44 protein-coding genes and 1 pseudogene (1 of these 45 running past the window's edge) are annotated in these 57,671 nt (G+C 53.3%); 22 read left to right on the top strand and 23 right to left on the bottom strand.

Translation table 11 applies throughout. The annotated features are described in order from the left end of the window. From wcaE to HV302_RS09240, 8 genes are all read right to left on the bottom strand, one after another. A protein-coding gene (wcaE, locus tag HV302_RS09275; RefSeq protein ID WP_019077134.1) for a colanic acid biosynthesis glycosyltransferase WcaE crosses the window boundary here: on the bottom strand, positions 1 to 499 show its 5' portion. The gene continues 248 nt to the left of window position 1, outside the view; 499 of the gene's 747 nt are visible here — the first part of the coding sequence; its start codon is at positions 497 to 499; the stop codon falls past the left edge of the window. Positions 500 to 504: 5 nt separating this feature from the next. Next, positions 505 to 1,722, bottom strand: a complete 1,218-nt coding sequence (gene wcaD, locus HV302_RS09270; protein WP_016153589.1) for a colanic acid polymerase WcaD — start codon at positions 1,720 to 1,722, stop codon at positions 505 to 507. Then, complete coding sequence (gene wcaC, locus HV302_RS09265; RefSeq protein WP_016153590.1) at positions 1,697 to 2,914, bottom strand: colanic acid biosynthesis glycosyltransferase WcaC; 1,218 nt, start codon at positions 2,912 to 2,914, stop codon at positions 1,697 to 1,699. Before wcaC ends, wcaD begins: the two co-directional genes overlap by 26 nt. Further along, positions 2,911 to 3,399, bottom strand: coding sequence for a colanic acid biosynthesis acetyltransferase WcaB (gene wcaB / locus HV302_RS09260; RefSeq protein ID WP_049281950.1), 489 nt, complete (start codon positions 3,397 to 3,399; stop codon positions 2,911 to 2,913). The genes wcaC and wcaB overlap by 4 nt, the downstream gene beginning before the upstream one ends. A gap of 2 nt (positions 3,400 to 3,401) precedes the next feature. Then, positions 3,402 to 4,244 carry a colanic acid biosynthesis glycosyltransferase WcaA gene (gene wcaA / locus HV302_RS09255; protein ID WP_016153592.1) on the bottom strand — a complete coding sequence of 281 codons (843 nt, stop codon included), beginning with the start codon at positions 4,242 to 4,244 and terminating at the stop codon, positions 3,402 to 3,404. Positions 4,245 to 4,364: 120 nt separating this feature from the next. Then, positions 4,365 to 6,527, bottom strand: a complete 2,163-nt coding sequence (wzc, locus tag HV302_RS09250; RefSeq protein ID WP_181627237.1) for a tyrosine-protein kinase Wzc — start codon at positions 6,525 to 6,527, stop codon at positions 4,365 to 4,367. Then, a complete protein-coding gene (wzb, locus tag HV302_RS09245; protein WP_016156925.1) occupies positions 6,524 to 6,973 on the bottom strand; it encodes a low molecular weight protein-tyrosine-phosphatase Wzb in 450 nt (149 codons plus the stop codon). The genes wzc and wzb overlap by 4 nt, the downstream gene beginning before the upstream one ends. A 5-nt stretch (positions 6,974 to 6,978) precedes the next feature. Beyond that, positions 6,979 to 8,118, bottom strand: coding sequence for a polysaccharide export protein (locus HV302_RS09240; RefSeq protein WP_047413997.1), 1,140 nt, complete (start codon positions 8,116 to 8,118; stop codon positions 6,979 to 6,981). Positions 8,119 to 8,772: 654 nt separating this feature from the next. On the opposite strand from HV302_RS09240, the gene HV302_RS09235 reads away from it, so the two are divergent. After that, entirely contained in the window at positions 8,773 to 10,356 is a 1,584-nt protein-coding gene (locus HV302_RS09235) for a TerC family protein (protein ID WP_019077138.1), read from the top strand. Positions 10,357 to 10,400: 44 nt separating this feature from the next. Here the strand turns inward: HV302_RS09235 and asmA are convergent, their stop codons facing one another. From asmA to udk, 3 genes are all read right to left on the bottom strand, one after another. Next, the gene (gene asmA / locus HV302_RS09230) at positions 10,401 to 12,251 is read right to left on the bottom strand and encodes an outer membrane assembly protein AsmA (protein ID WP_181627236.1); all 1,851 of its coding nucleotides are present in this window, start codon (positions 12,249 to 12,251) and stop codon (positions 10,401 to 10,403) included. A 25-nt stretch (positions 12,252 to 12,276) separates the two neighbouring features. Then, positions 12,277 to 12,858 (bottom strand): dCTP deaminase, encoded by a 582-nt coding sequence (gene dcd / locus HV302_RS09225; RefSeq protein WP_016153598.1) that lies wholly within the window; start codon positions 12,856 to 12,858, stop codon positions 12,277 to 12,279. Between the two features lie 91 nt (positions 12,859 to 12,949). Then, positions 12,950 to 13,591: a uridine kinase gene (udk, locus tag HV302_RS09220; protein WP_003036776.1), complete on the bottom strand. Its 642-nt coding sequence runs from the start codon at positions 13,589 to 13,591 to the stop codon at positions 12,950 to 12,952. A 315-nt stretch (positions 13,592 to 13,906) separates the two neighbouring features. Here udk and HV302_RS09215 point away from each other — a divergent pair, with 315 nt between their 5' ends. Continuing rightward, entirely contained in the window at positions 13,907 to 17,236 is a 3,330-nt protein-coding gene (locus HV302_RS09215; protein ID WP_075848513.1) for a diguanylate cyclase, read from the top strand. Here the strand turns inward: HV302_RS09215 and alkA are convergent. Next, positions 17,204 to 18,073, bottom strand: coding sequence for a DNA-3-methyladenine glycosylase 2 (alkA, locus tag HV302_RS09210; RefSeq protein WP_181627235.1), 870 nt, complete (start codon positions 18,071 to 18,073; stop codon positions 17,204 to 17,206). The genes HV302_RS09215 and alkA overlap by 33 nt on opposite strands. A gap of 136 nt (positions 18,074 to 18,209) precedes the next feature. Between alkA and yegD the strand changes: the two genes are divergently transcribed. Further along, a complete protein-coding gene (gene yegD, locus HV302_RS09205; RefSeq protein ID WP_046275425.1) occupies positions 18,210 to 19,562 on the top strand; it encodes a molecular chaperone in 1,353 nt (450 codons plus the stop codon). 99 nt (positions 19,563 to 19,661) lie between these two features. On the opposite strand, the gene HV302_RS09200 is transcribed toward yegD, so the two are convergent. Continuing rightward, entirely contained in the window at positions 19,662 to 19,721 is a 60-nt protein-coding gene (locus HV302_RS09200; RefSeq protein ID WP_109017525.1) for a type I toxin-antitoxin system Ibs family toxin, read from the bottom strand. A gap of 279 nt (positions 19,722 to 20,000) precedes the next feature. Here HV302_RS09200 and HV302_RS09195 point away from each other — a divergent pair, with 279 nt between their 5' ends. The 8 genes from HV302_RS09195 to trhP all read left to right on the top strand — a co-directional run bounded on the left by HV302_RS09195 (position 20,001) and on the right by trhP (position 32,971). Further along, the gene (locus tag HV302_RS09195) at positions 20,001 to 21,248 is read left to right on the top strand and encodes an MdtA/MuxA family multidrug efflux RND transporter periplasmic adaptor subunit (protein WP_142417514.1); all 1,248 of its coding nucleotides are present in this window, start codon (positions 20,001 to 20,003) and stop codon (positions 21,246 to 21,248) included. Further along, positions 21,248 to 24,370 (top strand): MdtB/MuxB family multidrug efflux RND transporter permease subunit, encoded by a 3,123-nt coding sequence (locus HV302_RS09190; RefSeq protein WP_181627234.1) that lies wholly within the window; start codon positions 21,248 to 21,250, stop codon positions 24,368 to 24,370. The genes HV302_RS09195 and HV302_RS09190 overlap by 1 nt, the downstream gene beginning before the upstream one ends. Continuing rightward, complete coding sequence (gene mdtC / locus HV302_RS09185; RefSeq protein ID WP_181627233.1) at positions 24,371 to 27,451, top strand: multidrug efflux RND transporter permease subunit MdtC; 3,081 nt, start codon at positions 24,371 to 24,373, stop codon at positions 27,449 to 27,451. Then, positions 27,448 to 28,860, top strand: coding sequence for an MFS transporter (locus tag HV302_RS09180; protein ID WP_016153605.1), 1,413 nt, complete (start codon positions 27,448 to 27,450; stop codon positions 28,858 to 28,860). Before mdtC ends, HV302_RS09180 begins: the two co-directional genes overlap by 4 nt. Continuing rightward, on the top strand, positions 28,860 to 30,263 hold the full coding sequence (gene baeS, locus HV302_RS09175) for a two-component system sensor histidine kinase BaeS (RefSeq protein ID WP_016153606.1): 1,404 nt from the start codon (positions 28,860 to 28,862) through the stop codon (positions 30,261 to 30,263). The genes HV302_RS09180 and baeS overlap by 1 nt, the downstream gene beginning before the upstream one ends. Then, a complete protein-coding gene (gene baeR / locus HV302_RS09170; protein WP_019077149.1) occupies positions 30,260 to 30,982 on the top strand; it encodes a two-component system response regulator BaeR in 723 nt (240 codons plus the stop codon). The genes baeS and baeR overlap by 4 nt, the downstream gene beginning before the upstream one ends. A 135-nt stretch (positions 30,983 to 31,117) precedes the next feature. Next, complete coding sequence (locus HV302_RS09165; protein ID WP_019077150.1) at positions 31,118 to 31,450, top strand: YegP family protein; 333 nt, start codon at positions 31,118 to 31,120, stop codon at positions 31,448 to 31,450. Positions 31,451 to 31,609: 159 nt separating this feature from the next. Beyond that, positions 31,610 to 32,971 carry a prephenate-dependent tRNA uridine(34) hydroxylase TrhP gene (gene trhP / locus HV302_RS09160; RefSeq protein WP_006683890.1) on the top strand — a complete coding sequence of 454 codons (1,362 nt, stop codon included), beginning with the start codon at positions 31,610 to 31,612 and terminating at the stop codon, positions 32,969 to 32,971. A gap of 322 nt (positions 32,972 to 33,293) precedes the next feature. Here trhP and tnpA read toward each other — a convergent pair whose 3' ends face one another. From tnpA to clpS, 3 genes are all read right to left on the bottom strand, one after another. Further along, positions 33,294 to 33,752: an IS200/IS605 family transposase gene (tnpA, locus tag HV302_RS09155; protein WP_131381019.1), complete on the bottom strand. Its 459-nt coding sequence runs from the start codon at positions 33,750 to 33,752 to the stop codon at positions 33,294 to 33,296. 187 nt (positions 33,753 to 33,939) lie between these two features. After that, positions 33,940 to 36,216, bottom strand: coding sequence for an ATP-dependent Clp protease ATP-binding subunit ClpA (gene clpA / locus HV302_RS09150; RefSeq protein ID WP_016153651.1), 2,277 nt, complete (start codon positions 36,214 to 36,216; stop codon positions 33,940 to 33,942). Positions 36,217 to 36,246: 30 nt separating this feature from the next. Continuing rightward, positions 36,247 to 36,567 (bottom strand): ATP-dependent Clp protease adapter ClpS, encoded by a 321-nt coding sequence (clpS, locus tag HV302_RS09145; RefSeq protein ID WP_003036810.1) that lies wholly within the window; start codon positions 36,565 to 36,567, stop codon positions 36,247 to 36,249. Positions 36,568 to 36,890: 323 nt separating this feature from the next. Between clpS and cspD the strand changes: the two genes are divergently transcribed. After that, a complete protein-coding gene (cspD, locus tag HV302_RS09140) occupies positions 36,891 to 37,115 on the top strand; it encodes a cold shock-like protein CspD (RefSeq protein WP_003036813.1) in 225 nt (74 codons plus the stop codon). A gap of 74 nt (positions 37,116 to 37,189) precedes the next feature. On the opposite strand, the gene macB is transcribed toward cspD, so the two are convergent. After that, a complete protein-coding gene (macB, locus tag HV302_RS09135) occupies positions 37,190 to 39,136 on the bottom strand; it encodes a macrolide ABC transporter ATP-binding protein/permease MacB (protein WP_016153652.1) in 1,947 nt (648 codons plus the stop codon). Next, complete coding sequence (gene macA, locus HV302_RS09130; protein WP_181627232.1) at positions 39,133 to 40,248, bottom strand: macrolide transporter subunit MacA; 1,116 nt, start codon at positions 40,246 to 40,248, stop codon at positions 39,133 to 39,135. The genes macB and macA overlap by 4 nt, the downstream gene beginning before the upstream one ends. Positions 40,249 to 40,408: 160 nt before the next feature. On the opposite strand from macA, the gene HV302_RS09125 reads away from it, so the two are divergent. Beyond that, positions 40,409 to 41,359 (top strand): VirK/YbjX family protein, encoded by a 951-nt coding sequence (locus tag HV302_RS09125; protein ID WP_016156939.1) that lies wholly within the window; start codon positions 40,409 to 40,411, stop codon positions 41,357 to 41,359. Here the strand turns inward: HV302_RS09125 and HV302_RS09120 are convergent. Together HV302_RS09120 and HV302_RS09115 are read right to left on the bottom strand one after the other, a co-directional pair. Continuing rightward, complete coding sequence (locus HV302_RS09120) at positions 41,356 to 43,014, bottom strand: ATP-dependent endonuclease (RefSeq protein WP_181627231.1); 1,659 nt, start codon at positions 43,012 to 43,014, stop codon at positions 41,356 to 41,358. The genes HV302_RS09125 and HV302_RS09120 overlap by 4 nt on opposite strands. 403 nt (positions 43,015 to 43,417) lie before the next feature. Next, positions 43,418 to 44,115 (bottom strand): IS1 family transposase gene (locus HV302_RS09115; RefSeq protein ID WP_223429336.1). Its coding sequence is split into 2 segments (ribosomal slippage): positions 43,418 to 43,866 and positions 43,866 to 44,115, totalling 699 coding nucleotides; the frame shifts between segments, so codons are not numbered across the junction. 54 nt (positions 44,116 to 44,169) lie between these two features. Between HV302_RS09115 and aqpZ the strand changes: the two are divergent. From aqpZ to HV302_RS09090, 5 genes and pseudogenes are all read left to right on the top strand, one after another. Beyond that, a pseudogene (gene aqpZ, locus HV302_RS09110) lies at positions 44,170 to 44,859 on the top strand (aquaporin Z); the annotation flags it as partial. Between the two features lie 142 nt (positions 44,860 to 45,001). Continuing rightward, positions 45,002 to 45,901, top strand: a complete 900-nt coding sequence (locus HV302_RS09105; RefSeq protein ID WP_016153656.1) for a lysine exporter LysO family protein — start codon at positions 45,002 to 45,004, stop codon at positions 45,899 to 45,901. A 155-nt stretch (positions 45,902 to 46,056) separates the two neighbouring features. Beyond that, the gene (hcp, locus tag HV302_RS09100) at positions 46,057 to 47,709 is read left to right on the top strand and encodes a hydroxylamine reductase (protein WP_016153657.1); all 1,653 of its coding nucleotides are present in this window, start codon (positions 46,057 to 46,059) and stop codon (positions 47,707 to 47,709) included. Positions 47,710 to 47,719: 10 nt separating this feature from the next. After that, the gene (gene hcr / locus HV302_RS09095) at positions 47,720 to 48,688 is read left to right on the top strand and encodes an NADH oxidoreductase (protein WP_047414009.1); all 969 of its coding nucleotides are present in this window, start codon (positions 47,720 to 47,722) and stop codon (positions 48,686 to 48,688) included. Between the two features lie 201 nt (positions 48,689 to 48,889). After that, a complete protein-coding gene (locus HV302_RS09090; RefSeq protein WP_181627230.1) occupies positions 48,890 to 50,506 on the top strand; it encodes an FAD-NAD(P)-binding protein in 1,617 nt (538 codons plus the stop codon). 72 nt (positions 50,507 to 50,578) lie between these two features. Here the strand turns inward: HV302_RS09090 and HV302_RS09085 are convergent, their stop codons facing one another. Then, on the bottom strand, positions 50,579 to 51,013 hold the full coding sequence (locus HV302_RS09085) for a DoxX family protein (RefSeq protein ID WP_016156945.1): 435 nt from the start codon (positions 51,011 to 51,013) through the stop codon (positions 50,579 to 50,581). Positions 51,014 to 51,165: 152 nt separating this feature from the next. On the opposite strand from HV302_RS09085, the gene poxB reads away from it, so the two are divergent. From poxB to HV302_RS09065, 4 genes are all read left to right on the top strand, one after another. Then, entirely contained in the window at positions 51,166 to 52,884 is a 1,719-nt protein-coding gene (gene poxB, locus HV302_RS09080) for a ubiquinone-dependent pyruvate dehydrogenase (protein ID WP_181627229.1), read from the top strand. 36 nt (positions 52,885 to 52,920) lie between these two features. Then, on the top strand, positions 52,921 to 53,922 hold the full coding sequence (gene ltaE / locus HV302_RS09075) for a low-specificity L-threonine aldolase (protein ID WP_019077197.1): 1,002 nt from the start codon (positions 52,921 to 52,923) through the stop codon (positions 53,920 to 53,922). 10 nt (positions 53,923 to 53,932) lie between these two features. After that, entirely contained in the window at positions 53,933 to 55,366 is a 1,434-nt protein-coding gene (locus HV302_RS09070; RefSeq protein ID WP_016156947.1) for an SDR family oxidoreductase, read from the top strand. 94 nt (positions 55,367 to 55,460) lie between these two features. Further along, positions 55,461 to 56,474, top strand: coding sequence for an NAD-dependent epimerase/dehydratase family protein (locus HV302_RS09065; protein ID WP_016153664.1), 1,014 nt, complete (start codon positions 55,461 to 55,463; stop codon positions 56,472 to 56,474). Here HV302_RS09065 and HV302_RS09060 read toward each other — a convergent pair. Then, positions 56,471 to 57,301, bottom strand: a complete 831-nt coding sequence (locus tag HV302_RS09060; protein ID WP_181627228.1) for an N-acetylmuramoyl-L-alanine amidase — start codon at positions 57,299 to 57,301, stop codon at positions 56,471 to 56,473. The genes HV302_RS09065 and HV302_RS09060 overlap by 4 nt on opposite strands. Further along, complete coding sequence (locus HV302_RS09055; protein WP_001160725.1) at positions 57,298 to 57,621, bottom strand: heavy metal-binding domain-containing protein; 324 nt, start codon at positions 57,619 to 57,621, stop codon at positions 57,298 to 57,300. Before HV302_RS09055 ends, HV302_RS09060 begins: the two co-directional genes overlap by 4 nt. Positions 57,622 to 57,671: the final 50 nt, after the last annotated feature.

Genomic DNA, 57,671 nt, shown 5'->3' with positions numbered 1-57,671 from the left:
TATATTGCAAATCATAGCGCCAGACATTCAGTCCAGAGAGAGGAAAGAAGATTGCCTGATGGCTGGCGGGAAGGCTGTGATAAATATACCAACCCGGCTTGGCCCGCCGCTTAATTTTGTTACCATTACCGAAATCCAGCAACGCATCGCCAATGACCATCGCTTTATCGCTCTGCGTTTTTAGCTGGCGGATAAAATGAGCCGCATCTGCATGCAGAATATCCCCGGAGTTGAGGAACAGCGCAAACCGCCCGCGCGCCATAGCGATACCTTTGTTCATTGCATCATAGATGCCCTTATCCGGCTCGCTGACAAACCGTAACCGGTGCTCTCCACTGAGTCCTTCAAGAAAGGCCGAGGTACCGTCAGAGGAGCCGCCATCAACAACAATCCACTCAAAACTGATATCACCCGCCTGCGCCAGATGAGCTAACGACGCGTGAGTTTTGACGATCCCTTCCAGATTACGAAAGGCGACGGTAATAATACTGAGCAGCATGCGTTCTACCTCGCTATATTCAGCGCCTTGCGCAAAATAAACGGACATACAATTAAAAATGCGTATTCCGGACTAAATACTGAACCTGTAAAAAACAGCGACAGCGGCGTAAAAAGATAAAGCTGCACCCGATAATTCTGATTATCACCAAACGCATTGATCATCATCTTCATGACTTTCCCCATGTACCACAGGGCTAATATCACCGCGAACCATGAAAAATAAATAATCAGCAGATACAAGCCATTGTCTATCGTTTTACCAACATCTGCACCGTTAAAAATTCCGAATGACGCAACATATTCATAAAGTGAGCCGAATCTCACTACCCCATCAACGTTAAGTAACGAATAACCGACCATTACTAATGGTCCCACGATACGATAATACGATGATGAGCCTTCAGTTCCTAAATCTCCAAGCCGTGTCGCGATGTACGGAAACGCAAATATCACACCAACGACAAACACGCTTAATGAGATTATCGCCAGCGGCAACTTCTTTTTTATCGCATCTTTATTCAGATACTGGAACGCCCACTCCAGGAGGTAAAACAAAATAAATGTCATTACCCCTGAAAACGATCCTGATAATATTATCCCTGCCAGAATCATAGCATCGGACTTAGGCGTTTTGATACCAAACTGTTTGATACTGAGCCAAATTGAGATTAACGCCAGAGCGAAGAATGCCGGTTCGAAATAGAGTGCAGTGGTGCGCTTCCCGCCAAACTTAATAAAGTTCAGAACATAGCTATTACTGTAAATAAGATATTTCGAAATAACTTCCATTAAACTGCTGCCGCCACTAAGAATTATCTGCGCCATTTCCACCGCAGCTAACCCCACCACCAGGCCCACAACCAGCCAGAAAAAACGCAAGATCTTAATGTAGTTATGCGGCGAAATGGTTTTGAAGCGAATACTCCACACCATACCGATAATCACCACGGTATAGACAAACAGCATTGCGGACGTCACGTACTTGCTGGCATCCAGTGATTGTCCGAACAGATAGTTAAACGCCGTCAGTCCGCCCCCCACGCCCAGCGCAATCATTAATTTTTTAATATTGATGCGCTCGACAAACAGCAACAGCAGAACGGGCAAGAACGTGACGATAGTTATCGGGAAGCTCTCGCCAAGCTGGGCGAGTTTGACGTTAACCAGCAGATAAAGCAGCGGTAGCACCAGATAGCTACAGATTCTGATAGAACGAGACATACTCCTCCAGCATCTGTTGCCCACTGTATGCCACCCGGCTGCGCTGGCTGAACGCGGCAAGCGACGTGTCAAATACCGCCTGCGCAATGTCTGATCTTTTCAGTTGCACCAGGTGCAAAACGTCCGCTTCGCTGAACGTTTTGCCGCCCGATTTCGCCAGCACTTCCTGCGCGGCATCGCTGTGCGTAGCAATCACCGGTACGCCGATAGAAAGCGCTTCGCACAGAATCAGCGGGTAGTTATCAACGCGCGAGCTGAACACCAGCCCATCCATCTCGTTAAGCGCGCTCATCAACGTGCGCTTATCGCTCTCAAACCCGTGATTGATGACGTTATCCCCTACAAACGGGGAAAATTTGCCGAAGGTATGCAGCTCAATTTTGTCTCCGAGCGCAATCATCGCTCGCACCAGTTGCTGACTGGTTTTACCGTCATAGCGCAGGTCATGGGCCACCACGGCGATTTTCGGTCTGCCGCTTTCCTCATGCTTAGCGGGAAGTTCGGCAAGTATGGCTTCCGTTGCCACATCGATGCCGTTGTTAATAATGCGGCAACGACCGGCGCCATACAGACTGTTGAATGCGTCGGCCACATGCTGACTGGGCGAGATGAACTGGCAGCCCAGCGCCAGCATGGCGCGAAACATCTGCCGTTTACCAGGTAACTGTTGATGGGCTTTATCGATTTTTACCGGCGGATAGTTACTGAGCGTTGGACATTTCTGACAGCCCGTTTTCCAGCTTTCGCAGCCATCGGTAAAGGCACAGCGCCCGGTCACGCTCCAGTGATCGTGCAGCGTCCAGACAAAGGTGATATCCGGTTTATGCGCCTTCACTTTTTGGCAAAAGGCGACCACCTCTTCCAGATTCAACCAGTAGCTGTGCAACACATGAAAATGCAGTACCAGCGGGCCGGAAGTGCGGGTAACCGTACGGTACAACTTGTCGAGATTGCCAAACATGTCGCGGTTCGCGAAACGAAACAGCGCAATGTTCGCCGCCGACGTCAGACGTGGCGTATGTTTGATAACCTGCGGGTAATTCGCATGGCTGACGCTTTTCTTACCGCCTTTGCCATAGCCGTAGACAAAACGCGATGACAGCCCTTTTTCCAGCGCCCTCAGATGCAAATCTAACGCTACGCCTGCCGCCCCGCCTTCTGCGAGCCGCACATTAAACTGTAATATTTTCATTTTATTACCTTCACCCGTGCCTTCTCGCCCACGACCAGCGTATTGTCCGGGACGCTATCCACTACGACGCTCCCGGCGCCAATCGTCACGTTATCGCCAATGGCAACGCCGCCAAGCAGAGTGACATTGGCCCCCAGCTCAACGCCGTTACCGATGACCGGACAGGACAGATCGTTGCCGCCAAGATTGCCGATGGTGACGCCATGGCGCAGGGTGAAATCATCCCCCGCCACCACGTGTTTATTGATCACCACCCCATAGCCATGATGGATGGTGAAACGACGACCAATAGATGCAGCGGCCTGGATTTCATAGCCAAACACGCATTCAGTAATAAGGCGATACATCACCAGCACCGGCGCCGCCCACAGGTTGTTCAAGACATTTTTTTTACGCCAGACGGAGCAAAAATGGGCAATCCGATAGGCCACCACCATGCAGCAGGGTCGCAGACTCCAGCCGTTCGCGCGTAAATCTTCCAGCATACTTAGCGTCCTCGCAGTCCGTCGGCCAGGCGCTTACTATTGCGAACAGAAAGCAGCGTCAGCAACGTGCGCCAGTTCATCCGTTTATTGCGGATCTGGTAGAGGGTAAACAGCTGGTATTTCTTGCTGGCCCGGTCAAATTTGCCTTTGTGCTTACGGTAGAACTGAAAGTAGCCGGAGAATTTATGCGGGGATGAGGTAATACGCATTTCACCGTGATTCACATGCAGGATCTGCGTTGCCTCTTTTACCTTCCACGGTTTGCCATACGCCACCACCATACGCAGGAAAATGTCATAATCTTGCGCCGCTTTCAGCGTGGTATCGAACAGGCATGCTTTAAACCGCCAGGCCCAGGTAAACACCTGATTACCAATAATATTGCGCTTATAAAATTTACGGCGTGAATAAACGGCCTTCGGATAGAGCGGCAAACTGGTCGGCTGCGAATATACTTCGCCTTCACAGACATAGTCATTGGCATACAGAAACGCCCGCGTCACCAGATGATGGCGATAATTGAGAAATACGCTCAGGCGGTTCGGCGTCCATTCATCATCATCATCAATACCCGTAATATATTGCCCACTGGCCTGCATGATGGCCTGATTACGCACCGCACAGGCTCCGGAGTTAGTGGGATTACGCGTATACGACACACGCGGATCGTTGAGTTCTTCAACAAATTGCTGCAGTTGCTCATACGAGGAAGAGCAATCATCCACAATGATCATCTCCCAGTGAGGATAGTCCTGGCGCAGTACCGATTTAATCGCCCGGATGGCCAGTTGCTGACGGTTCCAGGTGGGCATATAAATTGAAATTAGCGGGTTGTCTGTCGTCATTTTCGTTTCCCAGATATCCCCGTCATACTTCGAGTTGCATCTGCGTTGGCTTTCCTGCAACTCGAATTATTTAGGGTATAAATATGTTTTTGTGGGCCGCTATCCGGCAATGTTCGTAACCTATTTCGTATCCGAGGTGTACTCGTATTCGTAGTAACCGTAATCCTGATACCCGCTGGCGCGGCGGAAGATCGAGTTCAGGATCACCCCTTTCACCTGAATGCCGTTTTGCTCAAAGCGACTCAGGCTGGTTTCCACCTCTTTCAGCGTGTTGACCGCGTAACGCGCCACCATCAGCGTGGTTCCAACGTGACGCCCCACGATAGCCGCGTCGGTCACCGCCAGTATTGGCGGGGTATCGATCAGCACCAGGTCATAGTGCGAGCTGGCCCATGCAATCAGTTCGCCAAAGCGTTCACTCATCAGCAGTTCGGAGGGGTTGGGGGGAATTTGTCCGCGAGGGATCAGATCAAAATGTGGAATCGATGTCGGTTTCGCGCTGGATGAGATATCCCCCTTGCCGATGAGGATCTCAGACAGACCGTTAACGTTATTGGTCCCCAGCAGCTCGTGGGTATAGCCTTTGCGCATGTCGCAGTCGATCAACAGCACGCGTTTGTTGGTCTGACTAACGACCGCCGCCAGGTTGGCGCAGACAAATGTTTTACCAATCGACGGGCTGACACCGGTCAGCATCAAGACGTTGTTGCGCGCCTGCATCATGGCAAAGTGCAGGCTGGTACGCAGGCTGCGGACCGCTTCTATCGCAAGATCCGTCGGATTCCCCACTGCCAGCAACTGGCTTTGCTTGTAGCGTTTCACGCCTTTAATGGTCTGCACGTTATCGCGAGCTTTTTGCCATTCTGATAGTGGAATGCTGGCATACACGCTGATGCCATGCTCTTCCAGCGCCTGTGGGCTTTCAATGCCGCGATTAAACAGGGAACGCAGCAGTACGCCAACCACTGAAAGCATCAAACCAAGAATGATGCTACCGAGAATAATCAGCGTCGTTTTCGGCTTCAGCACGCCTGGCTGGGCAATCGCGGGATCGACGATGCGTACATCTCCGACCGTACTGGCCTCGGTAATCTTCAGCTCCTGCTGCTTGTTCAGCAGTTGCATATAGACCTGCTGGCCGGACTCCACGTCACGCGTCAGGCGGACAATTTCCTGCTGCGTTTTCGGCATCGCCGTTACGCGCCCATTCAGCTTGCTTTTCTCATCTTCCAGCGCCTGGCGTTTTTCCAACAAGGTGCGGTACGCAGGGTGCGCTTTGGTGAACAGCTTGGAAATCTCCGCTTCTTTGAAGGTCAGCTCATTAAGCTGCGCATCAATATTCACCATGGAATCCAGCACCGATTTGGCTTCCAGCGGCAAATCCACGGAGTCTTTGTCCTGACGAAAGGCATTCAGCTTGTTTTCGGCAACGTCCAGCCGGTTACGTACCTCGGGCAACTGCTTTGCCAGAAACGCCAGACTTTTGGCGGCCTCTTCAGATTTACGCTCCACGTTTTGTTGCAGGTAGTTGCGGGTAATACTGTCAAGGATCTGGCGGATTTGCTCACGGTCTTCGCCGGTAAAGGTCAGGCTCAGTACGCCAGTGTCTTTGCCGGTTTCCGTCACCATCAGATTATTTTGCAAGGTGTTGATCATGCCCAGCGTGGAGAATTTGCTGACGGTAAATTGGCTCTCAGGGCTGGCATGGATAGCCTCGACCAGTATCGTCACGCCGTCATGTTTCAGCACCTGCCCAACCTGCCCCTGGGCGCTAAAACCCCCGTCACTCACCAGCTGATAACTTTTGTCATTCAGCACGCTTAGCGTGAAGGTCTGTTCATTCATTGCCTTTGGCAGCGTGAAAGTCGTCACGTTAACCGTTTCGTTCTGGCGACCCATCAACCGATCCCAACCCGCGCCAAAAATGGGGAACGTATCTTTGGTAACCGCGATATCCAGGTTGAGATCGTCTACCGTTTTCCCCAATACCAGCCGTGACTGGATGAGCTGAATTTCCGCTTCAGAGGCCGGAGGTTTGTTCGACAACGCCGAGCCAATATCCTGCACCAGTGAATTTCCGGTATTTTGCTCAATTTGCACCAGCGCGTCCGCACTGTAGATCGGAGTGGCAAACAGCGTGTAGACCGCTGCGCATAATGCAAATGCCGCAGTAATACCAAGCACCCACCAGCGGGCTTCCACCACCGTTGCCACCAGACGACCAATATCGATTTCATCATTGCCCGTTACCGGCGCAGCAGACTGTTTTACTTTTTCTGTCATTGTTTTCCCTGCTCTGCGTTCAATGCCTGAGCCCATTGGCGGGCAGACCGTTCAAGTAATGCGTACACCGCGTCAAACGCATCACGGCTTTTACGATACGGATCGGGAATTTCGCGCTCGCTGTCCCAGTGACCAAACAGCATCACTTTGCCGCGCATCTCCGGCACCATTTCACACAGGGCAGAGATATGGCGTTTTTCCATGGTCAGGATCAGGTCATACTCCCGGCACATTCGTCCCGAGATCTGCCGGGCACAATGATTCTCCAGTGACAGGTTGTGCGCCTGCGCCACGCTGATGGCGCACGGGTCCGCGCCTTTGCCTACCAACGCCCCGAGGCCGGCAGAAGAGACCGTCAGCGCCGGGTGAAATTGCCTTAACAAGCGCTCTGCCGTCGGAGAGCGGCAAATGTTCCCCACACAGACAACTAAGATTTTGTTAAACATGACGATTACCAGTTGTGAAGGTCGCTGGCCGTGTCCGTCATATAGCGAACACCGCTAATAGTCGGCAGCAACTGATTGATCAAACGGTTCCAGCGAGCAACCGGCGCGGTAGTGACGTACACCACATCGTATGGCTGGAGTCGGAATGACGTCGCCATCACCAGCGATGTCGCATCGGACATATCAAGCTGATAGATATTGGCAATCTTGCCGTTGTTCCCGCCCTCGCCTTTCAATGGACGAATAACGAAAATGCCGCTGGCGTTGGAGGTGGTCAGGTCGATACCTTCCGCGTTGCCGAGCGCTTCGGTGAGCGTCATGCCGCTGAAGTCCATTTTGAGGGTGCTCTGTTTTTTCACTTCCCCCATTACGAAGACTTTCAAATCGTCATTACGCGGAACAAACAGGATGTCGCCAGGATAGAGCAGACGGTTCTGGCTCAGGTCGCCATTTTGCATTAGCGCTTGCAGTGAAATACGTTGCTCCTGCCCTTTATGAGTCAGTACAACGTTGCGCCAGTCTGCCGCCTCGGTGAGACCGCCTGCGGCGTTAATGGCATCGAGAATGGTAAGCGGCACGTTGGTGATAGCCTGCTGGCCGGATTTATTCACCTGCCCGGAGACATAGGCCTTCTGCGAACGGAAAGCGGCGATATTAACGTCCACCTGCGGGTCAGCAATGTACTTCGCTAAGCGCCCGGTAATATCACTACGAATTTCGGCCAACGTTTTCCCTGACACGCTAACTTTGCCGATGTAGGGGTAAAACATGGTGCCATCAGGCTGCACCCAGTTGCCGGCATCACTTGAGCTACGATACTGCCCGGCCGGCGTGGTGAGTTCAGGATGATCCCAGACGGTAACATTCAGGACATCGCCCGGGCCGACCCGGTACTGATACCCGGAAATCTCCTGGTCGAGAGACATATTAGGCTGCGCAACATTTGGTCGGGGACGTAATTGTTCGACCAGCCGTGGGGTGAGTGGATAAACATTCACCATGCGATCGATATCAAAATCAGCGTCCTGCTGTTTAATCACATCTTTGCCCATCGTAGACATATTGCTGCCCGGAAGCACGGTACAACCGTTTATCAAGATTACCGATACCAATACAGGTATCAATTTAAGTTTGGATTTCATCATTGATTATTTATCACTTTGGCAGAGTAATTATCACGTGCGATCTAAATAGCGACTTCGCCTGTACGCATTTACCTTGCCGTTAATTGAAAAGGAATTTAACTGGCATCTGTCCTAAAAAAAATGAATTCATCTGCGGTCTCTTGACAGAATAATTTAGGCTCGTCTCAGGCGACCAGACACGCTACCGCCCCTGGCTTCATTAGCTACCAATGCACTGATTAATTTAAATTTTTATCTTCCCCTTTATTTTCATCACATTCACAGCGGGAACGCATCAGGAATAGCGCCGCTGGTTGATAAGGAAATATTTATCTTTTGATTATTACCGGAGGAATTGTTGCAGCTAAGCGAATATCAGGCAAGGTAACAAGTTACCGACAACTTGCTTTTAAGATTAATATTAAGCGTTGAATTTGTATATTTTTAGGATTTTATTGATATTGACAACATTAATATAGAAATATCCCACCTGCGATATTTCTTAAAGAGATTTGGATAAATAATATTATTTCCTGTAGTTACATTAAGGCTAATATCCCGTACCTGGTTGTAATAGGCTACAGAGAAATCCCTCCTCGCCATTGCATTTTTCGCCAGTTTTACCCATGATCGAATTGTGACAATTGTCATACAACTATGGGTATAGCATTTACTATGGAATGGATTGCCGATCCGTCAATCTGGGCCGGACTCGTCACGCTAATCGTGATCGAACTTGTTCTTGGCATTGATAATCTTGTTTTTATTGCCATCCTCGCGGAGAAACTGCCTCCTGCCCAGCGGGATAAGGCGCGTATTACCGGGCTACTGCTGGCGATGGTCATGCGCCTGCTGCTGTTGGCATCAATATCATGGCTGGTAACGCTGACCACGCCGCTGTTCAGCATTCGCGGCCTGAGCTTCAGCGCGCGCGATCTGATCATGCTGTTCGGCGGTTTCTTCCTGCTGTTTAAAGCCACCATGGAGCTAAACGAACGGCTGGAAGGCAAAGACAGCGAGAACCCGACCCAGCGTAAAGGCGCTAAGTTTTGGGGCGTCGTCGCGCAAATAGTCGTGCTGGACGCTATCTTCTCCCTGGATTCCGTCATTACCGCCGTAGGGATGGTCGATCACCTGGCAGTAATGATGGCTGCGGTGATTATTGCCATCAGCCTGATGGTGCTTGCCAGCAAGTCGCTGACGCGCTTTGTCAACAGCCATCCCACTATCGTCATTCTGTGCCTGAGCTTCTTGCTGATGATTGGTTTCAGTCTGGTCGCCGATGGGTTTGGTTTCCATATTCCGAAAGGTTACCTGTACGCCGCCATCGGCTTCTCGGTCATGATAGAAGCATTGAACCAGTTAGCTATCTTTAACCGCCGTCGCTTCCTGTCAGCCAACCATACCCTGCGCCAGCGCACCGCCGAGGCGGTAATGCGACTGCTGAGCGGGCAAAAAGAAGACGCCGAACTGGATGCCGAAACCGCGGCAATGCTGGCAGACCATCATGAAGGCCAAATTTTTGCCCCTCAGGAACGGCGGATGATTGAACGTGTGCTGAACCTTAATCAGCGTACTGTCAGCAGTATCATGACCTCGCGCCATGATATTGAGCACATCGACCTCAATGCACCGGAAACAGAAATCCGCGCTTTGCTGGAAAAAAACCAGCATACGCGTCTGGTGGTCACCGGCGAAGATGAGCAGGAAGACTTGCTGGGCGTGGTGCATGTCATCGACCTGCTGCAGCAATCTCTTCGCGGCGAGCCGCTCGACTTACGCGTCTTGATTCGCCAGCCGTTGGTGTTCCCGGAAACTCTGCCGCTGCTTCCGGCGCTTGAGCAGTTCCGTAACGCCCGGACGCACTTCGCTTTTGTGGCCGATGAATTTGGGTCAGTTGAAGGGATTGTAACGCTCAGTGACGTGATGGAAACCATCGCCGGTAACCTGCCAAATGAGGTAGAGGAGATTGACGCCCGCCATGACATTCAGAAAAACGCGGATGGTTCATGGACCGCTAACGGACACATGCCGCTGGAAGATCTGGTGCAGTATGTGCCTATCCCGTTAGATGATAAGCGTGAATATCACACCATTGCCGGACTGTTAATGGAGTATTTGCAGCGCATCCCGAAAACCGGGGAGGAAGTTCAGGTCGGCGACTATCGACTAAAAACCCTGCAGGTGGAAAATCATCGCGTGCAAAAAGTCCAACTGATACCGCTGCACAGTGAAGAAGAGATGGATTACGAGGTGTAAATCACGAGCCGGAGGCGGCTTCGACCGCCATCCGGCAATATGAATCAGAGTTTATCCAGCAACTTTTTAACATCTTTACCGTTGCGGGAGTCTTTATTGCGATCGGCCCAGTCGTTAAGGCGACGTTTCGCTTCATCCTGCAAATGCTTACGCAAAATCTGGTCGACCTGCAGACTGTAGTTTAGCGCCTGCCACTGACCGTAGACTCTGAGAGGAACCGGGGTAGCCTTCAGGAAGTTAATCAGCTTACTTTCGCCATCCCAGCCGCCCAGCACGCGAATGTTAAACAGCGTGTCGCAATTCAGCTTCACCAGATCCAGCGTTCCCTTGCCGGTCAGCGCCAGCATCGCCGACTCACCCGCCATGTTATCCAGCGTAACCTCGCCGTTATCCAGCGTCATATCGGTTACAAAATGATCCAACCGGGTCACGTTATCCAGGTTTTGCTGAGCTTTAACATCCCCACCGCTACGTTCGACGGCCTGTTGTATCATCTGCTGGAAGTTCATTCCTTCCATTCGCGTATCGCTCATTTCGACATGGGCCTGCCCTTGCCAGCTATGACGAAACGCCTGGGCATCAATATCTGAGCCAGAGAAATCCCCTGCCAGTGACAGCTTACCGGTGAGGGCGATGGGGTAGTCGAAGGCTTTCAGGATAGTACCAATTTCTACGCCTTCCAGGCGCGGATGGAAGACCGCTCGCGGCTGTCCTTTTCTGGCATCCAGCATACCAGGAAGCGACACCAGCCCGCCGTCACTTTTCCCCTGCAACTGCGTAACGTTCAACAAGCCGAACTGGTTGTCAATTTTTGCCGAGACATTGTCAAACGCCATTTTCCGCCACAGCACTTTGTCAGCTTGCAACGCGATGTCTGCCGAAAATCCCTTCAGTCCCTGATACGAAACGGCATCAACCTGAGAAGCAATGACGGGGCGCGCCAGCGTTGACTGACTCTGACCTTGCTGAACTTCACCGTTCGTCGTCACAGCCTCACGTTGTACGAGCAGATTGTCCAGATTGAGCTGACCAAACTTCAGGTCGACGGCCCATTCTGGTTTTTCCAACAATGTCACATGAACTTGCCCGGCGAGAGAGCTGTCGTTAGCGGTCAAATGAATCTGGCTAAACGCGAGCTGTTTTTTCTCTTCCAGCCACTGCGCCTGAAACTGTCCCTGACCTTTTATCCCCTGCGCCGGTAGATCGGCCCCCTGCAGTTGCCAGCTTAGCTGCTCAATATTCGCGGATAAGTTATGCGGATAGTCGGAGGCATCAACGCTGCCGTTGAAGGATAATGCGAGGTCACGCTGATCGCGGTTAACGCGCCCGGAGAAATCAAACGTGCCGCGGTGCTGGTTATCCTGTTCCATCTCCAGACGAATATCGCGAACCGTGATCTGTTCATCGTCTTCATGCTGGAATACCAGAACGCTATCGGCAACACGCAGGCGGGCAATATCAAACGACCATCCTCTGTCTTCAGCCAGGTCGGGCAACGTATTGTCTTTTGGGGCAACGGGCGCATCTTCGCCGCGCACCGCTTCAGTTTGCGGGGTCAGTTGAATCACCGCGCCTTTGAGCATCACCTGCTTCACACTGAGCTGGTGACTCAACAGCGGCCACAACGCGACGTCAAGACGCATATTGTCGGCACGAATCAGGGGTTCGCTGGCGCCTTCAGCCGTTAACACCATGCGCCCCGAGAGGATACTCAGTTGAGGCCATACGTGCCAACGCAGCGGGCCATCCAACTGCAGCTGATATCCGCTACGCGCAGCAACCTGCTTGACCATATATGCGCGGAAATCATTCGGATTAACCAACAGTACTAACGCAGAAAAACCGGCCACCAGCACGACCAGTAGAATCATCAGCGTCGTCAGAAATCGTCTCATGCTATCCCCAATGGACTGAAAATACTCAGTCTTTATCGATCCGGCTGGCAACGGCGCCCTGCTGATCGCGATACTTTGCATCCTGACGACGGTTGTAAGGTCGCGCCGCCGGACCGGAAAGCGGTTCGAAGCTTAATGCGCCAATCGGCATGCCAGGACGCAGGGCCAGCGGTAGTTTTCCGGAGTTGTAAAACTCCAGTACGATGCAGCCAGACCAGCCCGGATCGATACGGTGTGCGGTGACGTGTACCATCAGTCCCAGACGCGCCAGCGAAGAACGGCCATCTAACCAACCCACAAGATCGGAAGGCAGTGTCACGGATTCGAACGTCACTGCCAGCGCCAGTTCGCCCGGATGCAGGAAAAATGCCTCGCCGTCTTTGAGGACGATTTCATCACTCATCACGCGATCCAGCGCGGCGCTGACTTCATCTTTCGGTCCGCTCAGATCGATATACGCCGCCGTATGCCCGCGGAACGTACGGAATTTGTTGCCAAGGCGCACATCTACCGTGGCGCCGTTGATTCGCTCGACAGGAGGGCGTGGATTGATCGACAGACGACCTTGATCCAACCAGGCTTCAATATCTCGGTCACATAAACGCATGGCACTTTCTCCTTTCGTGCTTCAACCCCTTAATGCCAGGTGCATTAAGGGTGAACCAGGTTATCACTGAACGGTACACAATTCGCTGAACTTATTCAAAGAACTGACTGATTTTAGCCTTCAGAATATCGATGGCGATGCGGTTTTTACCCCCGCGCGGCACAATGATGTCGGCGTATTGTTTTGAAGGCTCAATAAATTGCAGGAACATTGGACGGACGGTTTTCTGGTATTGCGCCATCACTGAATCCATTGAACGACCGCGTTCGTTCACATCGCGCTTGATACGGCGCATCAGGCAAATATCCAGCGGGGTATCAACAAAAATAGAGAAGTTCATCTCATCACGCAAACGCGCATCCGTCAGCAGCAAAATGCCTTCCAGGATGATGACTTTCTTGGGTTCGATATGAATAGTGTCTTGCGTGCGCGTGTGCTCAACGTAGCTGTACACCGGCAGCTCAATGGCACTACCGCGTTTCAGCGTTTGCAGATGTTGGAACAGCAGGCTGTGATCCATCGCGTTCGGATGGTCGTAGTTGGTTTTTACACGCTCTTCCATCGATAGATGGCTTTGATCTTTGTAATAGCTGTCTTCGGGAATAACGCCAATATGTTCGTCACCGACTTGTTCACGCAATTCGCGATAAAGAGTACTGGCAATAAGACTCTTGCCGGAAGCCGATGCGCCGGCAATGCCGATAATGACGCACTGATGGGACTGATCAGTCATAAATTTAGCGACCTGATTAACCTGGATGTTAGGAAGGGCGGCGCCGAAACGCCAAACGCGGCAATTATAGGGATTTCAGCGGCGCGACGCCAGCCCAGGCTGCACCAATGCCTTCCCTGTCGCAAATTAAAACGGTCATATTTAAAGCATGCGCTACATTTATTCGCCAGCCTTAGTAATTAATAGCTTGAGAGTGTTAATTTATGAGCAGCTGGCGTATAAATTGTAAATTATTTGTACTAGCATAAACCCAGATTAAATGTGATGCGTCCGGCATCTCTACTGGGCGACAACGGCTATTTGGGTAGAGTGGTAATGAGTAAACAATCCCAACATGTTTTAGTTACCTTACCTCATCCTCTACTGCGCCTGGCCAGTTTAGGTCTGGTGGCTTTCATCTTTACGCTGTTCTCGCTGGAACTGTCTCGTTTCGGGGCGCAGCTGGCGCCGCTGTGGTTTCCGACCTCAATCATGATGGTGGCTTTTTACCGTCATGCGGGAAAAATGTGGCCGGGGATCGCGCTGGCGTGCTCATTGGGTAACATCGCGGGTTCTTTGCTCTTCTTCCCCGGCGAGTCGCTTAGCTTTACCTACACGGCCATCAACATTATTGAGGCTGTCGTGGGGGCAATGTTATTGCGCAAACTGCTGCCCTGGTACAATCCTTTACAAAATCTCAACGACTGGGCGCGCTTGGCATTCGGCAGCGCAGTGGTCCCTCCGCTGCTGGGCGGCGTATTACTCTGGTTATTATTACCGCAAGAAACGTCGTTAAATACCTTCCTCATTTGGGTGCTTTCAGAATCCATCGGCGCGCTGGCGCTGGTACCATTAGGTTTACTGTTTAAGCCACATTATCTGCTGCGCCACCGCAATCCGCGATTACTGCTTGAAACTCTGATTACGCTTCTGGTGACGTTAACGTTCAGTTGGCTGTCGATGATGTTCATTCCATGGCCGTTTACCTGCGTTATTGTCCTGTTGATGTGGAGCGCTGTCCGTCTGCCGCGTATGGAGGCGTTTTTAATTTTCCTCAGTACAGTGATGATGGTTTCGCTGATGTTGGCCGCTGACCCTTCGCTGCTCTACACCCCCAAACAGAACATGATGACCAGCATACCGTGGCTGCCGTTTTTGATGATCCTGTTGCCAGCCAATATGATGACCATGGTGATGTACGCGTTTCGGGCTGAACGCAAGCACATCTCAGAAAGCGAAGCGCGCTTTCGCAATGCTATGGAGTATTCCGCAATTGGCATGGCGCTGGTCGGGACCGAGGGGCAATGGCTACAGGCCAATAAAGCCTTGTGCCAGTTTCTGGGCTATAGCCAGGAGGAGCTACGTTCGCTCACCTTCCAGCAATTAACCTGGCCGGAAGATTTGAACAATGACCTCGAACAGTTAAACATGCTGGCGCGCGGGGAAATTAACAGCTATTCCATGGAGAAACGCTATTACACGCGCGCAGGCGAGGTGGTATGGGCTTTGCTGGCCGTTTCGCTGGTGCGCCATAGCGACACCACCCCACTCTACTTTATTGCGCAGATTGAGGACATTAACGATCTGAAGCACACCGAGTGGATGAACAAACGGCTGATGGAGCGCATTACGCTCGCTAATGAAGCCGGGGGGATCGGCATTTGGGAATGGGAACTGCAGCCTGATGTGATCAGTTGGGATAAGCGTATGTTCGATCTCTACGAAGTCCCGGCACATATCAAGCCCAGCTGGCAAGTCTGGTATGAATGCGTTGTGCCTGAAGATCGCGAACACGCCGAAAATGTGATTCGCGATTCGCTGGCCGCACGAGCCCCGTTTAAGCTTGAGTTTCGTATCGCAGTAAAAGGTGGCATACGGCATATCCGCTCGTTGGCCAACCGGGTACTGAATAAAGACGGTGAAGTTGAACGCTTACTTGGCATCAATATGGATATGACCGAGGTGAAGCAGCTCAACGAAGCGCTGTTTCAAGAAAAAGAGCGTTTGCATATTACGCTGGACTCCATCGGCGAGGCGGTGATTTGTATTGATGTCGACATGAATGTGACCTTTATGAATCCGGTCGCTGAGAAAATGAGCGGCTGGCAGCAGGAAAACGCAATTGGCATTCCGCTCCTGACGGTACTGCGTATTACTTTCGGCGATAACGGTCCGCTGATGGAAAATATCTACAGTGCCGACATGTCACGTAAGGCAATGGAGCAGGAAGTCGTCCTGCATTGTCGCAACGGCAACAGTTATGACATTCAGTACAGCATCACGCCCCTCAGCACCCTTGATGGCGGCAGCATTGGCTCGGTGCTGGTCATTCAGGATGTCACCGAGTCACGTAAGATGCTGCGCCAGCTTAGCTACAGCGCTTCGCATGACGACCTGACGCAGTTGGCCAATCGGGTCAGCTTTGAAAACCATCTCAAACAGTTGCTGCATACGGTGCACGATGCGCACCAAAGTCATGTGCTGGTTTTTATCGATCTTGATCGTTTTAAAGCGGTGAACGATAGCGCAGGTCATGCTGCAGGCGATGCCCTGCTGCGCGAACTCTCTTCACTGATGCTAAGCATGCTGCGGTCCAGCGATATGCTGGCGCGTCTTGGCGGCGACGAGTTTGGTCTGTTGCTGCCGGATTGTAATATCGAAAGCGCCCGCTTCATCTCAGGTCGCATCATCAGTGCTATTAACGATTACCACTTCATGTGGGATGGCCGCTTGCACCGCATTGGCGCCAGTGCGGGAATTACGCTGATTGATGACAAAAACCATGTTGCGACTGACGTCATGTCTCAGGCGGATATCGCCTGCTACGCGGCGAAAAACAGCGGACGTGGGCGTGTCTGCGTCTATGAACCCCAGCAAAGCCAGGCGCATGCCGCGCGTAGCCAACTGTCATTGGACGAACAAAAGCATACCATTATGCACAGCCCCATGCTGATGATCGCCAGAGGCGTGGCTTCTCCACGTATACCTGAGACGTTTAGCTTCTGGCTTATATCGCTACGCTTAGGGACCGCTGAAGGCGAAGTGATTGAAGAGCAGACATTCCGTACCGGGCTGGTCGATCCCACATTGAATCAAGCGCTCGACCGTCGGGTATTCAGCGAATTCTTCCAGAATGCTGCCCCGGCAGTCGCCAGCAAGGGCCTCAGTGTTGCGCTCCCCCTTTCCGCCGCCGGGCTGCTCAATTCAGAACTTGTTGATGAGCTGCTGGAACAATTGCAACATAGCCCGTTACCGCCACGCCTGCTGCACCTGACCGTTCCGGCCAGCGTCATCAAAACGAATCCAACGCAGGCGATATCCGCCCTGCATCGGCTACGTCAGTTCGGTTGTCGAATTGTGTTAAGTCAGGTCGGTCGTGATTTAGAGCTTTTTGACAATCTGAAATACCACATTGTCGATTACCTGTTGCTCGACAGCGAGCTAAGCGCCAGCGCTCACGGAGACCTGATTGACGAGATGTGGGTGTCCATTATCCAGGGCCATGCCCAGCGCCTGGACATTAAAAGCATCGCCGGTCCGGTGCAGTTGCCGCTTATCATGGATGCGCTTTCTGGCATCGGTATTGACATGATTTATGGCGACATTATTGCCAACGCCCAACCGTTGGATCTGCTACTGAATACCAGTAATTTCGCCATCAACTGACGGTTGCCAGCCATCCGTGTACCAGATATGCAAGAGTGCATAGGAGCGCCAGGGTTTCCAACGCTCTGCATACCGCCGGATCTGGGCTGGCGTCATGCCGGGAAAACGCTGTTTAATCAGATAATCATCCGGCAGAAAAACATCCTTCGCCTGCCAACCACGCAGCGCAAAATAGTTGGCGGTCCAGCGCCCTATTCCGGGAAACGTTTGTAGTTGCTTAACGCCTTGCTCAATATCGTCAGGCGCTATTGTCGCAAGCGTTCCTTCAAGTGTTGCACGCGCTAGGTGAATCAACGCTTCAGCGCGTTTGAGCGGCATCCCTAACGCTTTCAGGTGCAACGGTTCGGCGTCAGCAAGCGCTTCAGGCGTGGGAAAACAAACATACCCTGGCGCATCCTCCAGCGTGTCGCCATAAGCATGGGCGACTTTCGCTGTCAGTTTTGCCGCCATAGCCACGCTGACTAACTGCCCTAAAATCGCCCGTACCCCTTGCTCAAAAGCATCGACACATCCCGGCAGGCGCAGTCCCGGACGCGCCGCACCAAGGCTTCCCAGCGCGCTGACAATTTGCTGCGGGCAGCAGGTAAGATCAAACAAACGGGTTATTTTCGCCAGGCACTCGGGGGCGGCGGGTTGTAATCCCGAACTTAACGTCACGTGTAGCACATTGGCGTGCAAATCCGGTACAACGCGCACCAGCCCCCGATGCTCCCCTACGGACAGGCTTCTGGTATAACTCAGTTCCTCCACCGTTTCGACACCGTCAACCGCACGGGCGGCAAGAAATCCCAGCATCCAGGGCCAGTCATAAGGCGGTTGCCAGCTCAGCGTGAACATTCAGTTTTCCTTTTTATGCAAACCTACAGCATAAACGGTATTCAATCGATGTGCCTTGCTTTCATATTCCAGTTGTCGGAGCGTCAACATTTCGTTAAAGTCACGCCCCTTCTTCACTGGCATGGGGATTTTTACGGTGTTTATTGGTTTTGACTACGGTACGGCAAACTGTTCAGTGGCCGTTATGCGTGACGGGCAGCCTCACCTGCTCAAAATGGAAAATAACAGCACGCTTCTGCCTTCAATGCTGTGCGCGCCAACGCGCGAAGCGGTCAGCGAGTGGCTGTATCGCCATCACGACATCCCAACCACGGACGACGAAACGCAGGCGCTGCTTCGCCGCGCGATGCGCTATAACCGCGAAGAAGACATCGACGTTAACGCCAACAGCGTGCAGTTCGGTCTGGCATCGCTGGGTCAATATATTGAAGACCCGGAAGAGGTGTACTTCGTTAAATCGCCAAAATCATTTTTGGGTGCCAGCGGTCTGAAGCCGCAGCAGGTTGCGCTGTTTGAAGATCTGGTCTGCGCGATGATGCTGCACATACGCAACCAGGCACAAAATCAGTTGCCGGAAGCCATCACCCAGGCCGTTATTGGTCGTCCCATCAACTTCCAGGGGTTAGGGGGCGATGACGCCAACGCCCAGGCGCAGGGTATTCTTGAACGTGCGGCTAAACGCGCCGGTTTTCAGGATGTCGTCTTCCAGTACGAGCCGGTAGCGGCTGGTCTGGATTACGAAGCCACGCTGCAGGAAGAAAAACGCGTGCTGGTGGTGGATATTGGCGGGGGTACAACCGACTGTTCACTGCTGCTGATGGGGCCGCAATGGCATCAGCGCGCCGATCGCGAAAACAGCCTGCTGGGGCACAGCGGCTGCCGCGTTGGCGGGAACGATCTGGATATTGCGCTGGCGTTTAAACATCTGATGCCGCTGCTCGGTATGGGGGGAGAAACGGAAAAAGGGATCGCCTTACCTATTCTGCCCTGGTGGAACGCGGTCGCGATCAACGATGTTCCCGCGCAAAGTGACTTCTACAGTAGCGCCAACGGTCGCTTGCTCAACGATCTTGTCCGTGACGCGAAAGAAGCCGATAAAGTCGCCCTACTGCTTAAAGTCTGGCGTGAGCGTCTGAGCTATCGCCTGGTGCGCAGCGCAGAAGAGAGCAAAATCGCGCTTTCCGATCAGACCATTGTGACGGCGGCGATACCGTTTATCAGCGACACTCTGGCAACCGATATCAGTCAACACGGGCTGGAAGCTGCGCTCAATCAGCCCCTGGCGCGCATTCTGGAGCAGGTTCAACTGGCGCTGGAAAACGCGCAGGAAAAACCGGACGTGATTTACCTGACCGGCGGTAGCGCGCGTTCGCCGCTGATTAAAAAAGCCCTCGCCCAGCAACTTCCCGGGATTCCGATCGCGGGGGGCGATGATTTCGGTTCCGTTACTGCCGGACTGGCCCGCTGGGCTGACGTTGTTTTCCGCTAAGCGGCTCGCATGCTGAAAAGTACGCGTATTGACATCACCATTGCTGTGGCTTATTTTCAGGAGTGAGGGTTAGGGAGGGCTTCCCCTCCCCCTGGTGTCTTAGTAAGCCGGTAAGCTAATCACTAAGAGTATCACCAGTATGATGACCTGCTTCATCATAACCCTTTCCTTATTTTGGCCCCTTCCTCGGGAGGGGCTTTCCCGTTCCAGCGTCCCGCTGAAATCTCTGGCTCTCCTCCTTTTTGCCTTATCAGCACTCTAACGCACAATCACGTATTCGCTATCTTCACCACCGATTGTTGCGTAACGCTTCGCAAAGCCGCATTAGCATTCAGACGAATCCCGACAGTGTTTCATAATTCCTCCATTTTTCTCCCTTGTTCGCTGGCTAAACTAGTATCATTCCGCGAATCGTTTCAGGATGAGAAACTTATAACAATGAAAGGCAGTAAAAAATCCCGCTGGGTGATAGCAATCGCGATCGTTGTGGCCACCGTCGCCGCCATCTGGTTCTGGCAAAGCCGTAACGACGCCCAGGAAAGCGCACCGGGCGCGACCAAACCAGCGCAGCACACGCCAGGTTCGGGACGGCGTGGAATGCGCTCCGGGCCGTTGGCTCCCGTTCAGGCTGCCACCGCCGCCATGGAAGCCGTTCCGCGTTACCTGACAGGACTGGGTACCATTACTGCCGCAAATACCGCCACGGTACGTAGCCGGGTGGATGGTCAGCTCATTGCCTTACACTTCGAGGAAGGACAGCAGGTAAAAGCCGGCGACCTGCTGGCAGAGATAGATCCCAGCCAGTTCAAAGTTGCTCTGGCTCAGGCGCAGGGCCAGTTGGCAAAAGATAAAGCCACGCTGGCAAATGCCCGTCGCGACCTTGCCCGCTATCAACAGTTGGTGAAAACTAATCTGGTCTCCCGCCAGGAGCTGGATGCACAGCAGGCTCTGGTAAATGAAACGTTAGGGACAATCAAAGCCGATGAAGCCAGCGTCGCCAGCGCCCAATTGCAGCTTGACTGGAGCCGGATAACCGCGCCTGTAGAGGGGCGTGTCGGTCTGAAGCAGGTCGACGTCGGTAACCAAATTTCCAGCGGCGATACCACCGGAATCGTCGTCATTACGCAAACCCATCCTATCGACCTGATATTCACCTTGCCTGAAAACGACATTGCCACCGTGTTGCGGGCGCAAAAATCGGGGACTCCGTTAAAGGTCGAAGCCTGGGACCGAACCAATTCGCAAAAACTGAGCGAAGGCGTCCTGCTCAGTCTCGACAATCAGATTGATGCCACGACCGGAACCATCAAAGTTAAAGCCCGTTTTAACAATCAGGATGATGCTTTATTCCCTAACCAGTTCGTTAACGCCCGCATGCTGGTCGACACGGAACAAAACGCCGTGGTGATCCCAACGGCCGCCCTGCAGATGGGCAATGAGGGCCATTTTGTCTGGGTGCTGAACAGCGAGAATAAAGTGAGCAAACATCTGGTTAAACCAGGTATTCAGGATAGCCAAAAAGTAGTGATCGCCGCAGGGTTGTCCGCAGGTGATCGGGTCGTAACCGACGGTATTGACCGCCTGACGGAAGGCGCAAAAGTAGAAGTTGTAGAGGCGCATGACGCCTCAGCTCAGGACGAGAAAACAGCGCCCCGCGGATACGGCAAAAAAGGAGCTAACTCCTGATGCAGGTGTTACCTCCGCACAACACAGGCGGGCCATCACGCCTGTTTATTCTGCGACCTGTCGCCACCACGCTGCTGATGGTCGCGATTTTGCTTGCCGGTATTATCGGTTATCGTTTCCTGCCGATCGCCGCCTTACCGGAAGTCGATTACCCCACGATTCAGGTCGTTACGCTGTACCCGGGCGCCAGCCCGGACGTCATGACCTCGGCGGTAACCGCACCGCTTGAGCGTCAGTTCGGACAGATGTCCGGCTTAAAACAGATGTCCTCGCAAAGTTCCGGCGGCGCATCGGTCGTCACGTTGCAGTTTCAACTGACGCTGCCGCTGGATGTTGCCGAGCAGGAAGTTCAGGCTGCGATTAACGCCGCCACCAATTTATTACCGGGCGATCTGCCCAATCCGCCGGTCTACAGCAAGGTAAACCCGGCAGATCCACCGATCATGACGCTGGCGGTCACGTCCAGCGCCATGCCGATGACGCAGGTGGAAGATATGGTCGAAACCCGCGTCGCGCAGAAAATCTCTCAGGTTTCCGGTGTCGGTCTGGTAACACTTTCCGGCGGGCAACGGCCGGCGGTCCGCGTGAAGCTTAACGCACAGGCTATTGCCGCACTCGGTCTGACCAGCGAAACCATCCGTACAGCCATTACCGGGGCTAACGTCAATTCGGCAAAAGGGAGTCTTGATGGCCCAACGCGTGCTGTCACCCTTTCCGCCAACGACCAGATGCAGTCCGCAGACGAATATCGCCAGCTCATCGTGGCCTATAAAAACGGTGCGCCGGTTCGTCTGGGCGATGTCGCCACCGTCGAACAAGGGGCAGAAAATAGCTGGCTGGGCGCATGGGCCAATAAGCAACAAGCCATTGTGATGAATGTTCAGCGCCAGCCTGGGGCGAACATCATCTCCACGGCAGACAGTATCCGTCAAATGCTGCCGCAGCTCACCGAAAGCCTGCCCAAATCAGTTAAGGTCAGCGTGCTTTCGGATCGCACGACCAATATTCGTGCGTCCGTTGCAGACACCCAGTTTGAGCTAATGCTGGCGATTGCGCTGGTGGTGATGATCATCTACCTGTTCCTGCGCAATATTCCGGCGACGATTATTCCTGCGGTCGCCGTTCCATTGTCGCTCATCGGTACTTTCGCGGTGATGGTATTTCTTGATTTCTCCATCAATAACCTGACCCTAATGGCGCTAACCATCGCGACAGGATTCGTAGTGGATGACGCTATCGTGGTTATCGAGAATATTTCACGCTATATCGAAAAAGGCGAAAAACCGCTGACTGCCGCCCTGAAGGGGGCTGGTGAGATTGGTTTTACCATCATCTCTCTGACATTTTCGCTAATCGCCGTGCTGATCCCACTGTTGTTTATGGGTGATATCGTTGGCCGATTATTCCGCGAGTTTGCCGTTACGCTGGCCGTGGCAATTCTGATTTCCGCCGTCGTCTCGCTCACCCTCACGCCGATGATGTGCGCGCGCATGCTTAATCAGGCCTCGTTGCGTAAGCAGAACCGCTTCTCCCGCGCCTCGGAGCGTATGTTCGATCGCGTCATTGCCGGGTACGGTCACTGGCTGGCAAAAGTGCTGAACCATCCGTGGCTCACGCTGGGCGTGGCGCTCGGCACGCTGGCACTGAGCGTTATGTTATGGGTCTTTATCCCCAAAGGGTTCTTCCCAATCCAGGACAACGGCATCATCCAGGGTACGCTGCAGGCGCCGCAGTCCAGTTCATTTGCCAGCATGGCCCAGCGCCAGCGCCAGGTTTCCGATGTCATCCTTCAAGATCCGGCGGTCGAGAGCCTGACCGCTTTTGTCGGCGTGGATGGTACTAATCCGGCATTGAACAGCGCGCGTCTGCAAATCAACCTTAAGCCGCTGGACGATCGCGACGATCGCGTGCAGAAAGTGATCGCACGCCTACAGGACGCGGTTGACAGAGTACCCGGCATTGATCTCTATCTTCAGCCCACCCAGGACCTGACGATTGATACCCAGGTCAGCCGGACGCAATATCAGTTTACGCTGCAAGCAACGTCCCTTGACGCCCTCAGCACCTGGGTTCCACAGCTGTTAGAAAAACTTCACCAGCTACCGCAACTGTCCGATGTCAGTAGCGACTGGCAGGACAAAGGGCTGGTGGCGTATGTGAACGTCAATCGCGATAGCGCCAGCCGTTTAGGCATCAGCATGGCGGATGTCGATAACGCCCTGTACAACGCCTTCGGCCAGCGATTGATTTCAACCATCTACACCCAGGCCAACCAGTATCGCGTCGTGTTGGAACATGACACCAACAGTACGCCGGGGCTTGCTGCTCTGGACACTATCCGTCTGACCAGCAGCGACGGCGGCGTGGTTCCGCTCAGAGCAATCGCCAGCATTGAACAGCGTTTCGCCCCGCTGTCGATTAACCACCTCGATCAGTTCCCGGTCACCACCATCTCGTTCAACGTACCGGACGATCATTCGCTGGGCGATGCGGTGCAGGCAATTCTGGATGCCGAAAAAACGCTCAATCTGCCAGCAAATATTACCACCCAGTTCCAGGGCAGTACGCTCGCTTTCCAGGCCGCACTGGGTAATACCATCTGGTTGATTGTGGCTGCGGTTGTCGCGATGTATATCGTTCTCGGCGTGCTGTATGAGAGCTTTATTCACCCGATTACCATTCTCTCCACGCTACCCACGGCGGGCGTCGGTGCCCTCCTGGCGTTAATGATTGCCGGCAGTGAACTGGACGTCATCGCGATTATCGGCATTATTTTGCTCATCGGTATCGTCAAGAAAAACGCCATCATGATGATCGACTTCGCCCTTGCCGCGGAGCGCGAACAGGGCATGACCCCACGCGACGCTATTTTCCAGGCCTGTCTGCTGCGTTTTCGCCCGATTCTGATGACTACGCTGGCGGCACTGCTCGGCGCGTTGCCGCTGATGTTAAGTACCGGCGTGGGGGCCGAATTACGTCGTCCATTAGGAATTGGTATGGTCGGCGGTCTGCTGGTAAGCCAGGTATTAACCCTGTTTACCACCCCGGTGATTTATCTGCTGTTTGACCGTCTGTCGCTGTACGTGAAAAGCCGCTTCCCGCGTCAGGAAGAGGAAGCGTAAATGAAATTTTTCGCGCTTTTCATTCATCGTCCGGTGGCGACCATTCTCATTTCGGTGGCCATCACCCTGTGCGGGATACTGGGCTTTCGTCTGCTGCCGGTAGCTCCGCTGCCGCAGGTGGATTTCCCGGTGATCATGGTCAGCGCATCATTACCCGGCGCCTCCCCTGAAACGATGGCGTCTTCGGTAGCCACCCCGCTGGAGCGCTCACTGGGGCGCATCGCGGGCGTGAACGAAATGACCTCGAGCAGTTCCCTTGGCAGTACGCGCATTATTCTTGAATTCAAATTCGACCGTGACATCAATGGCGCGGCGCGGGATGTTCAGGCCGCGATTAACGCAGCGCAAAGCCTGCTACCCAGCGGTATGCCAAGCCGCCCCACGTACCGCAAAGCCAACCCTTCCGATGCGCCAATCATGATCCTGACGCTCACGTCGGACACTTACTCGCAGGGTGAACTGTACGATTTCGCATCAACCCAATTAGCACAGACCATCGCGCAAATCGACGGCGTGGGTGACGTCGACGTTGGGGGCAGCTCTCTGCCTGCCGTGCGCGTAGGGCTTAATCCGCAAGCGCTGTTTAATCAGGGCGTGTCGCTGGACGACGTGCGTAGCGCGATTGCTAACGCCAATGTGCGTAAGCCGCAGGGAGCTATCGAGAATGATACCCACCGCTGGCAGGTACAAACCAACGATGAGCTGAAAACCGCCGCCGAGTACCAGCCGATTATTATCCACTACAATAACGGCGCTGCGGTGCGGCTGGGCGATGTTGCGTCTGTGAGCGACTCGGTGCAGGACGTACGTAACGCGGGGATGACCAACGCAAAACCGGCTATCCTGCTGATGATCCGCAAGTTGCCAGAAGCCAATATTATTCAGACGGTAGACAGCATTCGGGCCAAATTACCGGAGTTACAAACGCTGGTCCCGGCCGCCATCGATCTACAAATTGCCCAGGATCGTTCACCGACCATTCGCGCCTCGCTGGAGGAAGTCGAACAGACGCTGATTATCTCCGTTGTGCTGGTTATCCTGGTGGTCTTTGTTTTCCTGCGCTCCGGGCGCGCGACCCTGATCCCTGCGGTAGCGGTTCCGGTCTCGCTGATCGGTACCTTTGCCGCCATGTATCTGTGCGGGTTCAGCCTGAACAACCTGTCATTAATGGCGTTGACCATTGCCACGGGATTTGTCGTTGATGACGCAATCGTGGTGCTGGAAAATATTGCCCGCCACCTGGAAGCGGGAATGAAGCCACTGCAGGCGGCGCTACAAGGTACGCGCGAAGTGGGATTCACGGTGCTCTCAATGAGCCTGTCGCTGGTAGCGGTGTTCCTCCCGCTGCTGTTAATGGGCGGATTGCCTGGGCGCTTGCTGCGCGAATTTGCCGTCACGCTGTCAGTTGCTATCGGTATCTCGCTGCTGGTGTCGCTGACATTAACGCCAATGATGTGTGGCTGGATGCTCAAATCCAGCGCCCCGCGTGAACAGTCTCGTAAACGAGGTTTTGGTCGTGTGCTGGTGGCACTGCAACAGAGTTACGGCACTTCGCTTAAATGGGTGCTGCGCCATACGCGACTGGTAGGCGTGGTGTTACTTGGCACCATTGCGCTGAATATCTGGCTTTATATTTCCATCCCCAAAACCTTCTTCCCGGAGCAGGATACGGGCGTGTTGATGGGGGGGATTCAGGCCGACCAGAGCATCTCTTTCCAGGCGATGCGCGGCAAACTGCAGGACTTTATGAAGATCATCCGCGACGACCCGGCGGTGAATAACGTCACCGGTTTTACCGGCGGTTCCCGGGTTAACAGCGGGATGATGTTTATCACCCTCAAGCCACGCGATGAGCGCGGTGAAACCGCTCAGCAGGTGATCGACCGCCTGCGCGTCGCGCTTGCAAAAGAGCCTGGCGCGAATCTGTTTCTGATGGCGGTGCAGGATATTCGCGTCGGCGGTCGCCAGGCCAATGCCAGCTATCAATACACATTGCTTTCTGACGATCTGGCGGCATTGCGCGAGTGGGAACCGAAGATCCGTAAGGCGCTTGCCGCCCTGCCCCAACTGGCGGATGTCAACTCAGATCAGCAGGACAATGGCGCGGAAATGAACCTGGTCTACGATCGCGACACCATGTCTCGTCTGGGGATCGACGTTGCAGCCGCTAACAGCCTGTTGAACAACGCTTTTGGACAACGGCAAATTTCAACTATTTATCAACCGATGAACCAGTACAAAGTGGTGATGGAGGTCGATCGACGTTACACCCAGGACATCAGCGCGCTGGATAAAATGTTCGTCATCAACAATGACGGTAAGGCAATCCCGCTATCGTACTTTGCCAAATGGCAACCGGCGAATGCCCCGCTGTCGGTAAACCATCAGGGCTTGTCCGCTGCCTCAACCGTGTCGTTTAACCTGCCAACAGGTTCTTCACTGTCTGAGGCGACAGAGGCTATCAACAGAACCATGACCCAGCTCGGCGTCCCCTCCACAGTTCGCGGTAGCTTTGCCGGCACGGCACAGGTATTTCAGGACACCATGAACTCGCAGGTGATCCTGATTATCGCCGCCATTGCCACGGTCTACATCGTTCTGGGGATGCTGTATGAAAGCTATGTTCATCCCCTGACCATTCTCTCCACGCTACCTTCAGCTGGCGTCGGGGCTTTGCTGGCGCTGGAGCTGTTCAATGCCCCGTTCAGCCTAATCGCCCTGATAGGGATAATGCTATTAATTGGCATTGTGAAGAAAAATGCCATCATGATGGTCGATTTTGCGCTGGAAGCGCAGAGAAACGGCAAGCTGCAGCCGGAAGAAGCCATTTTCCAGGCCTGCCTGCTGCGCTTTCGCCCAATCATGATGACCACGCTGGCGGCGTTGTTTGGCGCGCTGCCGCTGGTGTTATCCGCCGGGGATGGCTCCGAACTACGTCAACCTTTGGGGATAACCATTGTCGGCGGGCTGGTCGTGAGTCAACTCCTGACGCTGTACACCACGCCCGTGGTCTATCTCTTTTTCGACCGTCTGCGTCTGCGTTTTTCGCGTAAAAACAGCAAACCGGTAGCAGAGTTATGACAGAACTTCCCGACAGCACCCGCTGGCAACTTTGGATTGTGGCATTCGGCTTTTTTATGCAGTCGCTGGATACCACCATCGTGAATACTGCGCTTCCCTCGATGGCGGCAAGCCTCGGGGAAAGCCCGTTACACATGCATATGGTCATTGTGTCATATGTTTTAACCGTTGCCGTGATGCTGCCCGCCAGCGGATGGCTGGCGGACAAAGTTGGCGTGCGTAATATCTTCTTCACCGCCATCATCCTGTTTACGCTTGGCTCGCTGTTTTGCGCCGGGTCCAGCACACTCAACGAGCTGGTGATGGCGCGCGTCTTACAAGGCGTTGGCGGTGCGATGATGGTGCCGGTCGGCAGGCTAACGGTGATGAAAATCGTCCCGCGTGAGCAATATATGGCGGCGATGACGTTTGTCACATTGCCCGGTCAGATTGGCCCGCTACTGGGACCGGCATTAGGCGGTATTCTGGTTGAGTACGCCTCCTGGCACTGGATATTTTTGATTAACATTCCGGTTGGCATTGTCGGCGCGATAGCGACGTTAATGCTGATGCCCAACTACACCATGCAAACCCGACGCTTCGATCTCTCCGGATTTGCGATGCTGGCAGTCGGCATGGCGGTACTGACGCTGGCGCTTGATGGCAGTAAAGGAACCGGCATCTCCAGTATCTCGCTGGCAGCGTTGGTTATCTGCGGAGTGCTGGCTATTGCGCTGTATCTGAAACACGCCCATCGTAATCCACGCGCGCTGTTCAGCCTGAATCTGTTTCGCACACCGACCTTCTCGCTGGGTCTTTTCGGCAGTTTTGCCGGACGCATCGGTAGCGGTATGCTGCCGTTTATGACGCCGGTGTTTTTACAAATAGGCCTCGGTTTTTCGCCCTTTCATGCCGGGCTGATGATGATCCCGATGGTGCTCGGCAGTATGGGCATGAAGCGCATTGTGGTGCAGGTCGTTAATCGCTTTGGCTACCGTCGCGTACTGGTCGCTACAACGCTTGGCCTGTCGCTGGTCAGTCTGCTGCTGATGACCACCGCGCTGCTCGGCTGGTATTACGCCCTGCCCTTCGTACTGTTCTTACAGGGAATGGTCAACTCAACGCGCTTTTCATCCATGAACACCCTGACGTTAAAAGACCTGCCTGACGATCTCGCCAGCAGTGGTAACAGCCTGCTGTCAATGATCATGCAGCTATCGATGAGTATCGGGGTGACCATCGCGGGACTGCTGCTAGGCATGTTCGGTCAGCAGCATAGCGTCATCGACAGCGGAAGTACGCATACCGTCTTTATGTATACCTGGCTGTGCATCGCATTCATTATCGCGCTGCCCGCCATTATTTTTGCCCGCGTGCCGAACGACACGCAAACCAACGCGGTGATTTCACGGCGCAAGAGGAGCACCTGATGAAGTTCTGGCGGCCCGGTATCACCGGCAAACTGTTTCTGGCGATTTTCGCCACCTGCATCGTATTGCTGATCAGCATGCACTGGGCCGTACGCATAAGCTTCGAACGCGGTTTTATTGACTATATCAAGCACGGTAACGAACAGCGGCTGCAAATGCTCAGCGACGCATTAAGCGAGCAGTATGAACAGCACGGCAACTGGCGATTCTTACGCAATAACGATCGGTTTGTTTTTCAGATCCTGCGCTCTTTTGAACACGACAACGACGATGATAAACCCGGCCCCGGCATGCCGCCGCACGGCTGGCGTACGCAGTTTTGGGTTGTCGACCAAAATGCCCGCGTGCTGGTCGGTCCGCGTGCTCCGGTCCCCCGTGACGGTATGCGCCATCCGATCCGCGTCAACGGTAGCGAAGTCGGTGCCGTGATTGCCTCTCCCGTGGAACGCTTAACGCGCAATACGGATATCAATTTCGACATGCAGCAAAGACGTTCCAGTTGGCTCATCGTCGCGCTCTCCACGATCCTGGCGGCGCTGGCAACGTTTACGCTGGCGCGCAGCCTGCTGGCCCCGGTCAAGCGGTTAGTGGAAGGCACGCACAAACTGGCGGCTGGCGATTTCACCACTCGCGTTGCGCCGACCAGTACGGATGAACTGGGCAAGCTGGCACAGGACTTCAACCAGCTTGCCAGTACGCTGGAAAAAAACCAGCAGATGCGTCGTGACTTTATGGCCGATATTTCTCACGAACTGCGTACGCCGTTAGCGGTGTTGCGCGGTGAACTGGAGGCCATTCAGGATGGCGTACGCCAGTTCACCCCTGACTCCGTTGCCTCTTTGCAGGCTGAAGTAGGTACGCTCACCAAGCTGGTGGACGATCTGCATCAGCTCTCCATGTCCGATGAAGGCGCGCTGGCCTACCAGAAAACATCGCTGGATCTCATCCCCCTGTTGGAAGTGGCAAGTGGCGCATTTCGTGAACGCTTTGCCAGCCGTGGACTGACGATACAACTTTCACTCCCGGACAGCATGACGGTATTTGGCGACAGGGATCGTCTGATGCAGTTGTTCAACAATCTGTTGGAAAACAGTCTGCGCTACACCGACAGCGGCGGCGGACTGCACATCAGCGCCGAACAACGCGAGCGTATGGTTTTATTAACCTTCGCTGATTCCGCTCCCGGCGTAAGTGACGACCAGTTACAGAAGCTGTTTGAACGCTTTTATCGCACCGAAGGCTCGCGTAACCGCGCCAGCGGTGGTTCCGGGCTGGGGCTGGCAATTTGCGTCAATATCGTACAGGCGCATAATGGTCTGATTCGCGCCGCCCATTCGCCTTTTGGCGGGGTTAGCATTACAGTAACATTACCGCTGGAACGCGATTTACAGAGAGATGTATGACTGAGTTACCCATTGATGAAAACACGCCGCGTATTCTGATCGTGGAAGACGAGCCCAAGCTGGGGCAACTGCTTATCGACTACCTGCGCGCGGCAAGCTACGCTCCTACGCTCATCAGCCACGGCGATCTGGTTCTTCCTTATGTGCGTCAGACGCCGCCCGACCTGATCTTGTTGGATCTGATGCTGCCTGGTACCGACGGCCTGACTCTGTGCCGGGAAATCCGCCGATTCTCTGAAGTCCCCATCATGATGGTAACCGCCAAGATAGAAGAAATTGATCGCCTGCTTGGGCTGGAGATCGGTGCGGATGATTATATTTGCAAACCCTACAGCCCGCGTGAAGTTGTTGCTCGCGTGAAGACGATTCTGCGCCGTTGCAAGCCGCAGCGCGAACTGCAACAGATGGATGCTGACAGCCCGTTGATCGTCGATGAAGGTCGTTTTCAGGCATCCTGGCGTGGGAAAATGCTCGACTTAACGCCTGCTGAATTTCGCTTACTCAAAACGCTGTCGCATGAACCGGGAAAAGTGTTCTCCCGTGAACAGTTGCTCAATCATCTCTATGACGATTACCGTGTCGTTACCGACCGAACCATCGACAGCCATATTAAGAACCTGCGACGCAAGCTGGAATCGCTGGATGCGGAACAGTCGTTTATCCGCGCGGTCTATGGCGTAGGGTATCGCTGGGAAGCCGACGCCTGTCGGATTGCGTAAACACTCCCGTCCTGCAGGACTCCGCGGCTTCGTGGAGTCCTGTTGACTAGCAACTCTCCAAATATCGCTCATACTCTTTGTGGCAACACTGTCGTCAATAACTGTTTGATATAAAACTTTAATCAAGGAGTTCATATGGCTGGTTGGTTTGAATTAAGCAAGAGTAGCGATGATCAGTACCGTTTTGTTCTTAAGGCTGGAAACGGGGAAACGATCCTTACCAGTGAGCTTTACACGACAAAAGGCGCGGCAGAAAAAGGGATCGCATCTGTCCAGGCTAACAGCCCTCTGGCCGAGCGTTACGAGAAAAAAACGGCAGCTAATGGCAAATTGCATTTCAATCTGAAAGCAGCAAACCACCAGATTATTGGTAGCAGTCAACTGTATGCGAATGAACAGTCGCGCGAGACCGGTATTGCTTCAGTTAAGACCAATGGTGTAACTCAGACGATAAAAGATAAAACCTGATAATGACTCGCTCAGCCGGGTAACGCCACGCTGTCGCCCGGCGTTTTTCTTTACCTGTCTTCCCCACAGCGCTACAATGCCCGCCCTTAATATGGGGGCACTCCCCTAACCGCCTCATTGAGTGAGGCGAGTCTGACCTGTCATCAGAACGAGAAAATTATGTTTAAACCGGAACTCCTTTCCCCGGCGGGAACGCTGAAAAACATGCGTTACGCTTTCGCCTATGGCGCAGACGCTGTATATGCGGGCCAACCGCGTTACTCACTGCGCGTACGCAACAACGAATTCAATCACGAAAACCTGCAGCTAGGCATTAATGAAGCCCATGAACTGGGTAAAAAATTCTATGTGGTGGTTAATATTGCCCCGCATAACGCCAAGCTGAAGACCTTCATTCGTGACCTGAAACCGGTGGTGGAAATGGGACCGGATGCACTGATCATGTCCGACCCTGGTCTGATTATGTTGGTGCGCGAAAACTTCCCTGACATGGACATTCACCTTTCAGTACAGGCTAACGCCGTAAACTGGGCAACGGTGAAATTCTGGAAGCAGATGGGATTGACCCGTGTGATCCTGTCCCGCGAACTGTCGTTGGAAGAAATTGAAGAGATCCGCACCCAGGTGCCGGATATGGAAATTGAGATCTTTGTTCACGGCGCGCTGTGCATGGCTTACTCCGGCCGCTGCCTGCTCTCTGGCTACATCAACAAGCGTGACCCAAATCAGGGTACCTGTACAAATGCCTGCCGCTGGGAATACAACGTGCAGGAAGGCAAAGAAGACGTGGTGGGCAATATCGTGCATAAGTACGAGCCTATCCCGGTACAAAATGTTGAGCCGACGCTGGGTATTGGCGCGCCGACTGACAAAGTCTTTATGATCGAAGAAGCCCAGCGTCCGGGTGAGTACATGACCGCGTTTGAAGACGAACACGGCACTTACATCATGAACTCGAAGGATTTGCGTGCCATTGCCCACGTTGAGCGCCTGACTCAGATGGGCGTGCATTCGCTGAAAATTGAAGGCCGTACTAAATCATACTATTACTGTGCACGTACCGCACAGGTTTATCGCAAGGCCATTGATGATGCCGCTGCCGGGAAACCATTCGATCCGCAACTACTGGAAACGCTGGAAGGTCTGGCGCATCGTGGTTACACCGAGGGGTTCCTGCGCCGCCATACACATGACGACTATCAGAACTACGAATACGGCTTCTCTGTTTCCGAGCGTCAGCAGTTTGTCGGCGAATTCACTGGCGAACGTAAAGGTGAACTGGCGGCTGTGCTGGTGAAAAATAAATTCACCGTCGGCGACAGCCTGGAGCTGATGACCCCACAGGGCAATATCAACTTTACCCTCGAACAGATGGAAAACGCGAAAGGCGAAGCGATGCCGGTTGCGCCGGGCGATGGTTACACCGTGTGGATGCCTGTACCGGAGGATATCGATCTGAATTATGCATTGTTGATGCGTAATTTTGCCGGTGAGTCCACGCGCAACCCACATGCTAAGTAGTTAATTACGGTTATTTTTCAGCGTTCGGAAGATTCTTAGAAATCGATCACATACCGCTTCGTTCATTAAGGGTATTATCCCATCCGCTGAAAAACATAACCCATAAATGCTAGCTGTACCAGGAACCACCTCCTTAGCCTGCGTAATCTCCCTTACGCAGGCTTATTTTTTGCCTGCCGTTTACCCCCCTATTCAAATCACGACTTTCAGGCGAATAAATATCCTCCGGCATAGCCGGAGGTTTTTCGGATGCGCCTATAAGGCTCTGTTACCAGCCGCGCCCTAACAGGCGCATACGATCTGACATTTGCATCAGACTTCGTTACTTACGGCCCGTAAACGGGCTACCCGGATAAGCGATCGATAACTGCTCACCCATTTTATCTTCTGCAAGCTGGTGCTTTATGTATTCCTGTATCTTCACCGTGTTCTTACCCACCGTATCTACGTAGTATCCCCGGCACCAGAACTCTCTATTCCTGTACTTGAATTTCATATCCCCAAACTGTTCATACAGCATCAGACTGCTTTTCCCTTTCAGATACCCCATAAAGCCGGATACGCTCATTTTGGGTGGGATTTCCACAAGCATATGGATATGATCCGCACAGCATTCCGCTTCCAGGATCCGCACGTTTTTCCACTCACACAGCTTTCTTAGGATGCTGCCTATCGCCCTGCGTTTCTCACCGTAGAATGCTTGTCTTCGGTATTTGGGCGCAAAAACTATGTGATATTTACAGTTCCATCGGGTGTGCGCTAAGCTCTTTTCGTCCCCCATTGGGACCCCCTTTTGATTTCTTGTTAAACATTTGCAGTTGCCAGACCGCAATGTGTTTTAACAAATCAAAAGGGGTTTTAATAACTGGCCCAAAGCTGAAAGCTTTCCGGAACCCCCAGCCTAGCTGGGGGTTTTCTGTGCACAAAAAAAACCGGGCATTACGCCCGGTTCATTAGGTGGTTAGATATTAATGCGCTGCTTCTGGCTTGTGCTTTTGCGCACTCTGGAAACCATAGGTCAGCTCATTTTTCTCTTTATCCAGCGCAACGGTCACCTGACCGCCATCCACAAGCGAGCCGAACAGCAGTTCGTTAGCCAATGGTTTTTTCAGGTTATCCTGGACAACGCGCGTCATCGGGCGTGCGCCCATTGCGCGGTCATAGCCCTTCTCAGCCAGCCAGTCGCGGGCTTCCTGACTCACTTCCAGAGAGACACCTTTTTGATCCAACTGAACCTGAAGTTCGACGATAAACTTATCAACAACCTGATGAATCACCTCAGTAGAGAGATGATCGAACCAGATAATGTTGTCGAGACGGTTACGGAATTCCGGCGTAAACACTTTTTTGATTTCGCCCATCGCATCAGTACTGTTGTCCTGATGAATCAGCCCAATCGATTTACGCTCAGTTTCACGCACGCCGGCGTTAGTGGTCATGACCAGCACCACGTTGCGGAAATCCGCTTTACGCCCGTTATTGTCGGTCAGCGTACCGTTATCCATCACCTGCAGCAGCAGGTTAAAGACATCCGGATGCGCTTTTTCGATTTCATCCAGCAGCAGTACCGCATGCGGATGTTTAATGACAGCATCTGTCAGCAAACCGCCTTGGTCGAAACCGACATATCCCGGAGGCGCACCAATCAGGCGGCTGACGGTGTGACGTTCCATATACTCGGACATATCAAACCGCAGCAGCTCAATACCCAGCGCTTTGGACAACTGCACCGTGACTTCGGTCTTACCGACGCCAGTCGGTCCGGCAAACAGGAACGAACCGACAGGTTTATGCTCGTGTCCCAGACCAGCACGGCTCATTTTGATCGCTTCAGTCAGCGCCTCAATGGCTTTATCCTGTCCGAATACCAGCATTTTCAGACGGTTGCCCAGGTTTTTCAGCGTATCGCGATCGCTCTGCGAAACGCTCTTCTCCGGGATCCGCGCAATGCGAGCCACGACGGACTCGATATCCGCCACGTTGACGGTTTTCTTGCGCTTGCTGACCGGCATCAGACGCGCCCGCGCGCCCGCCTCATCGATCACGTCAATCGCTTTGTCCGGCAGATGACGATCGTTAATGTATTTCACCGCCAGTTCGACCGCTGCACGCACCGCTTTGGCGGTGTAGCGAACGTCATGGTGCGCTTCGTATTTCGGCTTCAGACCGTTGATGATCTGCACGGTCTCTTCAACCGACGGCTCAGTGATATCGATTTTCTGGAAACGGCGTGCTAACGCGCGGTCCTTTTCAAAGATATTGCTGAATTCCTGATAGGTTGTGGAGCCTATCACACGGATTTTACCGCTGGAGAGCAACGGTTTGATCAGGTTAGCCGCATCCACCTGGCCGCCCGATGCCGCACCCGCGCCGATAATGGTGTGGATCTCATCGATAAACAGAATGCTGTTAGTATCCTGTTCCAGTTGTTTCAGCAGCGCCTTAAAGCGTTTTTCAAAATCGCCACGGTATTTGGTACCCGCCAGCAGCGAGCCGATATCCAGAGAGTAAAGGGTACAATCAGCCATCACTTCCGGCACGTCGCCCTGGACGATACGCCAGGCGAGGCCTTCCGCAATAGCGGTTTTCCCGACGCCAGACTCACCCACCAGCAGCGGGTTATTTTTTCGACGACGGCACAGTACCTGAATGGCGCGTTCCAGCTCTTTGTCCCGTCCAATGAGCGGATCAATTCCGCCCACACGGGCAAGCTGGTTAAGGTTAGTCGTGAAGTTCTCCATACGGTCCTCCCCGCCAGCTTGCTCTTCGTTATTCGGCTGATTACCAGAGTCAGAGGACTGACTTGGTTCGTCTTTGCGCGTGCCATGAGAAATAAAATTCACCACATCAAGGCGACTCACTTCATGCTTACGCAGCAGATAAGCCGCCTGAGATTCCTGCTCGCTGAAGATGGCGACCAGCACATTAGCACCGGTAACTTCATTGCGCCCGGAGGACTGAACATGAAAGACCGCGCGTTGCAACACACGCTGAAAACTCAACGTTGGCTGCGTGTCGCGCTCTTCTTCACTGGCAGGCAATACGGGTGTGGTTTGTTCAATGAAGGCTTCGAGTTCCTGACGCAGCGCCACCAGATCCACAGAACACGCTTCCAGCGCTTCGCGGGCCGATGGGTTACTGAGCAATGCCAGTAGCAAGTGCTCGACGGTCATAAACTCATGTCGGTGCTCGCGCGCTCTGGCGAAAGCCATGTTTAAACTGAGCTCCAGTTCTTGATTGAGCATAGGCACCTCCCCCAATATTTATGCCTGCATTTAGGCTTTTTCTAGCGTACACAGCAACGGATGCTCGTTCTCCCTCGCATACTTGTTCACCATCGCAACTTTGGTTTCAGCCACTTCGGCAGTGAATACGCCGCAAATCGCTTTACCTTGATAGTGAACGGCAAGCATCAGTTGCGTTGCACGTTCTACATCATAAGAAAAGAATTTTTGTAACACGTCAATAACAAACTCCATCGGAGTGTAATCATCATTGACTAATATCACTTTATACATAGATGGCGGTTTTAGCGCGTCGCGCAATTTATCTTCCGCCAGCAGATCGAAATCCAGCCAGTCGTTAGTCTTACCCATTGTCAGTCGTCATCTTCAGTTACGGTTTCCGGCAGAAAATCTTGCCGCTGACAAGCAGCCTATGCGCACAATCAATCTACCTCAAGTATTAGATAACTATCATCTATTAGTGCCATCCGCGACATCTGTCACATAACCGACAATAGCGTTAACTGCTTCAAATTTTGATGCATTTTTACCCTATTCCGTCAGCCTGGCGCTTGACGCCTCGCCTGATTTCTCTAAATTGTAGTTTCGAGAGTTGGCGAGGTTTTGAACAGCCCCCACTCCGCCACCGGTTCATTCCATCTTACTTATATAAGATTTACGAAGGATGTCGAAGCATGGAAACGGGTACTGTTAAGTGGTTCAACAACGCCAAAGGGTTTGGTTTCATCTGTCCCGAAGGCGGCGGCGAAGATATTTTCGCCCATTACTCCACCATTCAGATGGATGGTTACAGAACGCTAAAAGCCGGACAATCTGTCCAGTTTGATGTCCACCAGGGGCCAAAAGGCAATCATGCCAGTGTCATCGTGCCTGTCATTGAAGCAGAAGCTGTCGCATAGCTCTTCTGTTTCATTGTGTACATCCCGCAGTCAAAATGCCAGCCTTTGCGGCTGGCATTTTTATCTCGATGGTATTATTCCCGCGCCAGAGCATCTACCGGATCCAGCCGCGCCGCATTTCGCGCCGGTAGCCAGCCAAACAAAATCCCGGTCGCAGTCGAACACAGAAACGCCGTCAATAAGGCTACGGGTGAGAAACCTATTTCCCAGCCAGGCAGGAATAGCTGAAGCGTAAAGGCGATCAGCATCGACAAGCTAATGCCCAGCGCGCCGCCAACCAGACACACCAGCACCGCTTCAATTAAGAACTGCTGCAGTACGTCACTGGCGCGGGCGCCAACCGCCATACGAATACCAATCTCGCGCGTTCGTTCGGTTACCGAAACCAGCATAATATTCATCACACCAATTCCACCGACCACCAGCGAAATCACGGCCACCAGCGTCAGGAAGAGTTGTAATGTACGTGTGGTCTTTTCGGCGGTTTTCAAGACACCGTCCATATTCCAGGTGAAGAAATCCTTCTTACCGTGGCGTAACGTCAGTAGTCGGGTGAGCTGCTGCTCGGCCTGAGCACTATCAAAACCGTCTTTCACCCGCACGGTGATCGAGTTCAGCCACGACTGCCCCATAATTCGCCCGGACATGGTGCTGTAAGGCAGCCAGACCCGCAGGATCTTGCTACTGCCAAACATCGACTGTTTCTCTTCTGCAACACCAATTACCGTGGCAGGCATATTCCCCACCAGCACGACTTCGCCGACAACTTTCGCTTTGTTGGGGAACAATTGACGACGGGTATTGCTGTCGAGCACCACCACCTGAGCGCGCCCCGCCAGTTGTTCAGCGTTAAAAGTGGTCCCTTCGCTAAACGTCATGCCATAGACGTTGAAATAGTCGCCGCTAACGCCATTAGCACTGGCTGCCACGTCGATATTGCCATAGCGTAGCCGCAGGTTTTTCGACACCGCAGGCGTCACCGAACTGACCCAGGGCTGCTTCTGTAACGCCGTTAAATCGTCATACTTCAGCGCCTGTTGATATTGTGGGTCGTCGTCGCCGAAATCTTTGCCAGGATAGATATCGATGGTATTGGTGCCAATAGCGCGAATATCTGCCAGTACCAGCTGTTTAGCCGCATCGCCTACCACCACAATCGACACCACTGAAGCAATACCGATGATGATCCCAAGCATGGTCAGTAGCGTTCGCATTTTATTCGCAGCCATTGCCAGCCAGGCCATAGTGAGCGCTTCGCGAAAACCGCTGACAAACTGCCCCCAGCCGGACGCCGTTTTCACCGTCGGCTCCGCGATATCGCGCCCGGTAGAGGGTTTGTGCGACGGCGGATTGCGCACAATCTCGCCGTCACGAATTTCAATGACGCGTTCGGCCTGTGCGGCGACCTGGCTGTCGTGAGTGACGATAATCACCGTATGCCCGCGATCGCGCAGCTGATGCAAAATCGCCATCACCTCTTCGCCTGAATGGCTGTCCAGCGCGCCGGTGGGTTCGTCGGCGAGGATAACCTGTCCCCCGTTCATCAGCGCACGCGCAATACTGACCCGCTGCTGCTGACCACCGGAAAGCTGGGAAGGCTGATAGTCGACTCTGTCGCCCAGACCCAGTCGCTGCAGGAGTTCTTGCGCACGGGCCAGGCGCTGCTTACGTTCGGTGCCAGCGTAGACCGCAGGCACCTCAACGTTTTGCGCGGCGGTTAAATGCGACAACAAATGATAACGCTGGAAGATAAAACCGAAATGTTCGCGACGCAGCTGGGCTAACGCATCGCTATCCAGCGTGGAGACATCGCGCCCGGCAACCCGATACGTACCGCTGGTGGGTTTGTCCAGACAGCCGAGAATATTCATCAGCGTCGATTTACCCGAGCCAGACGCCCCGACAATCGCTACCATTTCCCCGGCCTGAATGCTCAAGGATACGTCCTTCAATACCTCGACCTGACCTTCGCCTGACGGATAGCTGCGGCGGATATTGCTCAGTTCAAGCAATGCCGTCATTTTGGCGCTCCAGCGTTGCCCTCACCGGTGATGACTTCATCCCCCTCTTCCAGCCCTTTAACGATCTCCACATCGGTGTCATTACGCGCGCCGATAACCACTTCGCGTTCACGGGTTTCGCCGTTACGCAGCAGCCTGACGTTATAACGATTGTTGCCAATAGGATCGCCCAGCGCCGACAGCGGGATCGTCAGGACATTTTTCACATCCGTGAGCTGGATATGGACCTGCGCGGTCATATCCAGACGCAGGATCCCTTTCGGGTTGGGAACTTCGAAGCGAGCATAGTAGAAAATTGCATCATTCACTTTCTCTGGCGTCGGAAGAACATCTTTGAGCTTACCTTCGTAGCGCGTCTGAGGATCGCCCAGTACGGTAAACCAGGCCTTTTGCCCGGGATGCAGGTGAATCACATCCGCCTCGGAAACCTGCGCTTTCACCAGCATGGTGCTCATATCTGCCAATGTCAGAATGTTAGGTGCCTGCTGGGCAGCAATAACGGTTTGCCCCTGAAGGGTAGTAATTTGCGTGACTTCGCCTGCCATTGGCGCGACGATGCGGGTGTAATCAAGGTTGGTTTTTGCCGTATCGAGAGAGGCTTGATTACGCTTAATTTGCGCATCAATTGTGCCGATTTGCGCCTGTTTGACCGCCATCTGAGTAGCCGCCGTGTCGAGATCCTGCTGCGAGACAGCCTGGGTTTTCGCCAGCTGTTGCTGACGGGAAAGCGTTACCCGCGCCAGTTTCCACTCTGCTTCAGCCTGTAAACGCTGAGCGCGTAATTCCATCAGCGTCGCTTCAACCTCTTTAATCTGGTTTTGCGCCTGTTCAGGATCGATAACGCCAAGCAGTTGATCTTTTTTTACTTTGTCGCCAATGGCGACCGACAGCGTTTTTAATTGCCCGCTTACCTGCGCCCCGACGTCAACTTTACGCAACGCATCCAGTTTGCCGGTTGCCAGTACGCTTTGCTGCAGATCGCCCGGACGAACAATTAACGTTTGATACTGAGGTAAAGGCGCATTAAGCGTTCGCCAAAGTGCAATTATCGCCACAATAATGATGATGGCGAAGAAAAAATAGCGCTTTTTGATTTTTCCCTTGAGCTTCATAAATGTCCCAATTTCCCCCAATACGTCCACCAGAGTGGAGTGGTAAACATCAACGTTAAATAAATAGCCGTTGAAAAACGCAAGAATAACAGAGTTATTGATGAATGGTTAAGATCCGCTGTGTTGAAATTAGTATCAGAGTATCCATCGGATTGTTATTATGAGCCAGCTAACTGACAGCACTTTTCATTCTTCAAAACCCGCCACAAGTTTTAGCCTCTTTTGTAGCCTGATGACCGGACATTGGCGCCCTGGAAAATTTTGGCATCAGCGTAGTTTCCGTCGTAAGTTTTTGTTGCGCTCAGCGCTTATGCCAAGATTAATGCATGAATGGATGACTGAACTGGCGCAATGGCCTGATCTCGATAGCGTACTGGCACGCCAGCCTCGTCTGCCGGTTCGCCTACATCGCGCCTATCTCGCACAAAACCTTGATCGAAAAATGAAACTGGATGCTGTGCGTTTTCATTACAATGCTATCCGCAGCTCTTTTTCAGCCACGGAATATAAAGCTTATTTAAGTGCGGATGGATTACAACTGGCACAAATTGAAGGCAAAAATAGCGAAATATTTAGCGTAATACTGGGCTCATTTATCTCACTGGATAAAGAAGGTGAAAGTACCATTCTGGTACGCAATAGCGCTGGCGAGACTTTAGCGGAAATGACGTTTACGCTGTGCAATTATCAAGGAAGCAGCACACTGTTTATTGGCGGGTTACAGGGAGGCAGTCGATTACTGCCACATGAAGAAATTCAAAAAGCGACCAAATCATGCTACGGGATTTTCCCTAAACGTATTGTGATGGAAGCCATTTGCTGTTTTGCAGAACAATTGAATATTAAACAAATTCTGGCTGTCAGCAATGAACAGCATATCTTTCGCAGCCCGCGTTACCACGATAAAAACAAGGTGATACTTTCCGACTACAACGCATTTTGGGAGTCGGTTGGCGGTGAGTGCGACAGTCACGGCTATTACCATATCCCACGCACAATGGCGCGAAAAAGCGAAGCGGACATTGCCAGCAAAAAACGCGCGGAATACCGCCGTCGCTACCAGTTACTGGACAGCATCCACTCGCAGCTGTCGTCGATGTTTCGCAACTAATCCGCTCTGCCGCGTGCCAACCACAGCACGCGGGAAAACATTTTTCGCAGCAGCGTCGGCACCGCGTCAACGCCGCGCCGCCCGGCTTCCATCGCCACCTCAATGGCTAAATCTGGTTTTGACGACCTGTGAATCGCCTTCGAGATAATTTTGCGCATATTCATGGGCACGTTTTCGGGGATTTGCGCCACCCTGTGAAAAACGTCAGCGAACCCCTGGCGATACATAAAGTGTTCCATGTCCAGCGCGGGAAGCATGGTTAAATGATCGCGCTCTTCTTCTCTGTCGTTATTCAACAAACTCCGCACCGTAGCGGCATACTTTTTCCCGGCTTCATCACCATCAACCAGCACATGCCACTCGATACCCATCCGGCGGGCGAACTTAACCAGCGGCTTAAGGCCGGACTGGGCAAATTCAATGACTTTGATACCTTCCGCATCAAAGTGGTGCCCACACTGGCGGGCCAGTTCGTTAATGACCCAGGTTTCCGTTTCGCCTTCCACCAGCAGCCAACAGCGGGCAAACAACGACGATGCACGGTTAAAACGAATATGAAAGGCAATACGCCGACCATCTTCTGCGCTGATCCCACCTGGCCCAAGCCGCCAGGCGGCGACGCGGGAAGACTCACGCACCAGGCGGACAACATGTTCCACGGGGGTGAGGGACAGTAACTCACCTGAGTTGGTGGTCGCCACCCGTTGCAGCGGAAGCAAATTCAGCAGGTGCCAGGCAACCGACAGCATAATCGGATGTAAACGCGTTTCAGGGTCTTCTACCAACAGTAACGGCCGGGCGTCTTTATCCAGCCTCAGCGTACCTTTGGCCTGTAACAGCGTCGAAAACAATCCCAACAAGATCACGCGGTGCGTGCGTCCGCCCGGTCTATCAATCATACGGTTGATAATATCCAGATAGCGCCAGCTACGTTGTTCGTTATTGGAACGTCGACGCATCAGACGATAGCGGGACTGACTGGAACCTTGCTCAGAAAAATAGTGTTCCAATAGCTGTACCATGGCCGATAACCCCTGACGTATCTGCCCATCTGTCAGGTTTTGCGGTCGGGTAGCCAGTTCACGTGCCAGAAAATCCAGTTGCCGCGCGGTCACTTCGACATCCGACGAATCCGGCACCGTACCGTTTCGGATCCGTCGCATAAAACGTGCGTCGCGCAGGCGCAGTACTGGCATCAAACGCACGAGGTGCCGCGCCTGATCGTTAATGTCGTCGAGGGGAAGCTGATGGCCCTCGCCATCCAGAAAACTGCGTAACGTCAGAACGCTACCGTCGTCCGCACATTCACCTTCCAGCCGATAGAAAATGCGGTGATAGCCATCCTGACACAGCGTCCAGCTGGCTTCCAGAGGGCGATACCTGCGCACACGGTGGCGACCCGGTTGAGACTCACGAAACGTCAGGATGATATGCAGATGATGTTCCCGGCCTTGAATATCGCCCGGCGGGAACCAGAAATCTTCGCGGTCAAAGTGGTACAAATCAGTTTCCGGCGACAGCAGCAGGGTTAAAGCATCCAGCAGACTGGACTTACCCCACGCGTTCTCCCCAATCAGCACGTTGCTTTGCTCCAGCATCAACGACAGACGGTTAATACCACGAAATCCAACAATCTCAACGCGTTCGAGAATCATATAGCCTCCGGAAATGCTAACTTTTTCCTTCAAGTTATCAGGAGTATAACGGCAAGCGGGCGCTCAAGACACCCGATATGATCAGGAGGTTAGTCGCAGAAATCAAAAAATATAAGAATATTCTTCTTATGTTTTCCCTGGAATATTATTTCAGAACTCAATCATCGCCGTTTTGCTAATTGAACTATGCTTCATTCATCCAATATTCAAAAAGGAATCACAACATATTGCCTTAAATCAAATTTTTTCATCAATTTAACTGGCGAAGGGATGATGTTTTTTTCTAAAATACCGGCTCTTTCATCATCGTCCCTTTTAGCGATGAATTACCGGGTAAGGAACACGAACCCGGAACTTTTAATTGAGGTGGTTATGTTCAGGAAATTAGGGTAATGACTCCAACTTACTGATAGTGTTTTATATTCAGATAATGCCCGATGACCTTGTCATGCAGCTCCACCGATTTTGAGAACGACAGTGACTTCCGTCCCAGCCTTGCCAGATGTTGTCTCAGATTCAGGTTATGTCGCTCAATGCGCTGAGTGTAACGCTTGCTGATTACGTGCAGCTTTCCCTTCAGGCGGGATTCATACAGCGGCCAGCCATCCGTCATCCATACCACGACCTCAAAGGCCGACAGCAGGCTCAGAAGACGCTCCAGTGTGGCCAGAGTGCGTTCACCGAAGACGTGCGCCACAACCGTCCTCCGTATCCTGTCATACGCGTAAAACAGCCAGCGCTGACGTGATTTAGCACCGACGTAGCCCCACTGTTCGTCCATTTCCGCGCAGACGATGACGTCACTGCCCGGCTGTATGCGCGAGGTTACCGACTGCGGCCTGAGTTTTTTAAGTGACGTAAAATCGTGTTGAGGCCAACGCCCATAATGCGGGCGGTTGCCCGGCATCCAACGCCATTCATGGCCATATCAATGATTTTCTGGTGCGTACCGGGTTGAGAAGCGGTGTAAGTGAACTGCAGTTGCCATGTTTTACGGCAGTGAGAGCAGAGATAGCGCTGATGTCCGGCAGTGCTTTTGCCGTTACGCACCACCCCGTCAGTAGCTGAACAGGAGGGACAGCTGATAGAAACAGAAGCCACTGGAGCACCTCAAAAACACCATCATACACTAAATCAGTAAGTTGGCAGCATCACCGGAAATTAGCAGCCGAATTCTTCGGTACGTTTTGGCTCGTCTTTGGTGGGTGCGGTAGCGCAGTTCTGGCCGCAGCATTCCCGGAGTTGGGTATTGGATTTGCCGGTGTCGCGCTGGCGTTTGGTTTGACCGTATTAACCATGGCATTCGCCGTAGGTCATATTTCCGGCGGACACTTTAACCCGGCGGTGACCTTCGGTTTATGGGCGGGCGGTCGCTTCCCGGCAAAAGACGTTATTGGTTATGTTATCGCTCAGGTTGTGGGCGGTATTGTTGCAGCAGCGGCACTGTATCTTATTGCCAGCGGTAAAGCTGGTTTTGACGCAACTGCCAGTGGTTTTGCCTCGAACGGCTTTGGTGAACATTCACCTGGCGGCTATTCAATGCTGTCTGCCGTCGTAATTGAAATTATTTTGACCGCTGGTTTCTTATTAGTGATCCACGGTGCGACCGATAAACATGCTCCGGCAGGTTTTGCACCTATTGCGATTGGTCTGGCGTTAACCCTGATCCACTTGATCAGTATTCCGGTTACCAACACCTCCGTTAACCCGGCACGTAGTACCGCTGTAGCCATCTTCCAGGGCGGCTGGGCATTGCAACAATTGTGGTTCTTCTGGGTTATGCCGATTATCGGTGGGGTCCTCGGCGGTCTTATTTACCGCACTCTGCTGGAAAAACGCGATTAATCGATAACAAAAAAGGCCTGGCGCAAGTCAGGTCTTTTTTTTCCCGCTATATTTCCTTTTATTTGCAACTTTACTCCCTTCTTTGCATTGAGTAGTGTGTGCTGGCGCATTTCGTCTTACTCTCAGCAAGGATCTGGTTTTCATGTTTTCAGGGCTGTTAATCATTCTGGTTCCCCTTATTGTGGGCTACCTTATTCCGCTTCGGCACAGGGCTGCATTAAAACTCATCAATCGCCTGTTGAGCTGGATCGTCTACCTTATTCTCTTTTTTATGGGTATCAGCCTGGCGTTTCTGGATAATCTCGCCAGCAACCTGTTAGCCATTCTTCATTATTCTGCGGTCAGCGTGACGGTCATTTTGCTGTGTAATATCGCGGCGCTGTTCTGGCTGGAGCGTTCGCTGCCCTGGCGACATAACCACAAGCAAGAAAAGCTACCCTCGCGAATTGCGATGGCGCTTGAGTCGCTCCAGCTTTGTGGCGTCGTCGTCGTGGGTTTTCTGCTCGGCCTCACCGGTCTTCCTATTCTGCAGCACGCCACCGAAGCCAGCGAATATACGTTAATCTTTTTACTGTTCCTGGTCGGGATTCAACTGCGCAACAGCGGTATGACCTTAAAGCAAATTGTGCTGAATCGCCGGGGGATGATTGTTGCGGTGGTCGTCGTCGCCAGTTCGATGCTGGCGGGGGTTATCAATGCGTTGATCCTCGGCCTGCCGCTGAAAACCGCGCTGGCGATGGCGTCTGGTTTTGGCTGGTACTCCCTGTCCGGTATTCTGTTAACCGAATCCTTCGGGCCGGTGATTGGTAGCGCCGCCTTCTTTAATGACCTGGCCCGCGAGCTGATTGCCATTATGTTGATTCCTGGAATGGTGGGCCGCAGCCGCTCAACCGCGCTGGGGCTATGTGGCGCGACATCAATGGATTTCACCTTACCGGTGCTCCAACGCAGCGGCGGTCTGGAGATGGTTCCGGCAGCCATCGTCCACGGCTTTATTCTGAGTCTGTTAGTGCCTTTGCTGATGGCGTTTTTCTCCGCCTAAAGTCAGGACAAATACCTCTCTGGCGGTAGTCATCTACCGCCAAAATTGCGCTAAATCAATCTCCCTGCAAGTTGTAGCAGAAATCCCTTTTATCCCTTCGCGCACAGGCATAACCTTAAACATGTATATTAAATATAACTTTAAAAGGTGTGACCATGTTTTGTGTGCAATGTGAACAAACCATCCGTACTCCGGCAGGAAACGGCTGCTCTTACGCGCAGGGTATGTGCGGTAAAACGGCTGAAACCTCCGATTTGCAGGATCTGCTGATTGCTTCCCTACAAGGTCTGTCTGCATGGGCTGTTAAGGCACGTGAATACGGCATCATCGACCATGAAGTTGATAACTTTGCGCCGCGTGCATTCTTCTCCACGCTGACCAACGTTAACTTCGATTCCCCGCGTATTGTTGGCTATGCCCGTGAAGCTATCGCCATGCGCGACGCCCTGAAAGCGCAATGCCTGAACATCGACGCGAACGCAGCGGTCGCTAACCCGATGGCCGATCTGCAACTGGTCAGCGACGATCTGGGCGACCTGCAACGTCAGGCCGCTGAATTTACCCCGAACAAAGACAAAGCAGCCATCGGCGAGAACATTCTCGGCCTGCGTCTGCTGTGCCTGTACGGCCTGAAAGGTGCGGCAGCTTACATGGAGCACGCGCACGTTCTCGGTCAGTACGACAACGACATCTACGCTCAGTACCACAAAATCATGGCATGGCTGGGAACCTGGCCTTCCGATATGAACGCTCTGCTGGAGTGCTCAATGGAAATCGGCCAGATGAACTTCAAAGTGATGAGCATTCTGGATGCTGGCGAAACCACTAAATACGGCCACCCGACGCCAACTCAGGTCAACGTCAAAGCAACCGAAGGTAAGTGCATCCTGATCTCCGGTCACGACCTGAAAGATCTGTACAACCTGCTGGAGCAGACCGAAGGTACCGGCGTTAACGTCTATACCCACGGTGAAATGCTGCCAGCGCACGGCTACCCGGAACTGCGTAAGTTCAAACACCTGATCGGTAACTACGGCAGCGGCTGGCAGAATCAGCAGGTTGAATTTGCCCGCTTCCCGGGCCCAATCGTAATGACCTCTAACTGCATCATCGACCCAACCGTTGGCGCCTACGATGACCGTATCTGGACTCGTAGCATCGTCGGTTGGCCAGGTGTAAGCCACCTCGAAGGCGACAACTTCGCTCCGGTAATCGCTCAGGCTCAGCAGATGGCGGGCTTCCCGTACAGCGAAATTCCGCACCTGATCACCGTTGGTTTCGGTCGTCAGACTCTGCTGGGCGCGGCTGATACCCTGATCGACCTGGTAAGCCGCGAAAAACTGCGTCACATCTTCCTGGTTGGCGGTTGTGATGGCGCGCGTGGCGAACGTAACTACTTCACCGACTTCGCCACCAGCGTGCCGGACGACTGCCTGATCCTGACACTGGCGTGCGGTAAATACCGTTTCAACAAACTGGAGTTCGGCGATATCGAAGGCCTGCCGCGTCTGGTCGATGCAGGTCAGTGTAACGATGCATACTCTGCCATCATCCTGGCGGTAACCCTGGCTGAGAAACTGGGCTGTGGCGTGAACGATCTGCCGCTGTCTCTGGTGCTCTCCTGGTTCGAACAGAAAGCGATTGTCATTCTGCTGACCCTGCTGTCTCTGGGCGTGAAAAACATCGTCACTGGCCCGACTGCGCCTGGCTTCTTCACGCCGGACCTGCTGGCAGTTCTCAACGAGAAGTTCGGTCTGCGTTCCGTGACCACCGTTGAAGAAGACATGAAGCAACTGCTGAGCGCGTAAGGAGTAAAGAATGACAATGCCAACTCATCAGTGCCCATGGCGGATGCAGGTTCATCACATCCATCAGGAAACGCCGGATGTATGGACAATTTCGTTGCTGTGCCACGACTATTATCCGTACCGCGCCGGGCAGTATGCACTGGTCAGCGTACGTAATTCAGCGGACACGCTGCGTGCTTACACTCTTTCTTCAACGCCGGGCGTTAGCGAATATATCACGCTGACCATCCGCCGCATTGACGATGGCGCAGGCTCACAGTGGTTAACCCGCGACGTGAAGCGCGGCGACTATATCTGGCTGTCCGATGCAATGGGTGAATTCACCTGTGAAGATAAAGCGGAAGACAGGTTCCTGATGCTGGCCGCTGGCTGTGGCGTCACGCCAATCATGTCAATGCGTCGCTGGTTGGCAAAATACCGCCCACAGGCAGATGTGCAGGTGATCTTTAACGTCCGTTCACCGCAAGATGTCATTTTTGCCGACGAATGGCGCGAGTATCCGGTGACCTTAGTTGCTGAAAACAATGCCACTGAAGGTTTTGTTTCCGGCCGACTGACCACCGAACTGCTGCAAAGCGTACCGGACCTGGCTTCTCGCACCGTGATGACCTGCGGCCCGGCGCCGTATATGGATCTGGTCGAGAAAGAAGTCAACGCGCTGGGCGTGACACGCTTCTTTAAAGAGCAGTTCTTCACCCCGGTAGCTGAAGCCGCCACCAGCGGTCTGAAGTTCACCAAACTGCAGCCGGCAAAAGAGTTTTATGCGCCGGTAGGCAGTACGCTGCTGGAAGCGCTGGAAAGCAATAAAGTGCCGGTTGTCGCCGCATGCCGTGCGGGCGTTTGCGGCTGCTGCAAAACCAAAGTGGTTGACGGTAACTACACGGTCAGCAGCACCATGACGCTGACCGACGCAGAAATTGCTGAAGGTTATGTGCTGGCCTGCTCCTGTCATCCGCAGGGTGATTTAGTGCTGGCGTAATTGACCGATATCTGATGTACAAAAGGCTACCCGGTTATATCGGGTGGCCTTTTTTTATGCTGTCAGACACTGCAAAATTCCTATTTTTTCCCCCTCCCAGGCAAAATACCGCCCTCTTCCCGCGAATTATCGACCACACTTACCTGGCACAGGTTAAGCAAAACCCCGACTACCACGTCGAACTTTCTACAAAGGATCCCCATGAAAAAAGTGGCCATCGTCGGCGTAGGTCCCACCGGAATTTATACGTTTCATGCCCTCGTTGAGCGCGGTGAACCGCTGGAGATACAGCTTTATGAGCAAGCTGAGGAAGCTGGCATAGGCATGCCTTATAACAGCGACAACAACGCAGACCACATGCTGGCCAATATAGCCAGCATTGAGATCCCGCCGATTTATATCAGTTATCTGACGTGGCTACAGAATCAAAGCGATGAATACCTGGCGCAGTTTCGGCTTGAACGTACATCGTTGCATGAGCGGCAATTTTTGCCCCGGGTGATCCTCGGCGACTATTATCGCGATCGTTTTTTAGCCATCGTCGATAAAGCGCAAAGATCCGGGTTCACAATTCGCGTATTTGAATCAAGTAAAGTCACCGACCTGCAAGCAAACCCGACTGGGGTCTCCCTGTGGATCAATCACGCGTCACAGCCCGTCGAAGTGGATTTCGCCGCTATCGCCAGCGGTCATCTGTGGGCAGAAACTGATGCTCAGGCACGCAAGTTTTTCCCCAGTCCGTGGACCGGCCTGATGGAGGCGCGGATTAGCGCTTGCAGGGTGGGTATTCTGGGCACCTCGCTAAGCGCTATCGACGCGGCGATGGCCGTGGTCAGTCAGCATGGTAACTTCACCACCAATACCGACCATTCACTGCAGTTCACGCGTAAACCCGACAGCCAAAACCTGAAGCTGACCCTGATGTCGCGCAGCGGTGTGCTGCCTGAAGCGGATTTTTACTGCCCTCTTCCCTATGAACCGCTGAATATCGCGACGCAAGAAGCGATTGAAAACGCCATTGCCGAGGGCCAAAACGGATTACTGGACCGCATCTTCCGGCTTATTGTGCAACAACTGCAAGACGCGGCCCCAGGGTGGTGCCAACAGGTTGCACTTGCAACGCTTAACGCCGACACATTCCCCGAGGTCTATTTTGCCGACAGGCTCAAGCATGACCCTTTTGACTGGGCGAGGCGTAACCTGGTGGAGGTTGAACGCAACAAGCAGGAACAACATACCGTCGCCTGGCGCTATACCTTATTGCGCCTACACGAGGTTATTGAAGAGATCGTTCCTCATCTTGATGCTCGCGACGAAAAACGTTTCAGGCACGGACTGGCGCGCGTCTTTATTGATAACTATGCGGCAATCCCGTCTGAATCTATCCGCCGATTGCTGGCTCTGCACGATGCCGGACTGATTGAGATCCTCGCACTCGGCAAAGATTATGAGCGTACGAATGAGCAGGAAAGGACGGTCATTTACCACCACGGTCAGCGCAGTGAATTTGATGTATTTATTGACGCCCGAGGACAACGGGCATTGCAGAGCAAAGATATTCCGTTCCCAACGCTACGCGATCAACTGCTGGCCTGTGGCGATGAGATCCCGGATATCGGCGAAGATTACACGCTGCAAGCGCCGGAAAACGCCCGCAACCGCATCGCCTTTGGCGGACTGCCGTGGTTGATGCACGACCGTCCCTTTATTCAGGGGCTGGTGGTTAGCGCTGAAATAGGCGCCGCGATGGCAAAGGCATTGACGCAACGTGCACTGAGACGTCGGCACAAACTGTGGAGCAGTGACGACATGGATTAGCGGCCAGATTTAATGGCGAGGCGGAGATAGGTTAACGCATTCCCGCCTCTGTATTGATTCTCGGATGGCAAACTATCGCCAGGCCGAGTTTCCGGCAACGGAGAAACGCCCCGCGCCCAAAAATGCCACGGCCAGAGCGCCGATGAAGAAATACACCAGACTTTCAATTGCCCATGCGCCGGTTTTATCCAGTGACCAGGTTTCACCCATCCCGACCATCAGCCATGCCACCACCATCGTAAACGCGAGCCCCAACGCCGCCGGACGCGTCAGGATCCCAAGAATAATCAGACACGGTGCCACAACCTCTCCCAGCAGAACGCCATACGCAATAAAGCCGGGGAAACCTTTCGCTATCAGCATGCCACTGATGCCATCAATACCCGCGAACAGTTTATGCAGCCCATGAAACAGCATTAATCCCCCCACGGCAATACGTAACAAAAACTTGCCAAAATCTTCATGAGTCAGTACCCGGTTAACTGTATTTAATAGTTTTATAACCATTTGAATTTATTCCTTGTTTAACCATGTCCAATAACAAACTACGCTTAATACAGGCTTAATGAAACCTGCCGGAAATAAGAGGTAATGATAAGCATAACTATTATCTTCATCTAAACTTGTAACCGGTATCACATTAAAGGAGAAGGAAAACCATGAAACAAACGGTTGCCGCTTTTATTGCTAAAACACTTGAACAAGCTGGCGTTAAACGCATTTGGGGTGTGACGGGTGACTCGCTAAATGGCCTTAGTGACAGTCTGAATCGTATGGGAACGATTGACTGGATGCCAACCCGTCATGAAGAGGTTGCGGCCTTCGCCGCGGGCGCTGAAGCGCAGTTGACGGGAGAATTGGCCGTCTGCGCTGGCTCGTGTGGACCAGGCAACCTGCACCTGATTAACGGCCTGTTTGATTGCCACCGCAACCACGTCCCGGTACTGGCAATTGCCGCACACATTCCATCCAGTGAGATAGGCAGCGGTTATTTTCAGGAGACCCACCCGCAAGAGTTGTTTCGCGAATGTAGCCACTATTGCGAGCTGGTTTCCAGCCCTGAACAGATCCCACAGGTGCTGGCAATTGCCATGCGTAAAGCGGTGCTCAACCGCGGCGTCTCCGTGGTGGTATTACCCGGCGACGTCGCGCTGAAGCCAGCACCTGAAAGCGCCAGCACTCACTGGTATCATGCGCCGCTCCCGGTGGTCACTCCGGAAGAAGAAGAACTCAGAAAACTAGCGCAACTGCTACGCTACTCCAGCAATATCGCCCTGATGTGTGGCAGTGGCTGCGCCGGTGCGCATAAAGAACTGGTTGAGTTTGCTGCTAAAATAAAAGCGCCGATTGTGCACGCCCTGCGTGGTAAAGAGCATGTTGAGTACGACAACCCTTACGACGTGGGCATGACCGGGCTAATTGGCTTTTCATCCGGCTTCCATACCATGATGAATGCCGACACGCTGATCCTGTTAGGTACCCAGTTCCCCTATCGCCCGTTCTACCCCACCGACGCCAAGATTATTCAGATTGATATCAATCCGGCGAGCATTGGCGCGCACAGTAAAGTTGATATGGCGCTGGTAGGCGATATTAAATCCACACTCCTCACCCTGCTGCCGCTGGTGGAAGAAAAAACCGATCGGCAGTTCCTGGATAAAGCGCTGGAACACTATCGTGAGGCGCGTAAAGGGCTGGATGATTTAGCCAAACCCAGCGATAAAGCCATTCATCCGCAGTATCTGGCGCAGCAGATCAGCCATTTTGCCGCTGACGACGCCATCTTCACCTGCGACGTTGGCACACCAACGGTGTGGGCGGCACGTTATCTGAAAATGAACGGTAAACGCCGTCTGATCGGTTCGTTTAACCACGGGTCGATGGCCAATGCCATGCCGCAGGCGCTCGGCGCACAAGCAACCGAACCGGGACGCCAGGTTGTCGCAATGTGCGGTGACGGCGGTTTTAGCATGCTGATGGGCGACTTTCTGTCGGTTGTGCAAATGAAGCTGCCGGTGAAGATTATTGTCTTCAACAACAGCGTGTTGGGGTTTGTGGCGATGGAGATGAAAGCTGGCGGTTATCTGACCGACGGCACCGAACTGCACGATACAAATTTCGCTCGGATTGCCGAGGCTTGCGGCATTACGGGCATTCGCGTGGAGAAATCCTCAGAGGTTGATGAAGCGCTGCAAAGGGCGATGTCGATTGACGGTCCGGTGCTGGTCGATGTGGTCGTCGCGAAAGAAGAACTGGCGATCCCGCCGCAGATCAAACTCGAACAAGCTAAAGGTTTTAGCCTGTATATGCTGCGCGCAATCATCAGCGGGCGCGGTGATGAAGTGATCGAACTGGCGAAAACTAACTGGCTCAGGTAAAACAGAGGGCATTACCTCACTTAAAAAGGAATGCCCGTGATTGATTTACGCAGTGATACCGTCACCCGACCAAGTCGCGCCATGCTCGAAGAGATGATGGCCGCCCCGGTCGGGGACGACGTCTACGGTGATGATCCTACAGTTAATGCCCTCCAGCAATACGCAGCCGAGCTTGCTGGCAAAGAAGCCGCAATTTTCTTACCCACAGGCACTCAGGCGAACCTGGTGGCTCTCCTCAGCCATTGTCAGCGCGGGGAAGAGTATATCGCCGGTCAGGGCGCACATAACTATCTCTACGAAGCGGGTGGCGCAGCGGTACTCGGCAGCATTCAACCGCAACCTATCGACGCCATGCCGGATGGCTCTTTGCCGCTGGACAAAGTGGCGGCAAAAATCAAAGCGGACGATATCCATTTTGCCCGCACGCGTCTGCTCAGCCTGGAAAACACCCACAACGGCAAAGTGCTACCACGCGAGTATCTGAAAGAGGCCTGGGAATTCACCCGTGAGCGCAATCTTGCGCTGCATGTCGACGGCGCGCGTATTTTTAACGCCATCGTCGCCTATGGCTGTGAGTTAAAAGATGTCACGCAATACTGCGACTCGTTCACTATTTGTCTTTCCAAAGGTTTAGGAACGCCGGTAGGCTCACTGCTGGTCGGCAGCCACGAGTACATCAAGCGCGCCATTCGCTGGCGTAAAATGACCGGTGGCGGAATGCGTCAGGCCGGTATTCTGGCGGCGGCCGGACTGTATGCGCTGAAAAATAACGTGTCGCGCTTACAAGAAGACCATGACAACGCCGCCTGGATGGCGGAACAACTGCGCGAAGCAGGAGCGGACGTCATGCGCCACGACACCAACATGCTGTTTATCCGCGTTGGCGAAGAACACGCTGCGGCGCTGGGCGAGTACATGAAAGCGCAAGGCGTGCTGATTAACGCCTCGCCGATTGTGCGTCTGGTGATGCATCTGGACGTATCGCGTGAACAGCTTGCTGAAGTCGTCGCCCACTGGCGCGCTTTTTTAACCCGCTAAGGAGATGGGCGTGCCGCAACGGATTTTGGTTCTTGGCGCCAGTGGCTACATTGGTCAGCATCTGGTACAGGCGCTCAGTCAGCAAGGGCATCAGGTGCTGGCTGCGGCACGCCGCATCGAGCGGCTGGAAAAGCAGCAGTTGGCCAACGTCAGTTGCCATAAGGTCGATTTGAATTGGCCAGATAACCTAACGCCGCTGCTGACCGGCGTTGATACGGTCTATTACCTGGTCCATGGCATGGGAGAAGGCGGTGATTTTATCGCCCATGAGCGCCAGGTAGCAATGAACGTGCGCGATGCGCTACGTGATACGCCAGTCAAACAGCTTATTTTCCTGAGCTCATTACAGGCTCCCCGGCATGAACAATCCGATCATCTGCGTGCGCGACAGATAACCGCGGACACCCTGCGCGAATCAGGCGTGCCAATGACCGAATTGCGCGCGGGTATTATCGTAGGGGCAGGTTCTGCCGCCTTTGAAGTGATGCGCGACATGGTCTACAACCTGCCGGTACTCACCCCTCCGCGCTGGGTGCGCTCGCGTACCACGCCTATCGCGCTGGAGAATTTAATGTACTACCTGGTGGCGTTGTTGGACCATCCTACACGCCAACACCGCGTACTCGAAGCCGCCGGGCCGCAGGTATTGAGCTATCAGGAGCAGTTCGAGCATTTTATGGCGGTCAGCGGTAAACATCGCCTGCTCATCCCTGTCCCCTTTCCTACCCGCTGGATTTCGGTCTGGTTTTTGAACGTCATAACGTCAGTGCCGCCGACCACGGCAAAAGCGCTGATACAGGGGTTAAAACACGACCTGCTGGCCGATGACACCGAATTACGCACGCTGATCCCGCAAAAGCTGATTGCCTTTGATGACGCGGTGCGCAGCACGTTGAAAGAAGAAGAGAAGCTGGTCAATTCCAGCGACTGGGGTTACGACGCGCAAGCATTTGCCCGCTGGCGCCCCGAATATGGCTATTTCGCTAAACAAGCTGGCTTTAGCGTTGAAACCTCCGCCAGTCGGCAGGCGCTGTGGCAAGTGGTGAATCGCCTCGGCGGCAAAGAAGGCTATTTCTTTGGCAATATTTTATGGAAAACGCGCGCGGCGTTGGACCTGCTGGTCGGCCATAAGCTGGCGAAAGGCAGACCGCAACACTCTCTGTTGCAGGTTGGCGATACCGTTGATAGCTGGAAAGTTATCATCGTTGAGCCAGAAAAACAGCTGACGCTGCTGTTTGGGATGAAAGCGCCAGGATTGGGTCGTCTGAGCTTCACGTTGGAAGATAAAGGCGACCACCGACGCATTGATGTCCGCGCCTGGTGGCATCCGCATGGCATGCCAGGCCTCTTCTATTGGCTGCTGATGATCCCGGCGCATCTGTTCATTTTCAGAGGGATGGCGAAGCGTATTGCTAAACTTGCAGAACAAATCACAGACTCATGATAAAAAGAGCCTGTATTCTTTCATGTTTCCCATTGCATACAGACGAAATTCACGGAAGAATGCGCACGACGTTTTTTAAACACAGTGGATTGATATGAAGGTACTGGTTACCGGAGCCACCAGCGGCTTAGGCCGAAACGCGGTTGAGTTTTTATGCAGCAAAGGCGTCAGCGTCAGAGCTACCGGTCGCAACGAAGCGATGGGCAAGCTGCTGGAGAAAATGGGCGCAGAGTTTGTGCATGCCGATTTGACCGAGCTGGTCTCTTCGCAGGCAAAAGTGATGCTCGCCGGTATCGATACGCTGTGGCACTGCTCCAGTTTTACCTCACCATGGGGAACTCAGGAAGCTTTCGATCTGGCCAACGTTCGCGCAACCCGCCGTCTGGGCGAGTGGGCCGTGGCCTGGGGCGTTCGTAACTTCATTCATATCTCATCACCGTCGCTCTATTTTGATTATCACCACCATCGCGATATCAAAGAGGACTTCCGCCCCCAACGCTTCGCCAATGAATTCGCCCGCAGTAAAGCGGCTGGCGAAGATGTGATTGCGTTGCTGACACAGGCCAACCCGCAGACCCGTTTTACGGTATTGCGTCCGCAAAGCTTGTTCGGACCACACGATAAAGTTTTTATCCCGCGCCTGGCCCATATGATGTACCACTACGGCAGCATTCTGTTGCCGCACGGCGGAAGTGCGCTGGTGGATATGACCTACTACGAGAATGCGGTGCACGCGATGTGGCTGGCAAGTCAGCAAGCCTGCGATAATCTGCCGTCGGGTCGTGCGTACAACATTACCAACGGCGAGCATCGCACCCTGCGCAGTATTGTGCAGAAACTCATCGACGAGCTAAATATTGATTGTCGTATCCGCTCCGTACCCTACCCGATGCTGGACATGATTGCCCGCAGCATGGAGCGGTTAGGCAATAAATCCGCGAAAGAGCCAAAGCTTACGCATTACGGCGTCTCGAAGCTGAATTTTGACTTTACGCTGGATACCACCCGCGCTCAGGAAGAATTAGGCTATCAGCCCGTTGTGACGCTGGATGAAGGGATTGAGCGTACCGCGGCCTGGCTGCGTGACCACGGCAAACTGCCGCGTTAACCCTGCCCGTATTTCTCCAGTAACGCTTCGGCAATCGCCTGAGTTTCTGCATCCGCCACGCCGTTCCACAACGTCGGGCGGAAGTGCATCTGGAAGGCCATAATCACCCGCCGCTGTTCACGCGGCGTCATTTCAGGTTTTACCTCATAACCATAGCGCGACAGCAGATCGAGCAATGATGAGGTTTCTACCGGTGCATCGGGCGCTCGCCCGGCAAGATAAAACGCCACCCGCTGAGCATCCGGCCACGCGCCAATTCCCTGAGCGGCCAGTTTTTCCCATGGAAACAGCGGACCTGGATCGTCCTTGCGCTGCGGTGCGACATCCGCATGAGCCACCACGTTCTGTGGTTTTATGTCATAACGGGCAATAATATCTTTCGCCAAGGGGATTAACGCCTGAATTTGCGCGGGTTCAAACGGCGCAAAATACTTGCTGCCCGCCGATTTTTGCCAGCCGCGGTTTTCCAGCTCAATGCCGATCGAGGTATCGTTAATTCGCGTAGCGCCGCGCCAAAAGCTAATCCCCGCATGCCAGGCCAGATCTTTTTCCGGCACCAGTTGCCAGATACGCGGTTTGCCATGGTAGAGCGGCGGCACTGCCGGGATCAGATAGTGCGAGCTGACGTTTTTATCGGTCAGCGTAGCCAGAGAAGAGTCGAAATCATCGGCCGTGTAATGGATAACCAGCACTTTAATGCGCGGGTAAGCAGCCTGCGCCTGACGACGGGTATCTAACTGATACCCGTCTTTGTCGACAATCCCTTTTTCGCCAGCACATCCTACCAGCAGCAGCGTTAATGCCAGCAGAGACAGCAGACGCTTCATCGGCGAGTTTTCACCGCAGTGCCGCTGACGCTCACCATCAGCATGCTACCGTCTTTGCCTACGGTTTCGTAATCGATATCGATACCGACTACCGCATCAGCACCGAGCGCTTTTGCCTGTTCACCAAGCTCCTGAAAAGCAATTTCACGCGCTTTACGCAGCTCTTTTTCATACGCGCCGGAGCGACCGCCGACGATATCGCGAATGCCGGCGAAGAAATCGCGGAAGATATTCGCGCCTAAAATGGCTTCGCCAGTCACAACACCGCAGTATTCCACGATGCTCTGCCCTTCCAGCGTAGGGGTAGTCGAAAACTGCATGGTTAATCTCCTTTTTGCGCTAAGAGCACGATCTCAAAAGCATTATCGAA

Origin of the sequence: Citrobacter sp. RHBSTW-00859 (assembly GCF_013729795.1) — a bacterium.
Taxonomy (GTDB): domain Bacteria; phylum Pseudomonadota; class Gammaproteobacteria; order Enterobacterales; family Enterobacteriaceae; genus Citrobacter; species Citrobacter braakii.
The sequence above is the reverse complement of the archived record's forward strand: the minus strand, read 5'-3'. Positions and strand labels throughout refer to the sequence as shown.

What these genes read in the sequence shown, in the direction of transcription:
- wcaD (WP_016153589.1), bottom strand. Translation starts at nt 1,722, where the DNA reads ATGTCTCGTTCTATCAGAATCTGTAGCTATCTGGTGCTACCGCTGCTT.
- wcaC (WP_016153590.1), bottom strand. Translation starts at nt 2,914, where the DNA reads ATGAAAATATTACAGTTTAATGTGCGGCTCGCAGAAGGCGGGGCGGCA.
- wcaB (WP_049281950.1), bottom strand. Translation starts at nt 3,399, where the DNA reads ATGCTGGAAGATTTACGCGCGAACGGCTGGAGTCTGCGACCCTGCTGC.
- wcaA (WP_016153592.1), bottom strand. Translation starts at nt 4,244, where the DNA reads ATGACGACAGACAACCCGCTAATTTCAATTTATATGCCCACCTGGAAC.
- wzc (WP_181627237.1), bottom strand. Translation starts at nt 6,527, where the DNA reads ATGACAGAAAAAGTAAAACAGTCTGCTGCGCCGGTAACGGGCAATGAT.
- wzb (WP_016156925.1), bottom strand. Translation starts at nt 6,973, where the DNA reads ATGTTTAACAAAATCTTAGTTGTCTGTGTGGGGAACATTTGCCGCTCT.
- HV302_RS09240 (WP_047413997.1), bottom strand. Translation starts at nt 8,118, where the DNA reads ATGATGAAATCCAAACTTAAATTGATACCTGTATTGGTATCGGTAATC.
- HV302_RS09235 (WP_019077138.1), top strand. Translation starts at nt 8,773, where the DNA reads ATGGAATGGATTGCCGATCCGTCAATCTGGGCCGGACTCGTCACGCTA.
- asmA (WP_181627236.1), bottom strand. Translation starts at nt 12,251, where the DNA reads ATGAGACGATTTCTGACGACGCTGATGATTCTACTGGTCGTGCTGGTG.
- dcd (WP_016153598.1), bottom strand. Translation starts at nt 12,858, where the DNA reads ATGCGTTTATGTGACCGAGATATTGAAGCCTGGTTGGATCAAGGTCGT.
- udk (WP_003036776.1), bottom strand. Translation starts at nt 13,591, where the DNA reads ATGACTGATCAGTCCCATCAGTGCGTCATTATCGGCATTGCCGGCGCA.
- HV302_RS09215 (WP_075848513.1), top strand. Translation starts at nt 13,907, where the DNA reads ATGAGTAAACAATCCCAACATGTTTTAGTTACCTTACCTCATCCTCTA.
- alkA (WP_181627235.1), bottom strand. Translation starts at nt 18,073, where the DNA reads ATGTTCACGCTGAGCTGGCAACCGCCTTATGACTGGCCCTGGATGCTG.
- HV302_RS09195 (WP_142417514.1), top strand. Translation starts at nt 20,001, where the DNA reads ATGAAAGGCAGTAAAAAATCCCGCTGGGTGATAGCAATCGCGATCGTT.
- HV302_RS09190 (WP_181627234.1), top strand. Translation starts at nt 21,248, where the DNA reads ATGCAGGTGTTACCTCCGCACAACACAGGCGGGCCATCACGCCTGTTT.
- mdtC (WP_181627233.1), top strand. Translation starts at nt 24,371, where the DNA reads ATGAAATTTTTCGCGCTTTTCATTCATCGTCCGGTGGCGACCATTCTC.
- HV302_RS09180 (WP_016153605.1), top strand. Translation starts at nt 27,448, where the DNA reads ATGACAGAACTTCCCGACAGCACCCGCTGGCAACTTTGGATTGTGGCA.
- baeS (WP_016153606.1), top strand. Translation starts at nt 28,860, where the DNA reads ATGAAGTTCTGGCGGCCCGGTATCACCGGCAAACTGTTTCTGGCGATT.
- baeR (WP_019077149.1), top strand. Translation starts at nt 30,260, where the DNA reads ATGACTGAGTTACCCATTGATGAAAACACGCCGCGTATTCTGATCGTG.
- HV302_RS09165 (WP_019077150.1), top strand. Translation starts at nt 31,118, where the DNA reads ATGGCTGGTTGGTTTGAATTAAGCAAGAGTAGCGATGATCAGTACCGT.
- trhP (WP_006683890.1), top strand. Translation starts at nt 31,610, where the DNA reads ATGTTTAAACCGGAACTCCTTTCCCCGGCGGGAACGCTGAAAAACATG.
- tnpA (WP_131381019.1), bottom strand. Translation starts at nt 33,752, where the DNA reads ATGGGGGACGAAAAGAGCTTAGCGCACACCCGATGGAACTGTAAATAT.
- clpA (WP_016153651.1), bottom strand. Translation starts at nt 36,216, where the DNA reads ATGCTCAATCAAGAACTGGAGCTCAGTTTAAACATGGCTTTCGCCAGA.
- clpS (WP_003036810.1), bottom strand. Translation starts at nt 36,567, where the DNA reads ATGGGTAAGACTAACGACTGGCTGGATTTCGATCTGCTGGCGGAAGAT.
- cspD (WP_003036813.1), top strand. Translation starts at nt 36,891, where the DNA reads ATGGAAACGGGTACTGTTAAGTGGTTCAACAACGCCAAAGGGTTTGGT.
- macB (WP_016153652.1), bottom strand. Translation starts at nt 39,136, where the DNA reads ATGACGGCATTGCTTGAACTGAGCAATATCCGCCGCAGCTATCCGTCA.
- macA (WP_181627232.1), bottom strand. Translation starts at nt 40,248, where the DNA reads ATGAAGCTCAAGGGAAAAATCAAAAAGCGCTATTTTTTCTTCGCCATC.
- HV302_RS09125 (WP_016156939.1), top strand. Translation starts at nt 40,409, where the DNA reads ATGAGCCAGCTAACTGACAGCACTTTTCATTCTTCAAAACCCGCCACA.
- HV302_RS09120 (WP_181627231.1), bottom strand. Translation starts at nt 43,014, where the DNA reads ATGATTCTCGAACGCGTTGAGATTGTTGGATTTCGTGGTATTAACCGT.
- HV302_RS09105 (WP_016153656.1), top strand. Translation starts at nt 45,002, where the DNA reads ATGTTTTCAGGGCTGTTAATCATTCTGGTTCCCCTTATTGTGGGCTAC.
- hcp (WP_016153657.1), top strand. Translation starts at nt 46,057, where the DNA reads ATGTTTTGTGTGCAATGTGAACAAACCATCCGTACTCCGGCAGGAAAC.
- hcr (WP_047414009.1), top strand. Translation starts at nt 47,720, where the DNA reads ATGACAATGCCAACTCATCAGTGCCCATGGCGGATGCAGGTTCATCAC.
- HV302_RS09090 (WP_181627230.1), top strand. Translation starts at nt 48,890, where the DNA reads ATGAAAAAAGTGGCCATCGTCGGCGTAGGTCCCACCGGAATTTATACG.
- HV302_RS09085 (WP_016156945.1), bottom strand. Translation starts at nt 51,013, where the DNA reads ATGGTTATAAAACTATTAAATACAGTTAACCGGGTACTGACTCATGAA.
- poxB (WP_181627229.1), top strand. Translation starts at nt 51,166, where the DNA reads ATGAAACAAACGGTTGCCGCTTTTATTGCTAAAACACTTGAACAAGCT.
- HV302_RS09065 (WP_016153664.1), top strand. Translation starts at nt 55,461, where the DNA reads ATGAAGGTACTGGTTACCGGAGCCACCAGCGGCTTAGGCCGAAACGCG.
- HV302_RS09060 (WP_181627228.1), bottom strand. Translation starts at nt 57,301, where the DNA reads ATGAAGCGTCTGCTGTCTCTGCTGGCATTAACGCTGCTGCTGGTAGGA.
- HV302_RS09055 (WP_001160725.1), bottom strand. Translation starts at nt 57,621, where the DNA reads ATGCAGTTTTCGACTACCCCTACGCTGGAAGGGCAGAGCATCGTGGAA.